49 protein-coding genes (1 of these 49 running past the window's edge) are annotated in these 57,332 nt (G+C 70.3%); 16 read left to right on the plus strand and 33 right to left on the minus strand.

The genetic code is table 11. The features are described from left to right. Positions 1–559: 559 nt before the first annotated feature. The 12 genes from Q7L65_RS11315 to Q7L65_RS11370 all read right to left on the minus strand — a co-directional run bounded on the left by Q7L65_RS11315 (position 560) and on the right by Q7L65_RS11370 (position 15,918). On the minus strand, positions 560–1,177 hold the full coding sequence (locus Q7L65_RS11315; RefSeq protein ID WP_304721213.1) for a hypothetical protein: 618 nt from the start codon (positions 1,175–1,177) through the stop codon (positions 560–562). Positions 1,178–2,091: 914 nt separating this feature from the next. Next, a complete protein-coding gene (locus Q7L65_RS11320; RefSeq protein WP_304721214.1) occupies positions 2,092–2,682 on the minus strand; it encodes a helix-turn-helix domain-containing protein in 591 nt (196 codons plus the stop codon). 1,712 nt (positions 2,683–4,394) lie between these two features. Then, positions 4,395–5,858, minus strand: coding sequence for a class I SAM-dependent DNA methyltransferase (locus Q7L65_RS11325; protein ID WP_304721216.1), 1,464 nt, complete (start codon positions 5,856–5,858; stop codon positions 4,395–4,397). Positions 5,859–5,868: 10 nt separating this feature from the next. After that, entirely contained in the window at positions 5,869–7,110 is a 1,242-nt protein-coding gene (locus Q7L65_RS11330; RefSeq protein ID WP_304721217.1) for a restriction endonuclease subunit S, read from the minus strand. Then, on the minus strand, positions 7,107–9,866 hold the full coding sequence (locus Q7L65_RS11335; RefSeq protein WP_304721219.1) for a DEAD/DEAH box helicase family protein: 2,760 nt from the start codon (positions 9,864–9,866) through the stop codon (positions 7,107–7,109). The genes Q7L65_RS11330 and Q7L65_RS11335 overlap by 4 nt, the downstream gene beginning before the upstream one ends. A 12-nt stretch (positions 9,867–9,878) precedes the next feature. Continuing rightward, a complete protein-coding gene (locus Q7L65_RS11340; protein WP_304721220.1) occupies positions 9,879–10,007 on the minus strand; it encodes a hypothetical protein in 129 nt (42 codons plus the stop codon). Between the two features lie 196 nt (positions 10,008–10,203). Then, a complete protein-coding gene (locus Q7L65_RS11345; RefSeq protein WP_304721222.1) occupies positions 10,204–11,376 on the minus strand; it encodes an XRE family transcriptional regulator in 1,173 nt (390 codons plus the stop codon). Next, positions 11,318–11,989 carry a hypothetical protein gene (locus tag Q7L65_RS11350; protein ID WP_304721223.1) on the minus strand — a complete coding sequence of 224 codons (672 nt, stop codon included), beginning with the start codon at positions 11,987–11,989 and terminating at the stop codon, positions 11,318–11,320. Before Q7L65_RS11350 ends, Q7L65_RS11345 begins: the two co-directional genes overlap by 59 nt. A 131-nt stretch (positions 11,990–12,120) precedes the next feature. Then, entirely contained in the window at positions 12,121–13,830 is a 1,710-nt protein-coding gene (locus tag Q7L65_RS11355) for an ADP-ribosylglycohydrolase family protein (protein WP_304721225.1), read from the minus strand. After that, complete coding sequence (locus tag Q7L65_RS11360) at positions 13,827–14,123, minus strand: DarT ssDNA thymidine ADP-ribosyltransferase family protein (protein WP_304721227.1); 297 nt, start codon at positions 14,121–14,123, stop codon at positions 13,827–13,829. Before Q7L65_RS11360 ends, Q7L65_RS11355 begins: the two co-directional genes overlap by 4 nt. Next, positions 14,120–14,530, minus strand: a complete 411-nt coding sequence (locus tag Q7L65_RS11365) for a hypothetical protein (RefSeq protein ID WP_304721229.1) — start codon at positions 14,528–14,530, stop codon at positions 14,120–14,122. Before Q7L65_RS11365 ends, Q7L65_RS11360 begins: the two co-directional genes overlap by 4 nt. Beyond that, positions 14,527–15,918, minus strand: coding sequence for a 3'-5' exonuclease (locus Q7L65_RS11370; RefSeq protein ID WP_304721231.1), 1,392 nt, complete (start codon positions 15,916–15,918; stop codon positions 14,527–14,529). The genes Q7L65_RS11365 and Q7L65_RS11370 overlap by 4 nt, the downstream gene beginning before the upstream one ends. Before the next feature lie 288 nt (positions 15,919–16,206). On the opposite strand from Q7L65_RS11370, the gene Q7L65_RS11375 reads away from it, so the two are divergent. Together Q7L65_RS11375 and Q7L65_RS11380 are read left to right on the plus strand one after the other, a co-directional pair. Continuing rightward, complete coding sequence (locus Q7L65_RS11375) at positions 16,207–17,091, plus strand: hypothetical protein (RefSeq protein WP_304721233.1); 885 nt, start codon at positions 16,207–16,209, stop codon at positions 17,089–17,091. A gap of 85 nt (positions 17,092–17,176) precedes the next feature. Then, positions 17,177–17,596: a hypothetical protein gene (locus tag Q7L65_RS11380; protein ID WP_304721235.1), complete on the plus strand. Its 420-nt coding sequence runs from the start codon at positions 17,177–17,179 to the stop codon at positions 17,594–17,596. An 847-nt stretch (positions 17,597–18,443) separates the two neighbouring features. Here the strand turns inward: Q7L65_RS11380 and Q7L65_RS11385 are convergent. After that, positions 18,444–21,833 (minus strand): HtaA domain-containing protein, encoded by a 3,390-nt coding sequence (locus Q7L65_RS11385; RefSeq protein WP_304721237.1) that lies wholly within the window; start codon positions 21,831–21,833, stop codon positions 18,444–18,446. A gap of 1,098 nt (positions 21,834–22,931) precedes the next feature. On the opposite strand from Q7L65_RS11385, the gene Q7L65_RS11390 reads away from it, so the two are divergent. The 7 genes from Q7L65_RS11390 (at position 22,932) to Q7L65_RS11420 (ending at position 26,710) form a co-directional block, all read left to right on the plus strand. Next, positions 22,932–23,165, plus strand: a complete 234-nt coding sequence (locus Q7L65_RS11390) for a YlcI/YnfO family protein (RefSeq protein ID WP_304721239.1) — start codon at positions 22,932–22,934, stop codon at positions 23,163–23,165. Next, a complete protein-coding gene (locus Q7L65_RS11395) occupies positions 23,165–23,464 on the plus strand; it encodes a type II toxin-antitoxin system PemK/MazF family toxin (protein ID WP_304721241.1) in 300 nt (99 codons plus the stop codon). The genes Q7L65_RS11390 and Q7L65_RS11395 overlap by 1 nt, the downstream gene beginning before the upstream one ends. Before the next feature lie 368 nt (positions 23,465–23,832). Next, positions 23,833–25,092: a hypothetical protein gene (locus tag Q7L65_RS11400; RefSeq protein WP_304721244.1), complete on the plus strand. Its 1,260-nt coding sequence runs from the start codon at positions 23,833–23,835 to the stop codon at positions 25,090–25,092. Then, positions 25,089–25,286, plus strand: coding sequence for a hypothetical protein (locus Q7L65_RS11405; RefSeq protein ID WP_304721246.1), 198 nt, complete (start codon positions 25,089–25,091; stop codon positions 25,284–25,286). The genes Q7L65_RS11400 and Q7L65_RS11405 overlap by 4 nt, the downstream gene beginning before the upstream one ends. A 165-nt stretch (positions 25,287–25,451) precedes the next feature. Further along, complete coding sequence (locus tag Q7L65_RS11410; protein WP_304721248.1) at positions 25,452–25,826, plus strand: DUF6883 domain-containing protein; 375 nt, start codon at positions 25,452–25,454, stop codon at positions 25,824–25,826. A gap of 12 nt (positions 25,827–25,838) precedes the next feature. After that, positions 25,839–26,039: a hypothetical protein gene (locus tag Q7L65_RS11415; RefSeq protein WP_304721250.1), complete on the plus strand. Its 201-nt coding sequence runs from the start codon at positions 25,839–25,841 to the stop codon at positions 26,037–26,039. Between the two features lie 458 nt (positions 26,040–26,497). Then, positions 26,498–26,710 carry a hypothetical protein gene (locus Q7L65_RS11420; protein WP_304721252.1) on the plus strand — a complete coding sequence of 71 codons (213 nt, stop codon included), beginning with the start codon at positions 26,498–26,500 and terminating at the stop codon, positions 26,708–26,710. 47 nt (positions 26,711–26,757) lie between these two features. Here Q7L65_RS11420 and Q7L65_RS11425 read toward each other — a convergent pair whose 3' ends face one another. Next, complete coding sequence (locus tag Q7L65_RS11425; protein WP_304721253.1) at positions 26,758–28,182, minus strand: MFS transporter; 1,425 nt, start codon at positions 28,180–28,182, stop codon at positions 26,758–26,760. Between the two features lie 345 nt (positions 28,183–28,527). Between Q7L65_RS11425 and Q7L65_RS11430 the strand changes: the two genes are divergently transcribed. Both Q7L65_RS11430 and Q7L65_RS11435 read left to right on the plus strand, forming a co-directional pair. After that, on the plus strand, positions 28,528–28,869 hold the full coding sequence (locus Q7L65_RS11430) for a hypothetical protein (RefSeq protein WP_304721255.1): 342 nt from the start codon (positions 28,528–28,530) through the stop codon (positions 28,867–28,869). 153 nt (positions 28,870–29,022) lie between these two features. Then, complete coding sequence (locus tag Q7L65_RS11435) at positions 29,023–29,193, plus strand: hypothetical protein (protein ID WP_304721257.1); 171 nt, start codon at positions 29,023–29,025, stop codon at positions 29,191–29,193. Positions 29,194–29,438: 245 nt separating this feature from the next. On the opposite strand, the gene Q7L65_RS11440 is transcribed toward Q7L65_RS11435, so the two are convergent. The 12 genes from Q7L65_RS11440 to Q7L65_RS11495 all read right to left on the minus strand — a co-directional run bounded on the left by Q7L65_RS11440 (position 29,439) and on the right by Q7L65_RS11495 (position 43,010). Continuing rightward, positions 29,439–30,911: an FGGY-family carbohydrate kinase gene (locus Q7L65_RS11440; RefSeq protein ID WP_304721259.1), complete on the minus strand. Its 1,473-nt coding sequence runs from the start codon at positions 30,909–30,911 to the stop codon at positions 29,439–29,441. Positions 30,912–30,955: 44 nt separating this feature from the next. After that, positions 30,956–32,689: a thiamine pyrophosphate-binding protein gene (locus Q7L65_RS11445; protein ID WP_304721262.1), complete on the minus strand. Its 1,734-nt coding sequence runs from the start codon at positions 32,687–32,689 to the stop codon at positions 30,956–30,958. A gap of 63 nt (positions 32,690–32,752) precedes the next feature. Continuing rightward, positions 32,753–33,559, minus strand: a complete 807-nt coding sequence (locus tag Q7L65_RS11450) for a CoA-transferase (protein ID WP_304721264.1) — start codon at positions 33,557–33,559, stop codon at positions 32,753–32,755. Then, positions 33,556–34,485, minus strand: a complete 930-nt coding sequence (locus tag Q7L65_RS11455; RefSeq protein WP_304721266.1) for a CoA transferase subunit A — start codon at positions 34,483–34,485, stop codon at positions 33,556–33,558. Before Q7L65_RS11455 ends, Q7L65_RS11450 begins: the two co-directional genes overlap by 4 nt. Further along, positions 34,482–35,255, minus strand: a complete 774-nt coding sequence (locus Q7L65_RS11460) for a CoA-transferase subunit beta (protein WP_304721268.1) — start codon at positions 35,253–35,255, stop codon at positions 34,482–34,484. The genes Q7L65_RS11455 and Q7L65_RS11460 overlap by 4 nt, the downstream gene beginning before the upstream one ends. Further along, a complete protein-coding gene (locus tag Q7L65_RS11465) occupies positions 35,252–36,196 on the minus strand; it encodes a CoA transferase subunit A (RefSeq protein WP_304721270.1) in 945 nt (314 codons plus the stop codon). The genes Q7L65_RS11460 and Q7L65_RS11465 overlap by 4 nt, the downstream gene beginning before the upstream one ends. Positions 36,197–36,248: 52 nt before the next feature. After that, on the minus strand, positions 36,249–37,103 hold the full coding sequence (locus Q7L65_RS11470) for an N-acyl homoserine lactonase family protein (protein WP_304721272.1): 855 nt from the start codon (positions 37,101–37,103) through the stop codon (positions 36,249–36,251). A gap of 13 nt (positions 37,104–37,116) precedes the next feature. Further along, complete coding sequence (locus Q7L65_RS11475) at positions 37,117–37,881, minus strand: ABC transporter ATP-binding protein (RefSeq protein ID WP_304721274.1); 765 nt, start codon at positions 37,879–37,881, stop codon at positions 37,117–37,119. Then, a complete protein-coding gene (locus Q7L65_RS11480; RefSeq protein WP_304721276.1) occupies positions 37,874–39,694 on the minus strand; it encodes a branched-chain amino acid ABC transporter ATP-binding protein/permease in 1,821 nt (606 codons plus the stop codon). The genes Q7L65_RS11475 and Q7L65_RS11480 overlap by 8 nt, the downstream gene beginning before the upstream one ends. Continuing rightward, positions 39,691–40,602 (minus strand): branched-chain amino acid ABC transporter permease, encoded by a 912-nt coding sequence (locus Q7L65_RS11485; RefSeq protein WP_304721278.1) that lies wholly within the window; start codon positions 40,600–40,602, stop codon positions 39,691–39,693. The genes Q7L65_RS11480 and Q7L65_RS11485 overlap by 4 nt, the downstream gene beginning before the upstream one ends. A gap of 49 nt (positions 40,603–40,651) precedes the next feature. Next, positions 40,652–42,082, minus strand: coding sequence for an ABC transporter substrate-binding protein (locus tag Q7L65_RS11490; protein ID WP_304721280.1), 1,431 nt, complete (start codon positions 42,080–42,082; stop codon positions 40,652–40,654). A gap of 148 nt (positions 42,083–42,230) precedes the next feature. After that, positions 42,231–43,010, minus strand: a complete 780-nt coding sequence (locus tag Q7L65_RS11495) for a GntR family transcriptional regulator (RefSeq protein WP_304721282.1) — start codon at positions 43,008–43,010, stop codon at positions 42,231–42,233. Between the two features lie 152 nt (positions 43,011–43,162). On the opposite strand from Q7L65_RS11495, the gene Q7L65_RS11500 reads away from it, so the two are divergent. Beyond that, positions 43,163–44,713, plus strand: a complete 1,551-nt coding sequence (locus tag Q7L65_RS11500; protein WP_304721285.1) for a diguanylate cyclase — start codon at positions 43,163–43,165, stop codon at positions 44,711–44,713. 70 nt (positions 44,714–44,783) lie between these two features. On the opposite strand, the gene Q7L65_RS11505 is transcribed toward Q7L65_RS11500, so the two are convergent. Continuing rightward, entirely contained in the window at positions 44,784–46,880 is a 2,097-nt protein-coding gene (locus Q7L65_RS11505; protein WP_304721287.1) for a PKD domain-containing protein, read from the minus strand. A gap of 121 nt (positions 46,881–47,001) precedes the next feature. Here Q7L65_RS11505 and Q7L65_RS11510 point away from each other — a divergent pair, with 121 nt between their 5' ends. Next, positions 47,002–47,556: a dihydrofolate reductase family protein gene (locus Q7L65_RS11510; protein ID WP_304721289.1), complete on the plus strand. Its 555-nt coding sequence runs from the start codon at positions 47,002–47,004 to the stop codon at positions 47,554–47,556. A gap of 11 nt (positions 47,557–47,567) precedes the next feature. On the opposite strand, the gene Q7L65_RS11515 is transcribed toward Q7L65_RS11510, so the two are convergent. Further along, positions 47,568–49,688 carry an MMPL family transporter gene (locus Q7L65_RS11515; RefSeq protein WP_304721291.1) on the minus strand — a complete coding sequence of 707 codons (2,121 nt, stop codon included), beginning with the start codon at positions 49,686–49,688 and terminating at the stop codon, positions 47,568–47,570. A gap of 165 nt (positions 49,689–49,853) precedes the next feature. Here Q7L65_RS11515 and Q7L65_RS11520 point away from each other — a divergent pair, with 165 nt between their 5' ends. After that, a complete protein-coding gene (locus Q7L65_RS11520) occupies positions 49,854–51,059 on the plus strand; it encodes a sensor histidine kinase (RefSeq protein WP_304721293.1) in 1,206 nt (401 codons plus the stop codon). Continuing rightward, a complete protein-coding gene (locus Q7L65_RS11525; protein ID WP_304721296.1) occupies positions 51,056–51,733 on the plus strand; it encodes a response regulator transcription factor in 678 nt (225 codons plus the stop codon). The genes Q7L65_RS11520 and Q7L65_RS11525 overlap by 4 nt, the downstream gene beginning before the upstream one ends. Positions 51,734–51,785: 52 nt before the next feature. Here the strand turns inward: Q7L65_RS11525 and Q7L65_RS11530 are convergent, their stop codons facing one another. From Q7L65_RS11530 to Q7L65_RS11540, 3 genes are all read right to left on the minus strand, one after another. Then, positions 51,786–52,445 (minus strand): class I SAM-dependent methyltransferase, encoded by a 660-nt coding sequence (locus Q7L65_RS11530; protein ID WP_304721297.1) that lies wholly within the window; start codon positions 52,443–52,445, stop codon positions 51,786–51,788. An 84-nt stretch (positions 52,446–52,529) separates the two neighbouring features. After that, positions 52,530–53,573: an alpha/beta fold hydrolase gene (locus tag Q7L65_RS11535; RefSeq protein WP_304721299.1), complete on the minus strand. Its 1,044-nt coding sequence runs from the start codon at positions 53,571–53,573 to the stop codon at positions 52,530–52,532. Positions 53,574–53,662: 89 nt separating this feature from the next. Then, on the minus strand, positions 53,663–54,652 hold the full coding sequence (locus tag Q7L65_RS11540) for a zinc-dependent alcohol dehydrogenase family protein (RefSeq protein ID WP_304721302.1): 990 nt from the start codon (positions 54,650–54,652) through the stop codon (positions 53,663–53,665). A gap of 88 nt (positions 54,653–54,740) precedes the next feature. On the opposite strand from Q7L65_RS11540, the gene Q7L65_RS11545 reads away from it, so the two are divergent. Further along, positions 54,741–55,109 carry a winged helix-turn-helix transcriptional regulator gene (locus Q7L65_RS11545; protein ID WP_370552555.1) on the plus strand — a complete coding sequence of 123 codons (369 nt, stop codon included), beginning with the start codon at positions 54,741–54,743 and terminating at the stop codon, positions 55,107–55,109. 25 nt (positions 55,110–55,134) lie between these two features. On the opposite strand, the gene Q7L65_RS11550 is transcribed toward Q7L65_RS11545, so the two are convergent. Beyond that, a complete protein-coding gene (locus tag Q7L65_RS11550; RefSeq protein WP_304721306.1) occupies positions 55,135–56,079 on the minus strand; it encodes an alpha/beta hydrolase fold domain-containing protein in 945 nt (314 codons plus the stop codon). Continuing rightward, a protein-coding gene (locus Q7L65_RS11555) for an NAD(P)/FAD-dependent oxidoreductase (RefSeq protein ID WP_304721308.1) crosses the window boundary here: on the minus strand, positions 56,079–57,332 show its 3' portion. The gene runs 672 nt beyond the window's last position; 1,254 of the gene's 1,926 nt are visible here — the last part of the coding sequence; its start codon lies off the right edge, out of view; the stop codon is at positions 56,079–56,081. The genes Q7L65_RS11550 and Q7L65_RS11555 overlap by 1 nt, the downstream gene beginning before the upstream one ends.

Genomic DNA, 57,332 nt, shown 5'->3' on the forward strand with positions numbered 1-57,332 from the left:
TTCTGCCGAGCCCTCTGATCGTGCCGCCGGCCTTCAGGTCGTCGACGAAGTTCTGCACGTTCAACAGGCCCGCGGTCGCGGTCGCGCCGGCCGTCAGCAGGATCACTAACACCGCTGCGAGCAGAAACCGCCACCAGCTGCCGGCTTTGGCCGATTTCGGAAACTCGTCGCGCACTTCTGGGTCCAGAGCCACTGATCAAGAGTAGCCTGACAACCACGGTCCCGCGCAACCCGCGGTCTGTCGGGAGCGGGTCTGTGAACAGCTCCCGCTGCGATGGGTCGCGCGGCAGCCGTTGCGGTCCGCAGGCTGTTCCCTGAGCAGTTCCGGGGCGTCATCGTCAGCATGCGACAACGTTCAGGCAACGGCGTGCTATTACGAACCGTCTTCGATTAAGTCCCTGCCCATCGAATAGGCGAGCGCCGGCTTCGACGGCCGGTGGCGTCACGTCCCGCGATCGGTTCCCGCTGGGCTATCGAAGTCAGTCGGATGAGAGGCACGCTCACTGAGGCGGGCCGCGGCTTGCGCCGCGGCCGGCGCCTCAGGTACATACAACGTCGCTTAGGGCAAGAGCCCCAGTGTCACCGACGTCGTCTCTCCATTCGTGTCAGTCCACGACATTCTTGTTGCCGGTTCAGTCGTCGTGGTGAATCGGTAGCCATTGCCGACCACCGGAACCTGGGATGTCGCGCCCTTCGCGAAATACACGGTCACTGTGTCAACGCCGTCAGGCACAATGCCACGGACATCCGCCTTGGCCCGTTCCCCGGTCGCGAGGTAAAGGCCGTTGCGGTCGACCCGATCCAACGTGTCGCATGTGAGCGCCCGAGCGCCTGGATACCGCTTATCGATATCTTCGGCCACGAGACACACTTCTTGGTCACCGGGCACGAGCCAGGTCGCCGGTGCAGATGCCTCGCCAGTACGCCGCGCAAGTCCGGTGTTTCCTCCCGCGCTAGCAAGGATGCTTTCAGCATGCGCGTCGCCATTGCGGCTGTAACGCTCGCTGGACGGCTGCTGCAACACGGCGAAGCGCTCTGCGATAGCTCCCGGCACTTCCGTGACCGCCGGGATTTGCTTGAGCGTCTTGGCGACTGGTTGAGTACCGCTGGTCGTGTCGTCAGCAACGGCCGACATCGCGACGACGCCAACGCCACCGATCGCGGCAGCCGCGGCCACCCCGAGAGCTGCTCGGCGGGCAAGTCTAGTTGTCGTTCTCATGGCGAATCCCACTGTCCCACGGCCCAGAAGCCAGTGTGTCCATTTGCTTCGTAGTTAATGATTACGGCGTAGGCTGTCGTACGCGAGTACGTGCCGGTGTAGATCTCTCTCCCTGCACCACAGACTGCCGGGAAGACGTTTCCGCCGGACCCGTTCGCCTCTGGCTTTGCTACGGCGCATCGTCTGTAGGCATTGATATTGCTTGCCTGAACGCCCGTGAGATACTGAAACCACGCCGTGCACCGATCGCCCGATGATTCATATCTATTCAAAGCGATCGTACTAGTTGCCGATGCCGGGCAGAAATAGGATGCCCCAGGCGTCGCACTCGCACTACTCGCGAACGCGCCGGTCATCACCGCCCCCATAAGCAACGAGAGCATTGTGGCGAGCACGAGCCTTCCAGCTCGCCGGCTCGCCGGTCCCCTGATTCGCAAACCCAACCTCCATTGGATTCGTCGTGAAGCACGAGCAAGTCGCACCCATGCCCCCCTGTTTAGCGCCAAAGTTCCCATTGTCCTTGGCGCAAAGGCAGCATATCAGACCAGTTGCGAGACGCAACTCTAATGTTATACACGGCTCACGCAAGAATTGTGCCGCTGCACAAACCTACCTAGTCCACGCAATGAAGCTTGCCTGTGGCTAGTGCCAGTTGCTCGTTCAGCCGCGCTTCTCGATGCTGGCCCCGAGCGCAGCGCCAGGGCGCCGCAGAAGCGTGGCAGTCACGCTGAGGATCGCCCGCCCGGGGACGCCCCGGCGCGGAGGCCAGGACCGATATAGGGCACCTGTGTGCGCCGACATGGCTGCAGAGGCGCCGCGATCTATGCGCGACCACGCGCCACGACAGGCGTTCGAAGGTCGGCGTCGCGCGCTCAGCCGGCGTCGTCGGGCGCCAACGGCTCAGCGGTCGACGAGGAATCGGCCTGTTGGGTGGCATTCGGGCCACTAGCCGGTGGCGCTCTTCTCGTGGCAGGTGTGCGGCTGCCGCGTCCTCTCGCCTGGCGTCTAGCCCCTGTTGCTGCAGCTCCTCTTGCCGCGGTGCGTCTTCTCGCGGACGAGGCCGTCGGGGTCGCTCTTTCGGGCAGCGCGACGCCGGCGCCCTCTGCGACCAGCTCGCCCTTGTGGCGAAGCGAGTAGACGGTGGAGTGCATCGTCGGCTTCGCGATCCCGGTCGCGTCGGAGATCTGCGCGACGGTCGCGCCCGGGTTGCTGGCGACGAAGGCGAGGATGGCTGCGCGGTTGGCACCGCGAGGAGCGCGTCTTCCTGCGGCTCTGGCAGGTCTGGCGACTTGCGCGGCGCGCGGTCGCCCGCGGGGTGCAGGAGCCGAGATGGCGCCGCGTTCGATCAGGACGGCGCGGGCGGCCTCGAGCGTGTTGTACTCATCCACAACCGGCCGCAGCTCGGCCAGCTTCGCGTCGATCTCATCGACGATGGCTTGCACGCTGCTGGCGATCGAGGCCATGTACAGAATCCTTAGTTCGAGGAGCAGTCAGGAGGCGCCCGCCGAGCGCGCGCCCGCGCAGCAGCAACCGAGCGCAGTCTCTCAGCCGGGCACGATGGAACCGGCTCGCCGCCGCGGCGCGACGACGGATCCCAGTGGGTTGTGGGTCCGGTAACGGCTCCTTATGTTCACCGACGAGCTGTCCAACGTCTGGTGATCATGTCGTAGTCCACTCCCGTCGGCGCGGCACCGAACCAGCTTCGAAGTGGTCTCTCTCTGGTTCCGATGGGGAACGTCTCTTGCCGGCGGTCAACGGTGACCGTCAGCTCGAGGCCCCATTCGTAGAAGTGACGGTCGGCACCTCTTGGCAGCACGGCGATCGACTCGGTTCGCCCAGCTGCAACGCCGAAGAATCCCTCCGGAATTCTGATGTCGCGGCGACGGTCGATACTCGTGAGTCTGGCCGCAGTCGCGGGTCGTTCCAGATTTACGTACAAGTAGTGCGGCTCCTCGCCACCAGCTCCGTACACGCATCGCACAAGCGTCGGTTCCGATGGTCGATAGCGACGAAACACGCGTACTCTGACATCAGTAATTGTGCTCGCCGTTTCGGCTGGGCTGGCGACCAAGAGGCGTGCGGGAGACAGCATCGCGCCCCCTATTTGATCGATCCACGACTCCCACTCCTCGCAGTGCGACTCTTGTCTTCCCGTATCGGGTGTGTACGCGGGCGGGGTCCCGAAGGTGCTGACTGGTCTGGGCACAACTGCATTGTTTGGCGTCTGCGCAAGCGTGATGGATGCCGATGGAGCCTCTTGATCGAGCAGCCAGAACACCGCAGTCAGCACAATCGCTACGACGGCTGCCGTACCCCCAACGGCCTGCCAGAAGCGGGTGCGGCGTGCCTCGCCGAGCATGGCTTCGTCATGCCGTCTGGTGCCAGAACGTCGTCCTCGATAACCCATGTGACGGGTAGGTTCGCAAAGCAGTCCATTGAGAGCGCCGGTTCCGATTCCGCGTGGCTCTCCCCCTGCGCAGGAGTCCCGACCCTAGTGGCATCTGCGGCGGCTGGGCATCCTGCCAGGGCAAGGGTACGTCGCCGCGCCGGATCGTGTGCGAGCTGCTCGGCCGCGCCGGTCTGCGTGCCGCGGAGCTGTGCGAGCTGCGGATCGGCGATGTCCGGCTTGACGCTCGCGCGGACGCATACCTGTGCGTGCGTGGCGCGAAGACCGCGGGCGGGTGTGGGAGGCGCAGATGAGCCCCCGACCTCATCGACGTCGTCGCCGAGCACCTGGAGCTGCTCGGCGAAGCACGGCTTCCGACCGGCTCGGAGGCCTCTTGGTGTCGGCGCCGCGACGGCAGGCGTCAGCGAGCCGTGCGGGCGAGCAGGGCGGTCGGGATCGTCAGCGTGTGCGCGTGCGGCCGGCGGCATCGGCGACCTCGACGAGCACGGCATCGCAGTAGAGGCTGATGACGGCGCCCTTCGTGCCGGTCAGCCAGTCGCCGCTCAGCTCGCGCAGGACGACGTCGTGCCGGCGAGTGGGGGCTCAGCGGTCATGGGCGCCGAGCAGCGCCACGTCGCGCGCCTGGGCGGTTGCTCGCCGGCGGGTCGGTCCCAGTGGGAGCTGGGACCGATAAGGGACAACTATGACAACCGGACCGGCGGCGCGGTCAGGGCCTGCAAGGCAGCAGGGCGTGCCGGGAGCGGCTCCAGGGTGTCGCGCGAAGCGTCGTCAGTTGCGCTCTGCCTCGAGCGCCGCGGCGACAGCCTCGAACTCGGCGAGCGCAGCGGTGAGGTCCTCGACGATCTCGCGGGCGATGACGTCGGGCGCTGGCAGGCCGTCGGCGTCTTCCAAGGACTCATCGCGCAGCCATGTGATGTCGAGGCTGACCTTGTCGCGGGCAATGAGCTCGTCGTAGAAGAACGGCTTCCAGCGCTCGGACTCCGAGCGCTCGTCGCGCGGGCGGCCCGGCAGGTAGGACGACACGAAGTTGTCGAGGTCGTCGCGGCGCAGCGGGTTCTTCTTCAGCGTGAAGTGCTTGTTGGTACGCAGGTCGTAGACCCATAGGCGCTGCGTCCACGGCTGCTCGGCAGCCGGCTTCTTGTCGAAGAACAAGACGTTGGCCTTCACGCCGGGCTTGTAGAAGATCCCGGTCGGCAGGCGCAGCAGCGTGTGGAGGTCGAACGCGGTCAGCAGCTTGCGTCGCAGCGTCTCGCCGGCGCCGCCCTCGAACAGCACGTTGTCCGGCATCACTACCCCGGCGCGGCCGTTGATGTCGAGGATGGTCATAATGTGCTGCAGGAAGTTCAGCTGCTTGTTGGATGTCGTGACGACGAAGTCTTGACGGAAGATCTCCGTGCCGTCGTCGCTTCCGTTGCCGATGTCGGTGCTGGAGCTTCGCCCGAACGGTGGGTTGGCCAGGACGACGCTCCACCGCTCGCCGGGATCGGCGATCAGCGCGTCCTTCTGATCGACGAGCGAGTCGCCGGTGATCGACCCGAGGCCGTGCAGCAGGAGGTTCATCGACGCCAGACGCGAGGTGGTGGTGCCGATGTCGACCCCGTGGACAAAGGTCGTGCGCAGGTGCTCGCGCTCGGGCGGCGTCAGCAGGGCGGCGTCGCGGGTCGCGTGTGCGTAGGCGGCGAGCAGGAACCCGCCGGAGCCGCAAGCCGGGTCGACGACCCGGTCGTTGACGGTCGGCTGCACGACATCGACGACCGCATCGATGAGCGGACGCGGCGTGAAGTACTGCCCGGCGGTCGTCTTTGTGTCCCCGGCGCTGCGCTCCAACAGCTCTTCGTAGGCGTCTCCGTTGATGTCCGACCCGGCCGCCGACCAGTTCTCCTTATCGAGGTAGTCGACGATCAGCGTCTTCAAGTGCGACGGGTTGGTGATCTTGTTCTGCGCGCCGCGGTAGATCGTGCCGAGCACGCCGGGCTGGCTGGCCAGACCGCGCAGGATGTGGTTGTAGGCGTCCTCGAGCGCCTCGCCAGACAGCCCGAGCAACTGGCTCCACGAGTACTGCTCGGGCACGACGCGTTCCGGGTTGAGCGATCGAGTCGCGCGCTCTTGCGCCATCTTGAGGAAGAGCAGGTAGGTGAGCTGCTCGGTGTACTCGTACATGTTGACGCCCGCATCCCGGAGGACATTGCTCCCGGCGACGAGCTTGGAGACGAGGCGGCGCGTTTCGGTCACGAGCGCATTCTTACGCGGTCGCCGTCTCAGCAGTGAGCTGGCCGGAGAAGGCCGCGGCGAGAAGGGAGCGCCGGAGGGCGGCAGAACGTCTAAGGGAGTCGTCGGCTACCGCGCTCAGCCGACACGCGTCGCTGACGATTCGCTCGTGGGCTGCGACGAGTTCTCGCTGACGGGCCAGCGTGGGCATCGGCAACGGGAACGCCTTCAGCTTGGTTCCGTTGACGTTGGCCTGGCCAACCTGCTGCGTCGCGACACTTGCTATGTAGGCGCGGCCCTGCGGGCTGTTGATCACGATGTTCGCCCACCGGGGATCGACGGTGGCGCCGAAACGAACGCGGATCAGGTACGAGGCGAATGACGTCACGGTGGCCGAGTCGAACACGGCCGACTTGCCAACGAGTTCGGCGCTGTTGGTCCGGTTGAAGAGCAGATCACCCGGAGCCAGGAGAAGCTTGGGGAAGTCCGGGTGGTCGTTCGGTAGAAACTTCAGTTCGCGCCGATCGATCTGCCCGTTCTTCAAGTTCCCCATCCGGAGAACGGGAACGTCGCCGTCGCTCGGCGGCACGTGGCATCTTGCGCTGCTCCCATACTCGACACGTTCGGCCTCAGCGCCAACGGTCGAAACGGGTGAACCGGCCGCCCCATCCGAGACTACCGCGGTGAGGGACGAGGTCACCAAAGCCAATGAACGGCGAATGGACGTGCTAACTCCGTCCTGTGCGGCGTCGAGGCGGGAGAGGTGGTCCTCGAGGAGTTCGACGATCCGCCGCTGCTCATCCAAAGGTGGAAGCGGGACCGGGATCTGGCGGATCACCTTGAGCCCGAGTCGTGGCCGCCCGACTCCGTGACGATGGCTGTCCGCCCAGCGACGAACCTCTGGACGCTGCAGCGCATACATCACCCAGCGGGGGTCAACGTCGGGGTGGAGACGGACCCGAATGCAGTCGGCCTTCACGATCGCAGGGCCGAGCGCTGGCGGCGCCAGGCAAGCACGTGGGAGCACTTGCCCCAACGATGCGACGAGCAGGTCGCCTGCAAGAACCTCATGAGCCCGAAGGGACTCGAAGTGCTCCTGCGAGATGTGGGCCTTCTCGTCAACGAACGAGCCGTCGCCGATGTTCTGAAGCCGGATTACGCGCGGCCCGTCGTCGGTGTAGTGGCGACTCGCGAGGTTCGACCCAAACGGTCCGTCCGTGATCGCCCGCGGCACATCCGCCTGGAGGTCGTTGAGCGGCACAACCGGCCAGGTCACGCGGTGAGTTCCTGGTTGAGTTCGTCGAGGAGGATCGCCGCACGGTCGCCGAGGTCGCGGATGGCGCCATCGGCGCCGCCGTTCTCGGTGAATGGCGGGTTGTCGAGGTCGGCCGGAGCGATGCCCGCAGATGTGGCGATGACCTCGACGATGCGGTCGAGCCACCAGCGCTCGGTGTCGGTGAAGGCCACCCCGGCCTGATCTTGCTGGAGCAGCCAGCCGGCGTAGCGCTCGTTCACGCGGTCAGCGTACGGGATGAGCTGATCGTCCTCGCCGAGCGCGAAGCGGACAAGCGACACGAGGTCCGTGAGCGTCCGGCGCGCGCCGGAATCGCGCTGCCCGTCAAGCTCGACCGCGGCGTACGCGTTCCAGATGATGTCGGGCGTCCAGTTGTAGGGCGGCCGGGCGATACGGTCGGCCAGCTCTCTGATGTCGTCGAACGACACGCGCCGCTCGCGCGCTTCGGCGAGCACCTGGATCGCGGTGATCTCGGAGCGGTGCTCGTCGAGGTACGCCTGCCACGAGGTGACGACCGACTTCGCTTTGCTCGTGTCGACGACCCCGTGAGCGTCGACGAGGCTATCGGCGGAGACCTCGTCGATGACACGGTCGTGTGCGCGACGCAGCTCCAGGATGCGAGAGCGCAGATCGGGGTTGGCGGCCAACGGGCGGACGGCGTCGACGATGAGCTGCTGGCGGGCGGCGTCAGGATCGGCGGCACCTTCGACGGCCTTCGCCTGGGCGTCGGCGTCGACCGCGTCAACGAGATGGCGCACGACGGTCCGCAGCGAACCGCCGGCGACCTTGTCCAGCTCGGCGCGCTCGTCGGGGGTGATCTGCGCCTCCAGGGCCGCGAGGCGCGAAGCGAGGGTCGCGGTCTCGTCCTCGGTGATCGTGAGGTTTGCCGTCTTCTCGAGGAGCTTGGCCAGGCTGATCGACTTCACACGGTTGAGGGGCGGCTCGACGAACTCGTGCTCGGTGACGCCGACGGCGTCGACGAGCACGAAGCGCGTCTTCTCAGTCGCGTCGGGCGTGACCGCTTGGAAGTCCGCATCGGGAATCGTGCGAGCGCCGCGGCCCTTCATCTGCTCGAAGTACTGCGGCGAGCGGACGTCCCGCATGAAGAAGACGCACTCCAGCGGCTTGACGTCGGTGCCGGTGGCGATCATGTCGACGGTGACCGCGATGCGCAGCGCGGCGCTCGTGCGGAACGCGGCGAGCTGGCGCTCAGCGTTCTTCGCGTTGTAGGTGATCTTCGCCGCGAAGTTGTTGCCCTTGCCGAACACCTCGCGCACCTGGGTGACGATCTCTTCGGCGTGGGCGTCGTCTTTGGCGAAGATCAGGGTCTTCGGAACGACCGAGCGGCCCGGGAAGATCTCGGTGAACAGCCGGTCGCGAAACGTCTCGAGCACCGTGCGGATCTGGTCGGTCGCGGTGACCTCCCGATCGAGTTGCCGAGCCTGATACTCGAGGTCCTCGTCGAGAGCCTCGTACCGTTGGGCGCGCGTACGGCGGTCGACCTTGGGAACGACGGTGCCCGCTTCGATGGTTGATCCCTGCTCGCTGATCTGCGTCTTGATCCGGTAGATGTCGAAGTCGACGTTGACGTTGTCGGCCACTGACTGCGGGTAGGTGTACTCCGACACGAGGTTCTGCTTGAAGAAGCCGAACGTCTGCTTGCCCGGGGTGGCGGTCAAGCCGACGATGTGCGCGTCGAAGTACTCCAGGACGCCGCGCCACTGGCCGTAGATCGAGCGGTGCGCCTCATCGACGATGACCAGGTCGAACGCCTCGGGCGGGATGTCACGGTTGTACGCAACGGCTACCGGAGCGTCAGGCACCCAGCCATCCAGCCCCGGGTCGTCGTTGTCGCCGACCTCCTCGTTGCGCAGCGCCTTGAAGACCCGCTGAATCGTGGAGATCGCGACGCTCGTCGCGTCCGGCATCGGACCGCGTCGCAGGCGATTGACGTTGTAGAGCTCGGTGAACTTCCGGCCGTCGTCGGGCGTCTGGTAGTTCTCGAACTCGGTCCTCGTCTGTTTGGCGAGGTTGTTACGGTCCCCGAGAAACAGGATTCGATCGAACCCGCCGTGCTTGAGCAGCCGGTAGGACAGCGTCACCGCGGTGTACGTCTTGCCCGCACCCGTAGCCATCTGGACGAGGCTGCGGTCGTATCGCCCCTCCGTGAGGCTGCGCTCCACTCCGTTGATCGCCGTGATCTGAGCGGGGCGCAGCGGCTTCTCATCCAGTGGCGGCAGATCGCTCACCTTGCCGCGCCAGGTCGGATGTTCGTCGTCCTTGCGCTTGAGGATGCCTGCCAGGGTTGCCGGCTGCGGGAAGTGGAAGATGCGTCGCGCGCGAGGCTCTGGATCAAAGCCATTGGTGAAGTGGGTCTCGGTGCCGCTGGCCTCGAACACGAACGGGAGACGCCCATCCTTAGTGAGCCCGGCCAGACGAACGTCCGGAGGCAGCCCCTCGGCGTACATCGCGCTCTGCCACTCCACGCCCGACAGCGGCGTCCCCTGCGGCTTGGCCTCGATCACGCCGACGGCCGCCTGGTCGACATAGAGCACGTAGTCCACGCGTCCGTGGCCAGGTTTCAGCGTCACCTCGCGGACCGCGACCCCGCGCGTAGCGAAGAGGTTCATCGCCTGCTTGTCCTGCACCGACCAGCCGGCCTCACCGAGCTGCCGATCAATCAACACCCGCGCGCGTGCCTCTGCCGCCAGCCGGTCCACGTCAGCCCCCACATCCATGTTGCCCACAGGCTACCGGGCGCGCCGACGTGTGAGCGCCGAACTCTCGACGCCGGCGTCGATCTGCAGCAGCGTCGCCGTGAGGCGCGCGGCGCTCGGCCGCGCTCGCAACGGCCCGTCGACGGCACCGATGGCGGGCATGGTGCCAACCCTTTCGCGGCGTCGACCTGCCGGCGCGCCGATCCCAGCTCCTTGTGGGACCGGTAACGCTCGTTTACGGAAACTGCCCAGCCCGCGCCGACTGCTCCGAGCGGCGACGTAGGGTCTGAGCCATCGACGGACTCTGATTCACCGCGCGGGGCGAGGTGATTCCCTCGGCCCCGCGACTTGTGAGGCTCTAGACCAACCTGAGCTCGCGCGGTCTCGGCAGAGGTGTTGGGACAGAAGGTTCGCCACCCGCCGGGGACCGTGCCGACAACATCACAAGCCCAAAAACGAGTGCGTCAAGATCGGCCGAGTTGAGGCGCAGTCTTCTGGCGATGTCGGCCTTGGTGATGCTCTCCTTGCGAAGCGCTGCGAAGACCTTGTTGAGAATCTGCGAGGTCTCGCGTTGAATGCCGTTCGGCTCCCCAGTGCGGTAGCCGCGTCTGCCGATCTCCATGTAGAGCATGCGGTAGTGCCAGTCCGTCAACGCTCCGAGTTGGTGCAGGCGGTGCGTGAATGCAGCCGCGGACACTCTCCACGGCTGCTTGGCCCTGATGATCTGATCGAGCGACGGGCTACGGGGCACTGTGCTCGTGATGCTGGCGCCCGGCATCAGAAACGCAGCAGCGAATCGGTTGGCTTGCTGCTCGGCTTCTCTGCCTTGGGGACCGTCATGGTGCCAGTGCATCACGAGGTGTCCCAACTCATGCGCCGCGTCGAATCGGCTGCGCTCGCCTGACTTTTGCGTGTTCAGGAAGACGTAGGGCTGCTCCCCGCCACGCCACAGCGAGAATGCATCGACGTCGTAGCACTCCTCCGCGAGCGAGAAGACCCGCACACCGTGCGCCTCAAGAAGGTGCACCAGATTGGGTGCAGGCTTCTCCCCCAGTCTCCATTCAGCACGGACGACCTGCGCGGCGGTTTCGGGGTCGACCCCGCCCGGACCGAGTTGCGGCACGTCGGACGCCGGCAAACTGAACCGAGCTGATATCCAGTCCTGCAACTCGAAGGCCAGCTCACCAGCGGCAAGCGCCGCATATCGTCTTCCGACAGCGGTCTTGCTCAGCGATCGAAAGCTTGCTGCCTCATCGGCGACTGGCTCGAGATCGTCGCCCTCAAAGAAGGCGACCGGGAATCTCAGCACGTCAGCGAGCGTGACAAGCGTCTTTGGGCTCGGTTCTCTTTCGCCGGCTTCGTAGGCGACGATAATGCGTGGGGTGAGTCCTGCCAGCTCGGCGACGCGCTTCTTGGTGTAGCCGCGACGTCTTCGAGCGAGCGTCAGTCGTGAAGGGGTAAACACTTCTCCGTCATATCCGGACGACCGGGATGTCGATGCCGTCCCCGCCGTCGCTGTCGTCGTCGTCAAACTGGGTGTTGAACGTAGCGATGTCGATCGCGGGAAAGACGATGCGCTCCGACCAAGAGACGATGAAGCCCTTCTCGTCCTGCTCGCTCGGCAGCGACAGCTCGTAGCGAACCTCGTCGTCGGTTGTCGCGACCAGCAGATATCGGGTCTCCTGCCAGATCGCGCCATCGCTCTCGGCCGCGGGCTGGTCCCGCGCGTCGAGCAGCGCGAGCTGCTGGTTGGCCCGCACTGCGATCCGCGTCTGTCTGCCCTTGCTGTACTTCGTCCGAGGCTGAACGGGCCCGTAGAGGCCGTCGTCCTTGATGAGGCCGGTGTTGCGGTCGCCAGTCGCGACCGTAATCGCCCGACGGCCGTCCGGGCTGATGACTCGAGAGAAGCCGCCCGCGTCGGTCGGCTTCCAGTCGAGCGGCGTCAGCAACTCTCGCAGGCCGACGTGGCACTCCTCCCACTGGCGCGTGCCCGGCGCTGCCGGCGTATGGAACGCCGTGCACGCCTGGCGCTGCGCAAGACCACGAAGCACAACCATCTCGAGGATCGCCTCCGTCAGGCCGAGTTGGTACAAGCGAGCGGAGCGATCGTGCGGCTGCTCGAAGTTATGTGCGGGCGTGGCCATCGAGGCACGGAACCTCCGTCTAGGACACCAGTTCCTCTTATCCTACCTCTGAGGAGGACGGAAAAAGGGAACTCCCTCTTCTACTGCGCGCCTGCGTTCGTTTTGCCCGACCGCGTCGACAGAACAGAGTTCTAGCTGGTGAGGCGGATCTCGATGGGGGTTTCTTCGAAGTCTGCGGTGCGCAGCCGTCGGCCGTCGTGATCGATCCGGTGGGAGTGACCCAGCGCTTTGAGGCGCTCGGTGATCGACCGGAACGTGATGTCGTCGGCGTAAAGAGTGATGGTCATCTGGTCGGCGGTGTCGGCGAATCGGAAGCGCGTCTGTTCTGGATGCGGGTCGTGTTCGAGCGCGAGCCAACCCGCGAGGACGACCTGCGTTGCCGTCTCACGAGTGACGTCGAGGCCGAGCACGAGCGTATAGAAGGTGCGAGCGTCGCTAATGTCGGCGACGCGAACGACCAAGCCGCTACGGATGCGGCCATTCTCGACCTGAGTGGTTGCCGGCGCCGTGATGACGAGTTCGGCGTGTGAGGGGAGCGGCATCCACGGCGCCGGGTCGGTTCTGCTGATGCGTTTGACGCGGAAGGTCTGGCCGGAGCGATTGCGCATCCACCAGCTGCGAATGTGGGAGGCGCGATTGTCGAGGTCGTGCACGGCGAGGATCTCGACATCGCCGTAGAACGGGAGGTCGAGGCGGTCGCCACGGTCTGCGAAGGCCAGTTGCTCGTCGACGTGACGTTGCGCGGCGCGCGAGTACGGCGTGGCGGGCTGGGTGCGGCGCCGGTCGGACAGGACGTGGGTGAGCAGGTCGGCGTCCATCACGTCGTGAGCGGCCCTCTCCAGCCAACCGGGCCCGTGCAGCGCGCCGAGCAGCGCGCCGGTCATCGCGGCGAGCGTGTCGGTGTCAGCGCCTCGAGCGAACGCTGCGCGCAGCAGGCCATGCTGCGGGTTCGCGGCGTGACGAGAGGCGAGGTAGACGGCGCTGACGGCCGTGATGGTGCCAGCGCCGCTGGCCTCCGAGAAGGCGCCGAGCTCGTGCAGGACCTGTTCGTCGATCGTGAGCGCGCCGTTGCGCATCTCGTCGCGAGCACGCGCGAGTTGGTCGATCGTCCGGCGCGTCGTCTCCCGCCAGCGTGCCTGATAGTCGGAGGGAACGTGCTCGGCCCACGCGCGCGGAACGGCGTCGAGCTCGAGCAGCGTCCAAAGGCCGGCGTCCATGAGCAGTTCGTCGAGCAGTTCGCCCCAGCGCAGCGATTCGCTGCGCTGCAGCGTCATCCACAAGGCGTAGGCGTAGAGCTGGCCACCGAGCAGCGCGAGCGGGTCGCCGTGGGTCGCGGCGCCGTCGGCCAGCACCCGGCGCCGTACGTACTCGAACGGTACTCCGCGGTGCGTGCAGTGGGGCAGGATCCGCATCGCGGCCCCGTTTCCACCGGCAGTCCAGTAGCCTCTCGCGCCGCCTCTGCCCCACGGCGCGATGCCTCTGGCCCACGCGCGCGCGGCGCGTTTGGACGCGCCGCCGCCACCGAGCTCGTAGTGCGGCCACCACGGCAGCTCAGCGTCGGTGAAGTAGTCCCACCAGTGGTCGTCGTAGCTGAGACTCCGCGCGACCGCGAGCGTCAGCTGGGTGTCGTCGGAGTAGGCGCCGACGGGGAGTTGCTCCTCGTGCGGCGCGAAGCGGCCACCTTCGCGCCGGGTCCAAGACCTCAGGTCGAGCGTCGCGCGCAGCTCGCTGGTTCCGCCGACCCGGTTGCCGCGGGTCTCAAGCGGCCAGCCGAGCGCATCGCCGACCGCGAACGCGAGCATCGCGCCTTGGACCGCTTCCTGCCAGCGCGTGTCGCTCATGCCGGCTGCCACGGCGTCTCGGCGGGCCGCTGGCCGGCGGCGACCGCGGCGCTGAGCGAGCTCGCGTTGAACAGGACAGGCGCGACCGCCCACGTCGCCGTCTCGATCGTCGCGCCGATCTGATCCAGCGCCGCATGCGCCCGCGCGGCGGCGGTCTCAGTCGCGACCGCAACGGTGACCACATCGGCGATCGGGATTGTGCGGTGCACGAGCACCTCGGCCTGATCATCGGTCGGACAGGCTGGCAGGCGGGTGCTGCTGCGCCGGTAGAGGCGGTTGCCGGTGCCGCTCACGGTCGGCGCGTAGAGCGACGAAGCGCCGTCGGGGAGACGTCGCGGATCATGCTGCCGTTAGCCGCCGCGGCGTTTCGGACACAGACGCGGGTGCCCGGCTGCCAGAGGCTCTGGGGCGCCAGCATCAGGCAAACCCAGTCGGGAAAGAGCCGCTGGATCGCGGTGGCCTGGAAGAGCCGTCTGCGCAAGTACCACGCGTTGGGGTATTCGATCGAGCAACTGATGTGGTCATGATGACCGTCGAGCCGGAGAAGATCCTGCCGATCGTGCTCGCTGGCGGTGGCGGCGAGCTGCTTGAGGCTCAGCAGGCCGCGATCCTCGGCCGCGAGGTGCAGGAGGTTGCTCAGCGGCGTGTAGTGGCAGAGCCGCGTGATGCCCTTTTCGGCCGCGAGCTCGGCGACGTTCACCGCGTCACCGTCGTCCACAGCCCGTCCGCTCCGGGAAGCAGCCGGGTCAGGTCTCCGGTCGCGGTCATGATCAGATTCTGACGAGCGCGGGTGACGCCGACGTAGAGCAGCCGACCGCCGACCGCCGTCGCCTCCTCCTCGCCATCGGCAGCGACCGCGCGTGGCTCGGGCCAGCGGTCTGCAGTGACGCCGACGAGGATGACGGTGTCGAATTCAAACCCCTTGGCGGAGTGCACGGTCCCGTAGCTGATCCCGGGGCCGCCGCGCCAGCGCTCAAGATCACGATCGAGGCGCTGCGCGCCCTGAAAGGCAGCTGCGAAGCGGGGCTCGTCCTCGTGACGGGTCAGCAGCACGCCAACGCTGTCGGTGACCGACGCCGCACGGGCCTGCTGGACGACGAAGCTGCTCTCGGCGACGATGTCGCTGAGCCGGACGAGGGTCGGCGGCGGACCGCTGGCACGAAATCCCCTGGGGGCGACCATGTCGGGCTGGTCTCTGAAGTACGGCATCGCCGCGATCTCCAGACCGAGCGCAGCGACCTCCGGCGTGTTGCGATAGTTGTGCTCGAATCTCCAGACGGCGTTCACGTTGAGACCGGCACGCCGCCACGAGATCCCACGCCCGTAGATCTGCTGAGCGACGTCACCGAACAGCGTCAGCGACCCGTCCGCTCTCATGGCGAGCGCGAGCGACCGGATCATCTCAGGCGAGAAATCCTGGCCCTCGTCGATGACGATGTGCCGATACATCCGCTGCGGGCCGTCGAGCTCGAAGGCGCAGCGCGCGTAGAACGCGATGTCGTCCCAGTCGTACCTGAAGCCGCGCGCCGCGCGCAGCGCGACGTAGCGGTCCTGCACATCGAAGACGAGCGGGCGAGCTGCCGGGTCCAGCGCCTGGCGGCGGCCGATGCGCTCGCTGGCGAGGTAGGTCTCGCGGGTCAACAGACCATGCTGCGCCATATATCTAAGCTCGCTGAAGAAGAACTCCTCGTCGCGGCCGAGCACGCCGGCTGTGCCACGCTCCCGTCGCACGTCGTCGAGCGCCATCCGGATAAAGCCCTTGCGGGACTGATCGGACTTGACGATCTCGTCGGTGCCCATCAGGCCGCGGGCATTGAGGTACCCGCGCGCGAACCTGTGGTAGTTGCAGACGGTGACATTCGGCAGCGTCGCGGCGCCGAGGTGATCGAAGTAGGCCAACAGCGCCCGGTTATAGGTCAGCAGCAGCGTCGGACCGGCATGTCCGGTCCGTGGATCGCCGAGATGCGCAGCCCGATGGACGGCCATCGTCGTCTTGCCCGAACCAGCCGTCCCGAGCACGACGGCGTGCCCGGAGGGCGTCATGCTGACGACTCTGCGCTGCTCACCGACCGGCCGTGGCAGCGTCACGGCCCCGTCCTCACGTCCGCGCCCGCCATCGATACTACCTGCGAAACCCTCACCCGTCACCGTCCCCTGGTCATTTCCGCCCTCACTCACGCCTATCGGAACGTAAGACAGGGGTCTTGAGCCAGCCCATCGCCAGTCCGCCGGCTCACATGGTGACGATTCTCATGCCGCGGCAAAGCATGGGCACCCGTTGGCAGTCGAGCGCTCCCGGCGCTCGTCGTCCTCGCGACGCCGGTTGTCTTACCTGGAATCGGCGCACTTGTCCGGTCCTGGAACGAGAATGTTCCTATGCTCGCCCGGAGAATTGTCTTCTACGCCGTCGAAGACCTTGACCCCGAAACGCCATTCGATATCGAGGCGGCCCTCGACCCAATCAACGACCTTGAGGAGAGAGTGTGGGTCGTCTCCGATCACGGCCTCCTGATGGCCGTGATCGTGGACGAGATCGGCGAAGGCGACGAGCCTTCGTGCTTCCGGTTCCTGCGGATCCGCGACGATCGCCCGTACATCATCGGTCCCGATCGGGAGCCGGAGCTGGTCGAGATTGAGCAGGACTACAGAGTCACCGACTTCACGTACGCGATGCTCTGGCCCGACGGCTTTCTCGGAGCGATCTCGTCCCGCGACGCGCCGGTCATCAAATACCTGTCGACCTACTTCTCCAAGACGACCAGACAGCGCTGCCGCATCGAGAACATCTACGCCTCCGACGTCGTGCAGCGCTTCAAGAAGCTCAAGAAGCGGCTGACGAAGGCCACCGTCAAGATCGGCACGGCCGAAGCCGAGCAGATGGAGGCCGACGAGGAGCTGAAGGGATTCAAGGCTTTCTTCGTCGCCGGACGCGAATCCGAAGCGGTGACGGTCAACGTCGAGCTCAGCGTCGACCGCAAGAGGGACCGTTTCCTCCACAAGAGCGTCGCCGCCGGCGTCGGCCGACTCGCGACCTACGGGGACCTCGTCGATGCGCTCGTCATCGTCGGCGAAGACGCCCAAGGCAGACGCCAAGAGCTCGACATGAAGAGACAACGGATCTTCCGAAGAGTCCTCTACGAGCAGACCGACACGAACGACATGATGTACGCGCGAATCGCGTCAGCGCGGAGGGAGGTCGAGGATCCGGACGAGGGCGGGAAACCGCTCAACCGTGCTGCCAAGATGAGCAGCCTTGCCTAGGGCCACTCCCCGATCTCGCATCACCGACGTCCTGCGCAGGTCGACCCTGCGCTACCCCCTCGGCATCCTCATCGCGTCAGTACTCGTGGTTGTCGTCGGCGAGCACCTTTTCATGTCGAAGCCCCGGCCGGCCCTGGCACGGCTGAGCGATACCGACCAGATCGATCTCTACAAGCAGATCGCCCCGATCGCCGGCAGCGCCCTCGGGTTCCTGCTGGCGTCGGTCGCGATCCTCGTGTCGCTCGATCCGAAGCGGCCAATCGTCGCCGATCTGCGTCGCGGCGAGGCGTTCAGCCTTCTGATCGCCAATCTGCTCGCCGCCTGCCTTTGGCTACTGCTGCTCTCTATCTTCTCGCTCGTCGGCTGGACATTCCACTCGAGCTGCGGAAGCAGCGACGCCTTCCAATCGGTCTTCGAGGTCATTGGCTACGCGGCTGTCGTCGAGCTCTTGCTCGGAGGCTTCTTCTTCGGCTACGTGACCTACAAGGTCGCGAAGCACGACTAGACCGATCTGCGTCCGGCCGCCGGCATCGCGATGTCGACGCCTAAGGTCAGCAGCCGGGCCCGGCCGTCCTTGCTTGCCACTCAGCACCGCGAAGTGGCAGAAACCCATCGGATCGCCGGTAATCCGCAGGAATCCACGTGCGGCCACGAACCCGATACTCAGACCAAAATACCTGCAAAATCGTACCTTTTCCAGCGCGAGAGCGGCTTTATCGCACCCAGGAGGTCGCCGGTTCGAGCCCGGCTAGCTCCACTCCTCGAAACCCCCGTCACCACGGGGGTTTCGTCGTTTCGGGGATCGCCGTGGATCGGCGGTGATTCCCGGTGATTTCAGGCACTAGTGCCTTTATTCCGGCCGATTGCCGCCGATGCCGTTGGATTCGGCCCGATTGGGCTGGGTGACGGCGCCGGCCAGAGTTATCGTGGCCGCCCGTCCACAAAGTGGCCCCGGCGGTGCTGAAGACACCCCGGGGCCTGGCACCGAAGGTTCTAGGCCCTCGGTAACGCGACGTGCTGCGCGCCGCGGCCATCGCGGAGCTGGGCGAGATCGACACGATCTATCTCGCCCTGACCAACACCGACTTCGCTGCGGCCCGCAGGCGGCGCGGTCACTTCGAGCCGTTCATGCGATTGCTCGACGACCTCGGCTGGGAGCCCGACCCCGACCACGGACGGCGCAACCGCGTGACCCTCACGAGAGGCGGGTCCGGCAGCTGCGCCGCCTCGACAGCGTGCTCGAACAGGTCCAGGACGATCTGCTCGAGCCGCTGTCAGCCAGGGATCGCCAGACGCTGACCCGCCTGCTCAGCCGCGTCCTCGCCCAGCACGAACCGGAGTGACCGCCACGCTCACGCGCGCGTGCGCCCCCTCGCCGCTCCCCTCGTGATCCTGACGGTCACCGTGCGGCTGGTGCGCCTGCCGCCGGCGGTCGTCGTCAGCGCGATCCGCACGACCGCGCGGCGGCCCGCGAGTCGTCTGGCGGCGGCCTTCGTCAGCTGCACGCGCACGATCGCGCGGCGACCTGCGGCGACACGCTGCGGAGCGATGACCCGCACCGCGTAGCGCCTGCCGCCGATCGTCACACGGGCCTGTCTCGGCGTGCCGAGGCGGCAGCCCCCGGACGCGGCGGCCGGGCAGACGACGGTCGCGACAGTCGCGAACCGGCGCGGATCGACCACCGTCGTGGCCGCCGCGGAGACGACGCGCGGCGTGGCTGCGGCTGCCCTCGGCGCGGGTGCCGGGGTGGGCGTGGGCGTCGGACCCGGCCCGGGGACCGGCGTCGGCACCGGGGGCGTCGGCTGCCTGGAGCCCGGGTCGGGCAAGGGGTCGGGCGTCGGATCGGGGCCCGGCTCGGGATCGGGCTGCGGCGCCCCGAGTCTCGGCGCCAGCGCCAGCCGGTCGAACGGCTCGCCCTCCGGATAGCTGCCGAAGACCTCGGCACCCGTCGCCGTCAGCGTCGTCGCCAGGCTGTTCCAGCCGAGCCCGCCCTCGAACGGCGCCGGGCTCACCCCGGTGAGGTCGACGCGCACGAGCGCGACGCCGGTGCGGGTCACGGGCTCCGGATGTTCCATCGTGGCGCCGACCGCGTCGGCGTAGAGCGTGCCGGTCGTCGCGTCCGCGACGACCCGCAGGTTCGAGAAGCGCGTGTCCAGCTGCGGCGTCGTGTTCCCGGGCACGTGGTAGTCGTGACCCCAGAAGCGCACGGAGCCGCCGAGCGCGACCTCCAGCCTGCCGCTCGCAGGGTCGTAGCGGCCGCCGCGAACAGGGAAGCGCAGCTGCTCGGAACCGGCGTTGCGGCCGGTGCAGAGCGATCCGCTCGCGAGCGTGCCGCCGATCCGCTCGACGCCGCCCGAGAGCTCGATCTGCCCGCGTGCGACGTTGCCGACGACGTAGCAGCGCCAGCGCTCGGAGAAGCCCCAGTCGACGTGGCCGCCGCCGAACGTGACCGGCGCGGTCAGCGCCTGGTCGACCCGCAGCGTCACGGGGACGCTGAAGACCGTGCCGGCGGCGTTGACGACGCGCGCGCGGAAGCTGCTGCCGGACATCGCACGGCGCGTGTCGCGGACGACGAGGAAGCCGCCGTCGACGGCGAAGTCGCCGCTGTCGGCGTCGACCGCCTGCCAGTAGCCGTCGACCAGCCGCTGCCAGGTGACGGTCGGCTCGGGGTTGCCGCTCGGCATCACCGTGAAGGAGGCGTCGTCGCCCTCCAGCGCCGCCACCGGCACCGGCTGGACCGAGATCGTCGGCGGCGCCTGGACGTCGAGCGTCGCCGCCTGCGTGCTCAGCTCGCCGCCGGTGTTGGCGTAGACCGCGCGGTACTGCCTGCCGCGGTCGGCGTCGCCGACGGCGACCCTCAGGGTCGGCGTGGCCTGACCCTCGACGCCGGCGCCCGCGGCGACGTCGGCCCACCTGGTCTGGCCCGGCACGCGCCACTGCCAGCGCACGGTCGGCGCCGGGTCGGCCGTCGCGACGGCGCTGAAGGTCGCGGTCGCGCTGCCGGCGACGTCGGCCAGCGTGACGACCGCGTCCGCCGGCTGTGTAGTGATGGCCGGCGCCGTCGCGCGGTAGGTCAGCGACCGCACGCCTCTGCCGGGAGTTCTGACCAGCAGGTCGCCGCTGCGCGAGGCGCCGACGAGCGCGTCGTCCCAATAGCTGAACAGCGACACACCCGGCACGACGAAGCTGCGCCGCAGCGTCCCGGAGACCAGCTCGGTGACCTTCGTCATCTGATGGCTGACGAGGAACAGCTTGTTCTGGTCATACGCGACCGTGACACGGTGGGTGTTGACGTTCTGCCCGCCGGACGGCACGCGCACCGGCTCGCCCGCGGGATCGAGGCTGAGGTACGCCCCGAACCCGAAGATCGGCAGGAAGCGCACGTCGCCGACCCCGTCGATCGCGTAGAGGCCGTCTCTGACGCGCAGGACCTGGACGGCGTTGGCGCCTCTGCCCTGCGGCAGGTCCTCGGCCAGCACGCTGTCGGCGTCGACCCACAGCCGCTTGAGCTGGCCGCCGTAGCTGTTGGCGGCGACGAGCACGTCCGGCAGGCCGGGGCCGCCGCCCGGCGCGAACGCCAGCGAGCGGAAGAGGCCGGTGACCGGCTGCCCGTTGATGCCCCTGATCACGCCGATCGCGCTCGCCTGCCAGACCCCGAGCCCGTCTCTCCTGATCTGCCACAGCTCCTGCCTGGCCGCGTAGCCGCGGACGACGAGGTAGCGGCCGTTCTGGGCGTCCCAGACGCCCGCGCCGGTGTCGGTCGTCGCGTCGACCCTGGAGCCGTCGAGCATGCCACCCGTCAGCGCGGCGCCGTCGTAGGCGTAGGCATGCAGGCCCTTCGATCTGTCGTTGATCGAGGTGCCGAAGAAGATCGCGCCGCTGGCAGGATCGGTCGCGATCGACACCGGCTCGACCAGGCGGCCGCTGACCGCCGGCAGCAGCGCCCTCGGCGCGAGCGTGTCGCGGTCGAGCACGGCGACGCTGTTGGCGTCCTGGTAGAGCGACGCGACCAGCTCGTTGGCGTTGCGGCCGGGCTGGCTCTGCATCAGGTTGGCCGGCGCCGCCGCCACGGCGGCCGGCTCGTACAGCGGCGCGCCCGGCTCCGTCCAGGTCTCGCCGACGGGCTTGCCGCCGGGGCCCCTGTAGCCGAACGAGAGCGTGTCGAGCACGGTGCCGACCGGATAGCTGAAGACGGCCGCGCCCGCCGCCGTCATGATCGCCGGGATCTCTCTCCAGCTCGTCGTGCCGCCGGTGACCGTCGGCGCGACCTGCTCGACGTCGAGCGAGGCCAGCTCGATGTCGGGGTAGTCGACGATGTCGCCGCCGCTGATCGGCTTGCTCGACATCTTCACGAACAGCGCGACGTGGTCCTCGGTGATCTCCACGCGCGGCGCCGACATGGTCAGGTCGAGCTGGCACGGCCGCTCGAACGGCGTCGGCTCGCAGTGTCCGAGGAACTGCGCGGTGCCGCCGAACTGCACGACCGTCGCTCTCGTGACCGTGTCGAAGCTGCCGCTCACGAGCGGGAAGTGGAAGGTGCCGTCAGGGTTCTGGGTCGCGCCGTCGGTCAGCGTCGTCCCCGCCGCGGTGATGTAGTTGCGCCACGACCTCTTCAGCCCCCAGTCGAGCCCTGCGCCTTCCGTGATCGCAACGGGGTCGGCCGCGTGGGCGGCCTGACCGGGAACGAGGAGCACCAGCACGAGGACGACGAACGCCACCGTGCGAGCGAGCAGGCTCTTCACGTCGAATGCACCTTCCAAGATGAACGGCGGCCCCCGGTCGGCGACATCGCGCGGATGCGCGGGGCGCCCCTACCTCCTCCAGCACGGCCGCTGAGCAGGAGAAGTTAGGTAGACCTTACACCTCGCGATCCGCTCAGGTCCTCCCGCCGAGCGACGGCGATCGGCTCGAACGCGCGGGCGGCACGATGATCGCGCTGCTGATGTCGGTCGCGGGCGACGAGTACGACGATCAGCACACCGACTGGTGAACGGTCCGCGAACACCTCCTGCTCCCAAAGCAGGAGCGGTAGGTCGTTGGTAGCGGCAGCCCGCCGCTCCTCAGCTGCCGCCGCCTCCGCGGATCTCCCTCTGTGCGGACCGGGACGGTGCAACAGCCATCAGGAGCTGTCGCACCGCACCGACATTTCGCTGCGCACGATCCGCCGCTGGGAAGTCAACGACCCGCGCTGACGCAACCCGCACCTCAGGGACATGCTCCGCGCCGCTGCCGCGCTTGAGACGACCGTGGACGCGATCATCGAAGACTGGTGGCAGCCACCGCCGCCGAACCGGCCGTCGGGCTTCGGCCCTTCGTCGGATCGAGCAAAAGGCCGAATCGCTCGAGTGCCGCGAGAGCCTCGGCGAGCGTCAGCGCCGCCTGCGGCTCGTTTCGCCGGTACTGCGATCGACAGAAGGCGACCGGGTCCGGCCGCGACGCCCCCGCCGAGTCGATCACGTTCTCGAACGCCAGCGTCTCGGCAGCTCCACGAGTTTGTCCAGCGGCATCTCCCAACCTCTGACCGGACCGCGCATGCCGGCACGGTAACCGGCAGCGCCTCGACGCGCGCCGCGAGCTCGGGGACGGAGGAGGCGCCACTACCCCGGTTGGTACCCGCGCCCGGTACCCGCTTGCAGCGAGGTTGGCGGCGAAGCTGACCCCGAAACGACGAAACCCCCGCATCAGCAGGGGCTTCGTTGGTATGGAGAGAACCGGGCGGCGTACAAACCTCACGAGTTTTGATGGGGCGCCGCTTTGCGTCTGCTGACAGTGCGAGTGTGCCTGGCAGTCGGCGGACGTGGCTGGTACCGACCTGGTAGCGGGCTGGTACCATTCTCTGGATGAGCAAGCAGATTGCCGTTCGGCTCCCAGACGAGCTTGTCGACTTCGTTGACGAGATGGTGGGTTCGGGTGCTGAGCGCAGTCGTGCGGCGGTGGTCATACGCGCGCTTGAACGCGAGCGCCGTCGCGCCGTCGCGGCGCGTGATGCGGAGATCCTTGCCGAGAGCGGACCGGATCCCGAGCTGGCTGGGCTGGCTGACTACGCCGCCGGTCTGCCGTCAGATCTGGATTGATGCGGCCGATCCATCTCGCAAGGCTCGATAAGACCCGCCCTGTAGTGGTCCTGACCCGCGAGCCTGTCCGCCCGCACCTCACCTCGGTCACGATCGCGCCAATCACAACGTCTGTGCGCGGCCTCTCGACCGAGGTCGCGGTCGGTGAGGCGAACGGGCTCGCGGTGCCGTCGGTGATCAGCTGCGACAACATCACGACGATCCCGACGGGCGCGTTGGGGCGACAGATCGGGCTGCTGCTCGATGGCCAAGAGCCGGCGCTGAGCGAAGCGATCCGCGCGGCGTTCGATCTCGACTGACAGCGCTTCGAGTACTGGGCTGTACCGCAAGCTCCTCTCGCATGACCTTCCATGGAGGGGAACCGCGTTTCAGTGGAGCTAGCCGGGCTCGAACCGGCGACCTGCTGGCTGCGATCAAGCAGCTCTCCGGCGGCAGAAATGTGCGATTTGCAGGAAGATCCGACGGCCACTGCGTGGCTGGGCGTGCCGTCGATTACTGCGGATTCACGGGGATTGCCATGGTTTCGGGCACTCGGCGGCGCGAGTGCCCGACCGGCGGAAGCTGGCGGCGGGCGCCGCCGGATTCGGCGCCGCCGGATTCGGCCTTCATGGCGCCCTCGCGCGGGGCTGGCGTGGGCGTCCGACCACGCAATGCTCCAGCTCGCGGCGTGGAAACCGAGATCTCATCCAACGACCGCGTACCTTCGAAGCCCAGGGAGGCGATCCACTCAATGCCAGCTGGCGAGCCAGGGCCGATCTTTGCCGTCACGTTCATCCTCGAACTGCCATTCGATCTGGGTCTCCGCGAGCAGAGCGGTGGCCTGCTTCTCAGCGAACGTGGTTCCGAGTGGGATGGCTGGCCCGATGACGCGATTCGAACGGTGGTGAGCCTGCCTGCTGACGTGCCGCTTTCAGCGGATGTGGGACCAGGGACCCGATGGACGCTCCGGCGCGGCTGGGTCGACTCGCATGTACCGCTGCTTGCGGCAGACGAGGCGTTCTCAGATTGGGTCGAGCCCCTGGAGTCCCCGCAGGAGCATCAGCGGCGGCAGGATGCGATTCGAGATTGGCGAGAAAGAGGCATCAGAAAGCCGGTGACCATCGCCGCGCTGACGCGCTTCGTTGGTTGGGACGGTGTACCCAAGAACCCTGAGGACCCGCGCACGCTCGCGCTGTACGAAATGGCCCGCACGGACTTCAATCGCATTCTCGGCATCCTCGGCCTCACGACCGGCGTGTGGTGGGTCGCTCCGGTCACCGATCGCGAACTCCCCGGGATGGTGCCCGTCATCGCAGAGTTCGCTGGGCCCCACGACACGCCGCCGCCAGGCGAAAGTGCCCGTCGCCGAGGTGGGACGTTCCCACTCCACGTCCATGACCTTCTTCCGAACCTGCCCGATCAGGCGTTCGTGTCCGACCAGCAGTTCGAGGCAGCCGGAGGACTCCTCCAAGCATTCAACCGCGGAGATCTGGCGTTCTTGCCCGTGTTCGAGCTTCTCCACGAAGCTGGCGGTGACCTGAACGTCGGCAAGCCAGGCCAGGCGATCGTTCTCAGCAGCGCCGCGGTCGAACTCGCCTTGTCAGTACTGCTGTGCGAAGGCAGCGCCCTCGCCGGATGGTCCACGACAGAGTTCGAGAGAGCAACCAGATCCTCGTTCCGTGGTCGAATCGAGCACCACGTCGCCAAGCTCCTCGACATCACCATTGACGTTCAATCCGGCGAGGATGCCTGGGCGCGATGGTGGCGCAGCGGCTATCAGGTTCGCAACGACTTCGCCCACGAAGCGAAGACTCCGACTCGCGACGAAGCGCTCGCCGCGTGGCAGAGCGTTCTCGAACTCTTTCGCGAGCTGCGATCCACGCTGGCCGCCCACCCCGTACTCCATCCGCTGACCGACCACATGCCGTTTTGGGCTGAGATCACTTGAAGAACGACCACTTCCGGAGAAAGCTCGCCGACGCCAACCAAGTAGATGTCAGAGATGTCAGAGATGCCGGCATGGCCGATATCAACCGCATGCGCAACGACATCATCCACCATCGCGGATTGGCGACCAAGGCCAACACAGGTAGATGCGAGATCTTCCGTTGGTTGCACCTGGCGAGCCAATCCACCCCGTGATGGCGCACGTGGCCGAATTCATGGGCTACCTCGGCGCGGTGCAAGGCGCGGACAGAATTGACGGGGAAGACCCGTGGCAAGTAATGGGTGGGTTCTGATTGCAGCACCACCTACTGGGCCGAGCGCGCGACGCAACGACGTAGAAGAGCTGGCACGATGGCGCGCGTGACGCGGCCACCGACCATCGGCGACCCTCTCCCCCGTGCCGACGAGGCGTACGGGATCGAGGCGAAGGTGACCGCGTACTGCCTCAATCTCGATCACGAGGTCGGCGGGCCGAAGGCGCGGGGCTTCCTGCAGATCCTCGGCATCGCCCTCGAAGACGCCGACTACCTCGCCGAGGAGCTGCGCGGCGGCCTTCGGGTCGCGCGGATCTCCGACGTGCGCGACAACACGCCGTTCGGGATGCTCTGCGAAGTCCGCGTGCCCGTGCGCGGGCTGCGCGAGCGCCGTGATCGGATCGTCGCGGTGACGACCTCGTGGGAGCTGCGCGACGCCGATGACCGGGCACGGCTGGTAACTGCCTACATCGACGGCTAACCTGAGTAGACGATGGCGACCGTCAAGCACGCGATCTCAGAACACGATGTCGTCGTCCTGCGCGACGCCGTCGGCGCCTGGCCCGCCGGCACCGTCGGCGCCGTCATCAGCGCCTACGGTGACACCATGCTCGTCGAGATCACCGGCCCCGGCGGCAAGACCCTGGACACCATCCAGGTCCCCGCCGACCGACTCGACGCCAAGCGCTCCTAGCTCCAGAGAAAGCGATCGGCGCTGGCTGCGGCGGCCACGAACAGCGTCGCTGCGCATGCGAGGCGAAAGAGCACGTAGTACGCGACATCAGTCCACTCGACGATGCGCCTCGCCAACGCGCTCTGAGGTCTAGGTCTGCGCGGCACCAGCGAGGAAGCCGTCCACCTCATGCAGCACTCGTCCGTTCGTCATCACCAATACCCCAATAGAGGCCCCTGGCAAGCAGACGCGTCCGCGGCCCTGGGCGACCGGACGTCGAACAGTCCGGCGGCCTTGCCCTTACTGCCAGAGCAGTCGCCGTGCCCACGGTGCGCTGCCACTCAGCCCCCCTGAGTGGCAGAAACCCCATGAATCGCGGGGTACTGCCTGTAATCGGACACGCCTGGACCGCCGTATCGGTGCATTCCAAGCCGAAAGGTATGTCCTCGTGACCGACAACGCCTCCGGCTTCCGGCCCCATGTACGCCCGCGACGAGATCCACCCCGGCCTCCTCGCCCTCCCAGCCGGCGACAGCCGTACCCACCAACAGCAACTCCTCCGCACAGCGATCGACTTCATCACCGCCCACGCCATCGATGCTGGCGAAACGCCGGCCGACTTCATGGTGAACATGTTGGTCGAGGTCGACAAAGACGGCTCATGCGGCGCCCTCGACCTGCCGCCTACGTAGCTCGGCTCCACAACCTCCTGGTGACAACGGCCTTCAATCGATCGGTTTCATCTCGGTGTCACTCCCGTGCGGGCTGTCGTGGGCGGGCAGGCCAGCGCGGCCAGCAGGGCGAGGGCGAGCAGTACGGCCGACCCGGTGAGCGCGGCGCCGATCGCGGGTGTCAGCTCCTCGCTGCCGCTCGCCACGTCCGGCCGAGCGGCGGCGAAGACCGTGACCAGGATGGCCAGCCCGAGCGTCCCTCCGAGCTGGTGGGCCACGTTGACCAGGCCCGCGGCAGCGCCGGCGTCCCGCCCGTCGACGCCAGACATGCCCGCCCCGGTGAGGACCGTGAACGCCACGCCCACCCCAGCGCCCACCAGCGCCGTCGGTATGACGACAGAGCCCAGGTAGGTGGCGCCGGGTCCCAGTCGGCCGAGCCAGGCCATCGCCAGCGTGGCGAGCAGCAGCCCGCCGACCAGCACCGGCCGCTCGCCGACGCGCCGGACGAGCCGCGGCGCAGAGCGCGCGCCGGCGAACATGGTGGTCGTCATCGGCAGATACCCGGCGCCGGCCGCCAGGGCGGCGAATCCCATGGAGCCCTCGAGCAGCTGGGCGAGGAAGAAGAACAGCGGGAACAGACCGCCGACGAGCAGCAGACGTGCCAGGTAGGCCATCGAGCGCCGGCGGCTGGCGAACAGCCGCGGCGGGGTGATCGGCTGCTCGGCGCGCACCTCGATCGCCGCGAAAGCGACGACCAACACGACGCCGAGCCCGAGGGGCGCGATCGCGGTGGGATGCCCCCAGCCGTGGCCGGCCGCCCAGACCAGTCCGAACACGATCGAGCCGACCGCTGCGGTCGCGACGATCGCACCCGCGATGTCCAGGCGGCCACGCCCACGACCTGTCTCCGGCAGGCAGCGCGGGGCGAGCGCGACCACCCCCACGCACACCGGCACGTTGACGAGCAGGCCCGCCCGCCACGACGGCCACGTGGCCGCCACGCCGCCCAGGACCAGGCCCACGCTGCTGCCCGCCCCCGCCACCGCGCTGTAGAGGCCCACCGCTCGCTGACGTCGCGCCGATTCGGCGATTCCGGTGGAGATGAAGGCGAGCACGGACGGCGCCGCCAGCGCAGCGCCAACCCCCTGCGCCGCCCGCGCCGCCAGCAGCGGCCCAGGCCCCCATGCCGCTCCCGCGGCCAACGACGCCACGCCGAAGAGGCCGGTTCCTCCGCGCAACGCCCGGCGGCGCCCGACCCGATCGCCCATCCGCGCACCGAGCAGCAGCAGACCGCCGAAGGCCAACGTGTAGGCGTTCTGGACCCACGACAGGCCCTCCGTCGAGAGGCCGAGCCCCTCCCGGATGCTCGGCAGCGCCGTGGTCACCACCGAGACGTCCATGACGAGCATCAGCTGGCAGCCGAGCAGCACCCCCAGAAACAGGCCGCTGCCCGCCGGGCCGGGTCGAATGGTGTTGACCGTCTTCACGTACATACGTATTGGATAACATACAGCATGCGAACGTCCGTAGGCCCTCGAGGACGCCGACGGTCTCCGCAGCCGGGGGGAGAGAGAGATGGCGCGTGGCGCACCCGCTGTCGGATCGACGACGTAGCGCCAGCAGCGGTGCGGGCGCGTGGTCGAGCCGTCGGACACGCGCGCCGCCGCGGCCGAGCCGGCCCGCTACATCTCGCGGCTGCTCGACCCTCCGGCGACCAGCGCGGTCGCGGCCGGCGCGCGCCGGCCGGGCGCCGTTTGCCGGCCGCTGGTGGCGGGTAGCGCAGACGTGCGCGGGCGCTGGCGCGACGCCCGCATCCAGACCCGCACGAGGAGGTCGAGATGTCACCCGAGCACGCCGGCGACGACGACCGCAGCGGCCGCGATGTCGAAGCAGCGGTTGCCCGCGCCGAGCAGGGCACGCCGGTCGAGGGACGACACTCCGACGGCAGCGGCTCGCCGACGGGCGAGTCGCGCGTCGAGCGAGCGGCCGACGTCGACGAAATCGTCGAGGGCCGCAGCGAGGGCGGACAGCGCACGCAGCCGCCCCCGGAGCCGGGTCCCGAGCCGCCGGCGATCGGCTCGGGCGGCGCGCAGCGCATCGTCGGGGCGCGCATCCCCGACCGCAAGTCCGCCGGGGAGCCGACTCCGGACGGCCCGCCGTTCGACGACGACGACGCGTAGCTGGGGACCTGCCGCGCGTCCGACGCGCCCACGCGTCGCCACGTGACCGGGCGGCGCGCGACGGAGGCGTCCGCGGACGCCGGAGATCTGCTCAGCGCACGGTGACCTACCCTCGGGAGATGCGTCTCCGGTCGCCTCGCCTCCCGCCGAGCAGTGGCGTTCATCGACACGTCGGCGCTGCTGGCGTTTCTGGATCGCGATGCGGCCGGACACACCGAGGTCGTCGCGGCGATGACCGACGTTCTCACGCGGCGCAACGGCGAGTTTCACCGTCATGCGCGAGCACTCGATCACCGAGGCGCTTGCGCTCGACCGCCAGCGTGATCGACGCAGCCGCGACCGCCACCTGGTTTGTACGCCGCCCGCTTCTCTCCATAGACCGAAATCCCTGCCAGCGCAAGGGTTTCGTCGTTTCGGGGTTTACCAGACGACGCGCCCGAGTCAGCCCGGCCCCGTGCGTTCGGACCGCTCCGCGGTGCCGTCAATAGACGCGACCTCATGACTCGGCCTCGGCTGGGCCGGCAGATCTGCTGAGACGACGCGCGCGGTCGGCGCGTCGTCCGACCCGGTCAGGAGGGAGCGGCATCCGCGGCCAGCAGGGCGCGCCACCGCGCTCGGGCGCCGGCCAGACGCTCGGCGGCGCGCTCGTCCGGACGGTACCGCCGTCCCGGCGCGACGAACCGCGCGGCGGCGCTGGCCGGGTGGGGGTCCGCTCCGCAGGCGACGGCGGCGAGGATCGCGGCGCCGCGCGTGGTCGCCTCCCGGTCGGAGCAGGCCAGGACGTCGGCGCCGCAGGCGTCGGCGCGCAGTTGCAGCGTCGCCGGGCGCGCGGCCGCGCCGCCGACGACGACGATCTCCTCCACGTGCGCTCCCCGGCGGCGGAGCGCGTCGACCCCCTCCGCGACGGTGAACGCGACGCCCTCCTGGACAGCGCGGAACAGATGGGCCGGTCCGTGATCGGCGCACAGCCCGTCGATCGCGCCGCGCTCCTCCGGCCGCCAGCCGGGGAAGCGGCTGCCGTCGAGCGAGGGGCGGAAGACGACGCCGCCGGCGCCCGGCGGCAGCGCCTCGGCCTGCTCGTCCAGCGCCGCGTGGGCCGCGGCCGCGGAGCCGTGTCCCAGCAGGCGGGCGGCCCACTCGACGGCGCCGCCGGTCGAGCCGGTCGGTCCGCCGAGCGTCCACAGGTCCGGCGCCGCGTGCGCGTTGAGCACCGCGGTCCCGGTCGGATCCGGCGCGGGAGCGGAGAGGACGTGCAGCAGCACGTCGGTCGTCCCGGCGACGTCGACCGTCGTCCCCGCCCGCACGGCGCCGGCGCCGAGCGCACCGACGGTGCCGTCGGGCCCGCCCGCCGCGATCGGGATCCCCGGAGCGAGCCGCAGCTCGGACGCGGCGCCGGCGGTCAGGGGGCCGGCCGCCCGCCAGGCGCCCGTGACCGGCGGCAGCAGCGCGGCGTCGAGCTCCGCGGCGGCGATCAGCGACGGCTCCCAGCGTCGCGCGCTGACGTCGAACAGGCCGCTGTAGGAGGCGTGCGTGAGGTCGGTCAGCGCTCGTCCGGTGAGGTGCAGCACGAGGAAGTCCTTGAGCGACAGCGCCCAGCGGGCGCGCCGCAGCGCGGCCGGCTCGTGATGGCCGATCCAGGCCAGCTTGGCCGCCGGCAGCTCGGCCGTGACGCGCCGCCCGGCGGCGATCCGGCCGCCCGCGCCGACGCGCTCGCCGATCCGCACGGCCTCCGCCCGCGCGCGCGTGTCGCTCCACAGCAGCGCGTCGCGGACCGGCTCGCCGTCGTCGTCGACCAGCACCAGCGACAGCAGCGAGGCCACCCCCGCGCCGCGCACCTCCACGTCGCCGCGCGGAAGCTCGCGCACCGCGGCGACGACGTCGGCCCACAGGCCGGCGGCGTCCAGCTCGCCGCCGGCGGCGCCCGTCGGGCGCGCCGCCGAGGCGAGGGAGGTGCCGTCCCGCAGCGAGATCAGCGTCGCCCGCACGCGCGAGCTGCCGACGTCGATCGCGAGCACCACGGGCTCCGCGGCAGCGGCCGTCATCGTTCTCGGCTTCCGCCGACGGGCGCCATCGCCCTCCCCTGCCCTCAGCCCTCGGGCTCGAAGAAGCGGAACAGCGGGTACGTCCAGGCGCTGATGGCGGGGTCGATCAGCGCCTCGACCACGCGCGGCGCTCCGCTGCGGACGCCGTCGCGCACCGCCTCGGCGAGCGCCGTGGGGTCGGTGACGCGGACCGACTCGATGCCGCAGGCCTGGGCGACGGCCGCGTAGTCGACGTCGTCGAAGTCGACGCCGATCGCGCGGTCCGCGCCGAAGTGCGCCCACTGCTCTTGGCGGATGTTGCCGTAGCCGGAGTCGTTCATCACGATCAGGCAGGCGGGCACCCGCTCGCGGGCCAGCGTCTCCAGCTCGCCCAGCGTCATGCCGAGCGACCCGTCGCCGACGAACGCGACGATCGGCGTCTGCGGGTTCTGGATGCCGGCGGCGATCGCGGCCGGCAGCGCGAAGCCCATGTTGCCGAAGCCGACCGGCTTGAGGTAGGTGCCCGCTTTCCGGATCTCCCACAGATAGGACCAGACGCCGGGATTGCCGGCGTCGAAGATCGCGAGCGTCTCGTCCGGAACGGCGTCGCGGACCGCCCGCATCACCGCCGCCGGGGCGATCGTGCCGCTCTGCGGGGTCTCGTCCGCCTGCTCGGCGCGCTCCAGCCAGGCGCCGCGCGCCGCCGACAGCTCGTCCAGCCGCGCGCGCCGCTGCTGAGCGGCGGCCGCGTCGCCGCCGTCCCGTCTCAGCGACTCGCCGACCGCACTCAGCACGGCGCGCGCGTCGCCGACGACGCTGAGCGTGCGCCCGGCGTAGTAGCGCGCGATCTGCGCCGGCTCGACGTCGACCTGCACGATCCGTTGCGGCAGCTGCATCGTCCAGCGGCCCGTCGAGATCGCGTTGAGGCTGTTGCCGACGGCGAGCAGCAGGTCGGCGTCGGCGAGCGCCCGCGAGGAGAGCTCGGTGCCCATGCGCGTCAGCGCGCCGTAGACGAGCGGATGGGTCGTCGGCACCACGCCCATCCCGTTGAACGTCGTGATCACCGGCATGCCGACCTGCTCGGCCAGCTCCAGCGCGACGGCGCCGGCGTCGGCGAGCTTGGCGCCGTTGCCGAGCCACAGCACCGGTCTGCGCGCCTCGCGCAGCAGCCGGGCGGTCTGCTCGATCCGCTCCGGGTCGCCGAGCGGCCGCTGCTGCGCGGCCTCGATCGCCGTGCTCGCGGAGGCCACCGTCTCCAGCAGCGCCGGGTCGAGCGAGCTCTCCAGCACGTCGCGGGCGAAGTCGACGAGCACCGGCCCGGGGCAGCCGGTCGTGGCGCGCAGGTACGCCTCCTCCAGCGCCTGCTGGATCGTGCGCGGGTCGGAGACGAGCTTGGCCCACTTGACCAGCGGGCGGAAGATCGACACGTGGTCGGCGTTCTGCGCGTCGTCGCGGTCGAGGTCGGGCAGCCGGTTGTTGCAGGTGATCGCGATCACGGGGCTGGAGTCGCGGTAGGCGCCGCCGATCCCCGTCAGCAGGTTCGTGGCGCCCGGCCCGGTCGTCGCGATGCACACGCCTGGCCGGCGCGTCAGACGGCCGACCGCGTCGGCCATGCACGCTGCCGCGCCTTCATGGCGCGCGGTCACGAAGCGGATCTCCGGTGTGTCGAGGATCGCGTCGGTGATCGCGAGCGTCTGGCCGCCCGGCACGCCGAACACCGCTTCGACGCCGAGCGCGCGCAGCGTCTCGACGACGAGCTGCCCGCCGGTCAACGTCTTGGTCTCAGACAGTGGAACCACTCCTCAGGTGTCGCTGTGTGTCGCAAGGGGGTGTGGGGCCGTTGGCTCCGGAGCGCGCGTCCGCTAGCGGACGCGCGCCTCCAGCAGGCGGCCCTCTGGGTCGATCGCGTCGCGCATCGCGGCGCGCTCCTCCGGCGTCGGAGGCTCGGTCTCCGGCACGTCGTCCGGCAGCACCAGCTCGAAGCCGGTCGCCTGGCGGACGTCGGCCGGCGTGACGCCCGGGTGCAGCGAGCGAAGCCGCATCAGGCCCCGCTCGTCGAAGTCCATCACGGCGAGGTCGGAGACGACCAGCGCCGGCCCGCCGCCCGGCAGGCCGAGCGCCCGGCGGCCTTCGCGGCCGCCGGGAAAGCCGACGGCCGAGACGTAGTCGACCCGCTCGACGAACGCGCGACGCTCGTGCGGCATCGTGCAGATCATGCGTCTGGCGAAGCAGGCGTGGTCGGTCTGCGCGATCGGGCCGGTGAGACGCACCTTGGGGCGCTCCGCCGAGCCGATCCGCACGGCGTTGACGTTGCCCTCGCGGTCGATCTGCACCCCGGAGGTGAAGCCGACCGACATCCGCCCGCTGCGGAAGGTGTCGAGGCAGAAGTCGACGTCGACGTGCGCGCGCGCCCGCCAGCGCAGCAGGTGCGCATCCGCGAACGAGTACGGCACCTCGCGGGCGACCGGCTCGAACAGGACGCCGTACTGGACGGTCACGTCGCGCCCGTGCACCAGGCGCGCAAGCTCGCAGGCGACGGCCGGCACGCCGACGGCGCGCACGAACGCGGGGCCGCCGGTGCCCAGGCCGATGAAGCAGTGGTCGCCGTCGGTCAGCTCGCGTGCGATCACCGCCGCCCACAGCTCGGCCTGCTCGCGTGTCGGCATCATGCGGACCACTCCTCGGGAGCCGTGTCGGTGCGCGCCGCGCGGCGCAGGGAGAAGAGGCGGCGCGGCGTCAGCGCCGCCAGGTAGGCGTCGTGGTCGGCCACGCGCACCCAGCGGTCGAGGAACGCTTCGAGCGTGCGCTCGTCCCTGGCCGCCTCGGCGTAGGCGGCGAGCTGCTCGCCGTCGTAGTCGTACCACGAGTCGCAGCAGCAGGGATGGGCGCCGAAGGGCGCCTCGGCGACCGCCGCCACGTACCGCCGGGGCAGCAGCGTCAGCTCAGGGTGCTCGAGCACGAAGTCGTCGCTGACGAGCTGCTCGACGGTGACGATCAACGTCTGCGCGGCGCGCGCCAGCAGCTCGTCCATCGAGTTGTCGCCCCACGGCTCGCCGTCGAGCAGGACGTTGCCGTGGCGATCGGCGTAGTGGGCGTGGATGACCGCGAACTGCGGCCGGACCGCCTGCACCGCGACGTGCCGCTCACCCGTGAAGGGATCGTCGATCAGCCGCATGCGCGGGTTCTCGCCCACCATCCCGCTGCCGAGCGGCGCCTTGGTGGGCGTGAACGGCACGCCCTGCGCGGCGCCGCGGAACATGTCGATCGCGGTCGTCTCGGAGTGGTCGACGATCGCGATCCGCCCGCTCTGGGCGGCACGCCGGTAGGCCGGCCCGAGGCCGAACTGCGACAGGCTCACGCACGAGGTCTCGACGCTGGCGACCGCGCCAGCGGCGACGAGCAGCTCGACGTCGATGCCGTTGTTCCAGCCGAGCAGGCGCAGCTCGCGCCGGCCCTGCCGGATCAGCTCGTGGATCAGCGCCATCGGATGGCGGCGCAGCGTGTGCCCGCCGAGCGCGAGCTCGGCGCCGTCGGGGATCAGCGCCGCCGCCTCGGAGAGCGAGAGCGCCTTGATCGGAATCGAGGCTTCGGTCATCGTCGGTCCCTCGAGAGGTAGACGCCGGCCGGATCGATCCGCTCCCGCAGCAGGCGGATCTCCTCGGCGTCGGGAAGGGGGGTCTGCGGCGGCTCGCGATCGGCGCCGCCGAGCGGGAAGGCGGTCGCCGCGAGCACCTGCTCGACGGTCACGCCGGGATGCAGCGTGTCGATCTGCATGGCGCCCTCGGCGTCGAACGAGAAGGTCCCGAGGTCGGTCACGACCCCGGCCGGGCCGCCGCCGGGGAGGCCGTTCTCTCCGCGCGCCGCGCCGCCGCTCAGGAAGCCCGGCGTGGTGACGTAGGAGAGGCGCGCGGGAAAGCGGCGCCGGTCGTGCCGGGCGATGATCACGAAGCGCTTGGCGCAGCTGGCGATGTCGTTGGCGCCGCCGGAGCCGGGCAGCCGCACCGCCGGCGAGGCGTACTCCCCGATCACGGTCGAGTTGACGTTGCCGTGGCGGTCGACCTCGGCCGCACCGAGGAAGCCGAGGTCGACGCGGCCCGCGTCGAGCATCCCGAGCGTCTCCGCGAGGCCCGTGCGGTAGCTGGCCGAGCCGACGAGCCGGAAGTCGCCGACGCCGGTCGCCAGCTCGCGCGGCCGCGCGTCCACGACGCCCGACTCGAACACGAGCACGGCGTTGGGCGCGTGCGTCGCCTTGGCGAGGTAGCCGGCGACCATCGGCAGGCCCGTGCCGACGAACAGCACGTCCCCGTCGCGGATGTGGCGGGCTGCCGCCACGGCCATCAGCTCGTCGCGCGTGACGGCGCTCATGCCGCGCGCTCCTGCAGCGGGTAGCCGAGCTGCGGATCGGCGCGCAGCGCCATCAAGCGCGCCATGCCGACGCGCTCGAGGTACTCCCACTGCGACGCGACGCCGAACGCGAAGCGATCGAGGTACTCGGCGAAGCCCTCGGGCGTGCGCGAGCGCTCGTAGTAGTCGGCGAGGTGCGGCTCGTCGGGGCCGTAGCCCTTGAACATGCCGGTCGGATGCGCGCCGTACGGCGCCCACGCGACCATGTCGACCATGTGCCGGGGCAGCACCGTGCGCTCGGGCGTGGAGTGGGTCAGGCGCGTGGAGACGATCTCGTCGACGGTGACGATCACGCGCTCGGCCGCGCGCGCCTGCTCGACGAGCACGGCGGTGATGCCGTCCAGCTGGACGTTGCCCTCCTCGTCGGCGCGCGTCGCGTGCAGGACGGCGACGTCGGGGCGCAGCTGCGGCAGCAGCAGCACCAACTGCTGCGAGAAGGGGTCCGTGAACCGCCGCGACTTGGGCGCGTCGAAGGTCTCGACGCGCTCGAGGTCGGTGCCGAGCATCGAGCGCACGACCGCGAACGGCAGGCCGGCGCCGGCCGCCTCCATCCGCGCCGCGAGCGCGCGATGGCTGTAGTCCTCGACGGGCACGACGCCCTGCTCGATCGCCCGCGAGACGTTGCGGCAGCGGCCGAGGCCCTCGAACATCAGGTTCGACATCCGCAGGCGCGCGACGCGCCCGGCGCCGACGAGCATGTCGGCCGGCCACGCCTCGGCGATCGCCGACAGCTCGAAGTCGCCGGCGCCGCCGCGGATCAGCTCGCGCACGAATGCCATCGGCGCCAGCGACGCGGCGAAGCCGCCGAAGGTCAGATGCGCGCCGCTGGGGATGCTCGCCGCCGCCTGCTCGATCGTGACGAGCTTGCTGCGCGGCCGTTGGCTGGATTCTGGGGGACTCATGTTCACCACAATTGTATAGACAAGTATACCTTATGCCTCGCCCGCGTGAGGCTCAGCCGATCACCTGGTCGGGATGGCGCTCCCAGACCGACCAGTCGTGGCCGGGCACGATCACGTCGGCGACGCGCCGCAGGCGACGCGCGTTGGACTCCCACTCGTCGAGATTCGTGTAGATGCCGGGGGGCCAGGAGAGCTCGATGCTCTTGTAGGTGCTGAAGAAGTCGCTGCCCAGCACGACGGTGCCCGCGCGCGTCTGCACGACGACTGCGAGCTGGCCCTGGCTGTGGCCGCCGACGTGCCAGACCTCGATCCCCGGCTCGATCTGCATGTCGCCGTGGACGATCTCGACGCGGTCGATCACCTGCAGCAGGTAGGGCGCGAACTCGCGCCAGTGGAAGCCGTCGTGCGGCGCGGGCGCCAGTCCGGCCGCGAGCTCTCTGACGTGCACGAGGAAGCGCGCGCGGGTGAACGCCGGGGCGTTGGGGAAGTGGTCGAGGTGCAGGTGCGTCAGCACGACGAGGTCGATCTCCTCGGGCCTCGTGCCGTGCGCGGCGAGGAACCGCTCGACCGAGCTGTCGGGCAGGTGGACGTAGTGCTGGTGCAGCTGCCGCCGCTGGAAGACCTCGTTGGCGAACGCGACGTTCGCCGCGCTCAGCCCGCTGTCGACGACGATCCGCTGCGTCGGCGTCTCGATGTACCACAGCGTGCTCGGCTCGCTGACGCCGGCGGTGACCGTGCCGTCCGGCCACTCGATCCGCTCGCGCCAGGTCGCCGGCAGCGTCTGCTCGCGCGGCAGGTCGGGATGGCGCCCGCCGTGCGCGAGCACGAGGTCGAGACCGTCGGGACCCATGCGGATCTCGGCGGTGGCGGTGAAATGGATGCGGTGCAACCCGCGCTCGCTCGTCATCTCGTCTCCTCTCTCAGAACAGGTCCCACCACTCGCCGCGCGCCAGCGCGACGTCGGCCGGCTCCTCGAGGATCATCCGGCCGCTGCGCATGAAGTAGGCGCGGTCGGCGACGCGCAGCGCGGAGCGCACGTTCTGCTCGACCAGCACGACGGCGATCCCCTCCGCGCGCGCGAGCTCGCGCACCTGCGCGAAGATCCGGTCGACGAGGCCCGGCGCGATCCCGTTCGACGGCTCGTCGAGCAGGATCATGCGCGGGCGCGACATCAGCGCGATCCCGATCGACAGCATCCGCCGCTCCCCGCCGCTCAGCGTGCCGGCCACCTGCCGCTCGCGCTGCGCGAGGATCGGGAACAGCTCCAGCACGTCGCGCAGGCGTTGCTGGCGCGCCTGCCCGTCGCGCTCGGTGAAGCCGCCGAGCGCCAGGTTGTCGAGCACCGGCAGCTCGCGGAAGACCGCGGCGTCGGCGGGCGAGAAGACCAGGCCGTCCTCGACGTTGGACGCCGTGTCGCGGTTGGTGATCCGCTCGCCGCCGAAGCTGACCTCGCCGCCGCGCGGGCGCAGCAGCCCGCAGATCGCCTTCAGCAGCGTCGTCTTGCCGGCGCCGTTGTGCCCGAGCACGGCGACGACCTCGCCGGGCCGCACGTGCAGCGAGACGCCGAACAGCACCTCGCTCTTGTCGTATCCCGCGACCAGCCTGTCGACGACGAGCAGCGGCTCGCCCGAGGACGCGTCCGCCGCGGGCGCCGTCACGGCGGCGTCGCGTGCGCGATCATGCACCAAAGTAGACCTCCGTCAGCTCTCTGCGGCTCGTCAGCTCCGCGATCGTCCCGCGCGCCAGCACGGTGCCCTGGTCGAGGAAGATCGCGTCGTCGGCGAGCTCCTCCACGACGTGGAGGCTGTGCTCGACGATGCAGACCGCCACGCCGTGGTCGCGGAGCCGCTGCACGACGCCGATCACCTTCTCGACCGCGCCGACGTCGACGCCCGCGGTCGGCTCGTCCAGCAGCAGCACCTCGTTCTGCGTCGCCAGCAGGCGCGCGATCGCGACGAGCTTCTGGTCGCCGAAGGAGAGGTTGGCGACGCGCTGGCCGGCGACGTGCTCCAGGCCGACGAAGGAGAGGTAGTCGAGCGCCTGCGCGCGCGTGCGCCGCTCGTGGCGGCGCGCCACCGGCCATGCCGCCAGCCTCACGACGCTCTCCCCGAACTGGCCCGGGATCGCCATCGCGACGTTGTCGAGCGCGGTCAGCTGCTCGAAGACGCGCACGTCCTGGAAGGAGCGGCTCATCCCCTGGCGCGCGATCCGGTGCGTCGGCTCTCCCACGACGTCCCGCCCCTTCAGCACGACCCTCCCGGCGTCGGGCTCGATCGCGCCCATCACGAGGTTGAAGATCGTCGTCTTGCCGGCGCCGTTGGGGCCGATCAGCGCGGTGATGGTCCCGCGCCGCAGCTCGAAGCCGACCTCCGAGACGGCCTGCACGCCGCCGAAGCGCTTGGACAGCCCGCTGACCTCCAGCACGACCTCGCCGCGCCTGTGCTCGCCGCCGTCGCCGGCGAGCGCGCGGTCGAGCGTCTGCAGCGCCGCCTCGGCGCTGCGGCCCTGCGCCGGCGCGCCCGGCGCAGGCGCCGCCGCACGTCGCCCGCCGGCGCGCAGCGACGCGAGCCCGCGCCGCACGCTCGCGCCCTCGGGGATCAGGCCCTGCGGGCGCGCCATCGCCATCACCATCAGCGCCGCGCCGTAGATCACGCCCTGCCACGGGATCGCGTCGTCGCCGATGAAGGAGACGTTCTCCAGCACCGGGCCGACGCCAGCCAGCAGGATCGCGCCGACGATCGCGCCGAGCATGTTGCCGCTGCCGCCCAGCACGATCAGCGAGACGATGAAGATCGAGGTGTCGGCCGTGTAGCTGGCCGGCGAGACGAAGCCGTGGTAGAAGGCGAGCAGCGCGCCGGCGCCGCCGGCGATCGCCGCGCTGACGCCGAACACGAGCGCCTTCGCCAGCCACGTGTTCTTGCCCAGCGCGCGCACGGCGACCTCGTCCTCGCGAATCCCGCGCAGCACGCGGCCGAACGGGGACTCGCCGATGCACCAGCAGACCACGACGACCACCGCCGTCACGGCGAGGATCAGCAGGAACGCCTGCTGCGGCTCCAGCAGCTGGGTGCCGAACAGCTCCAGCGGCGGCAGGCCGTAGAGACCGACGCTGCCGCCGGTGACGCCGTCGAGGCTCAGCATCAGCTGCGAGACGATCGTCTGGAAGGCGAGCGTCAACAGGATCAGGTACTCGCCGGTCACACGTCGCGCGGCCGGGATCGAGACGGCGAACGCCGCGACGCCGGAGAGCACGACCGCCGCGGCCATCGCGATCCACTCGTTCCAGCCGAGGCCGGAGGAGAGGCCGCCCTGCGCGACGTCGGAGCCGCCGCCGACGGCCAGCGGCAGCGCCAGGCGCCCCGCCGCGAAGGCGCCGATGCCGAAGAAGGCGGCCTGCGCCATCGTCGTCTGGCCGGCGTAGCCGATCAGCAGGTTGACCGACACCGCCAGCATGACGTACGAGAGGATCGTGATGCCGACGTCGGCGTAGTAGCTCATGCGCTTCTCCCCAGCAGGCCGGTCGGCCGTGCGATCAGCACTGCGAACAGGACGGCGAAGGCGACCACCAGCGAGAACTCGCTCGCCAGCCACAGGCCGCTCAGGCTCATCAGCAGACCGAGCAGCAGACCGCCGAGCGCGGCGCCCAGCTGACTGCCCACGCCGCCGGCGAAGACCGCGACGAACGCCAGCAGGATCGGCTCCAGGCCCATCGTCGGCGTCGCCACCGCGCCGAGCGTGTAGAGCACGGCGGCGACCGCCGCCAGCGCCGATCCGAGCGCGAACACGAGCCGGTGGATCCGCTCGACGCGGATGCCCACCGCGGCGGCCATCTGCTCGTTGGTGCGCACCGCCGTGATCGCGCGCCCGTACTGCGAGCGGCGCACGAAGACGACCGTGGCCGCGATCAGCGCCCAGGCGACCGCGACCTGCACCACGTCCAGTCGCGTGAAGCGGACGTCGCCGACCGCGTAGTTGTGCTCCGGGAAGCCGCCCAGCGGCTGGTTCTCGGGTCCGAAGCCGAGCTGCAGGCCGTTGGTCACCACCACGGAGGCGCCCAGCGAGAAGAGGAACATCACCATCGGCGCGGTGCCGCGGCGTCGCATCGGCCGGTATCCGGCGCGTTGGATCAGCAGCCCGGCCGCGACGGCGACGACGATCGCGGCGACGACGCCGAGCACGAGCCCGGCGCCGGCCTTCGTCGCGACGACCACCGCCGCGTACGCGGCGAGCGTGTAGACGGCCGCGTGCGCGATGTGGAAGGTGCGCGTCGTGGCGTAGATCAACCCGAGGCTCACCCCGAGCAGGGCATACGCCGAGCCGAGCACGATTCCCGAGACGAGCAGCTGGTTGAAGAGTGACCAGCTCGCGGCCGCGAACGGCGTCAGGTGTGAGAGCTGGCCGATCATCGTGCGTCGTGCAGCGGCGGTTCGGTACGGCGTCGCATCGCGCGCTCCGCTATCTCGCGGGCGGGTTGTCGGTCAGCAGAGCCGTGCGCGGATCTGCGTCGCGCGCGACCTTTCTCGTCTCGGCCAGGAGCTTCGGTCTGCCGTTGACGACCGAGTAGATCCCCTGCGGCTTCTCGGTCGTGTGGTCGGGCTTGAGCACGAGCGTCCCGGCTCTGCTCGCGGTGCCGCCGTAGACCGAGAGGAATCTGGGGTCGGCCGCGATCGCTCTCTCCAGCTGCGAGCTGTCGGTCGGGTCCTCACCGGCCTCCTGGACGCGCCGCACCAGCTCGAAGACGATGAAGACCGCCTCGTAGTAGTTGGCGGCGTACAGCTCCGGATCCTCGCCGTACTCGGCGCGGTATGCCTCGACGAACTGGCGCGCGAACGGATTCTCGGAGGCGGAGTCGAAGTAGTCGGCGGTGAACGTGTACGTGTTGCCGTATCTGCCGGCGATCTTCTGGGCGTCCTCGGTGAACTCGATCCCCAGCACCGGGCCGTCGAAGCCGGACTCGCGCAGCTGCTTGAGCAGGTACGCGTAGTCGTTGCCTGTGTTGAAGGTGAAGACGGCGTCCGCGTTGCTGGAGCGGATGCGCGCGGCGGCGTTGGAGAAGTCGGTCGCGCCGGCCTCGGTCGTCTCCTGCAGGGCGACGACGCGACCGCCGCCGAGCTGCGGCCACCACTTCGGGATCAGCACCTTCTGCGCGTCGACCGCGTTCTCGCTGGTGCCGACGACGGCCAGCCGCTTGACGTTCGGATAGGCCGAGGCCAGCCACGCAAGGCCACCGGCGACCTGGTCATCGCCGGCGAACATGCGCGTCATGTACAGCCACGGCTTGCCGACCTGCGAGGGGTCCGGTCCGCCGCCGTTGAGCGTCAGCACTCTGTACTGCGCGATCAGCGGCACGATCGCGACCGTGACCGCCCCGTACGAGGTCAGAAGCGTCTTGACCTTGTCCTGCGTGATCAGCTTGCGCGTGCCGGTCACGCCCGCCTGCACGTCGCCGCTCTTGTGATCGGCGATCGTGATCGGGAAGGAGGTGCCGCCCATCGCCGCGATCTGACGAGCGGCGAGCTTGGCGCCGCGGCTCATCACCTTCCCGTAGAACGCGCCGGTACCGGTCATCGCCATCAGCATTCCCGTCGGGAGCGTCACGCCAGACCCGTCGTTGGCGCCGCCCATCGGGAACAGCTCTCTGATCGAGGCGTTGTCGAGCACCGATCTCGGCGCTCTGCCCGCCGGCACCGCCGCCGTCGACGAACCGCTCCCGCCGTCGGACGAGTCGCCGCATGCGGCCAGCAGCATCGGCAGCGTGATACCGCCCGCGGCGACCACGGCGCTGCGCTTGATCAGCTCGCGCCGGCTGACGTGGTGTCCACCGCCGGCATCCTCGCGCACGCCGGCTGCGCGCCGCCCGTGGCGTGCGTCCTCTGCTTCGCTCATCGCTCCTCCTCTCGGCTGCATGGGCAGCCACCGCCGCCGCCGTGCGCGTGTGCGCAGACGCTGGGCGGTTCTCTCCGACATCAAAGGGTCAACGGTCCACGAAGGACCATTCAACTGACGCTACGAATTCACATCATTGAGAGTCTGATCACGACGGCAGTGCCGTCGTCCCCTCCACATCGGGCCGCTCGCCGTGCACCGCGCCGCCGTCCTCTGAGCCCCGCAGCGTCGTCAACAGCGTGTAGCCGGGCCCCATCCAGCTGCGGGCGTGCTCGACCGTCACGTTGCCCTCGCCGAAGGTGCGTCGAACGACCTCCAGCAACGGCGTCGCGACATCGACCTGCAACTGCTGCGCGAGCCGCTCGGTCGCCGCGAGTGCGCGTATCTCCTGCTCCGCCCACACCAGCGAGATCCCAAATGTGCCGCGCAACGTCGCGTACAGCGAGCCGTCGACGAGCTGGACGCGGTCCATCCCCGGGCACAGGCGCACGGGGACCCACGACTCCTGCACGGCCGTCGGGTGCCCGTCGATGCTCCGCAGGCGCTCGATCCGCACGTACTGCTCGCCCGGCATCATCGACAGCTCCTCAGCAAGCTCCGCGCTCGGCAGCTCCAGCGCCTGCGCGACGACCTCGGTCGTCGTCTCCTTGCCATCGGCCCGCAGCTCCTCGGCGAACCCGCTGAGCGAGTTCAGCGAACGCCTCACACGGCTGTTGGAGGCGACGAACGTCCCCACGCCATGCCGGCGAACGACGAGACCGTCCTCGACGAGTCTGCCGATGGCCTGGCGGACCGTCATGCGCGTCACGCCATAGCTGCTCGAGAGCTCGGTCTCGCTCGGCAGGCGTCCGCCTGGTGCGAGCGCACCGTCGCGGATACGCTCCTCGAGGTCTCTCCGAATCCGTTGGTAGACAGGTCCACCGCTCACCACGGCAACAAGTATAGACAAGTAGAAGACCGCGTGCAAGCCATCCTGGCGCCCGTGGCCTCGCGGCCCGTCCATGCACCGTCCGGCCGTCGGCGATGGCGCTCGAAGACGCTGATGTCTATGATCGCGGCTGTCCTGTGCGGGAGGCGGCGATGGCGGATGACGGTGCGGTGTTGGAGCGCTTGTTGCGGCTCTCGCGCAGTGTGAGCGAGGACCCGTTGCCGCGCGTGCTGGAGGCGGTCGCCGACACGGTCATGGCGGCGGCCGGGTTTCGCACGGTCGTGATGAACGTCTTCCGGCCGCAGTGGGACGACTACGAGGCCGTGCTCGTCGTCGGCGAGCAGAAGAGCCGGGAGGTGCTGCTCGGCAGCACGACCCCGCGCGGCGCCCTGCGACGATTGCTCGCCCAAGCTGATCAGCGCGTCGCGAGCGTCTTCTTCTTCCTCGCCGGCGGCGGCTCCTCGGTATGGGACGAGCTGAGCGACGTCTACGTGCCCGACATCCCGAGATCGGCGGATCCAGGCGCGTGGGATCCCGAGGACGCGCTGCTGGTGACGCTCGCCGACGTCGACGGCGCGCCGCTGGGCTTCATGTCGATGGACGAGCCGTGCTCGGGCCGGCGCCCCTCCGACGCGGACCTGCGCCTGCTGCGCGTGATCTGCTCCTCCGCCGAGCAGGCGCTGCGAGCGGCACGACGCACGCGCGCCGCCGAGGACGGCCGCCGTCTGCTCGAACGGCTCAGCCAGGTCTCCTCCCAGCTGATCGCCTGCGACAGCGCTGAGGCGATCGACCGTCTCGTCGTGACCACGATCGAGCGCGAGCTCGGCTTCGAGCGCGCGACCGCCTACCGACGCGACGGCGCCGCGCTCCGGCTCGCCGCGAGCGCCTGCCGCGGCGACGATGCTCCCCCAGCCGCGCTCGCCGTCGACGCCGCCGCCGCGGCGCTGCTCGCCGCCAGCAGCGCCGGCTCAGGCTGCTGGCTGCTCGACGCGCACGCGCTGCTGCCCCACGCCCATGCGCGCTCGGCGCGCAACGGACGCAGCCAGCAGGGCTGGTCCGATCACTGCCTCCTCGTCCCCTGGCACGCCGACGGCGCGCTCACCGGGATCGTGATCGCACAGGACCCCGGCGACCGCATGGTCCCGTCCGACGAGCGACGCCGAACGATCGCGCTGCTCGTCGACCTCGCGGCAGCCGCGCACCGCGCGCTCGCGCAGCGCTCCGCGCTCGACCGGCTCTCCAGACACGACGCGCTCACCGGGTTGCGCAACCGCCGCGGGCTCGACACGCTGATCGCCGCCCAACCGAACGCCGCGCTGCTGCTGTGCGACCTCGACCACTTCAAGCGCATCAACGACCGCCACGGCCACGAAACCGGTGACCGCGTCCTCGCACGCTTCGGCGAGCTGCTGCGCGAGCACGCCCGCGAGCACGACATCCCGATCCGCCTCGGCGGCGAGGAGTTCCTCATCGTGCTCCCCGACACAGACCACGCAGGAGCGCTCGCCGCCGCCGAGCGCCTGCGAACCGCGACGACCGCGCGCCTCGCCGACCTCGTCCCCAGCGGGGTGACCGTCTCAATCGGCGTCGCGCTCGACGGCAACGGAACGCTCGACGCCCGCCAGCTGCTCCAACGCGCCGACCGCAGCCTCTACCTCGCAAAGGAACGCGGCCGCAACCAAACCGCCCTCGCGACCGACTGACCCTCCCAGCAGACCTTCCGATGCGCCCCGACCTGCTCCGCGATTGCAGCGCCCGCCAGGACCGCTCGGCTCAGCGCACCAACGTGAAGCTCACCGTTCTGACCGCGCCGCGGTTGCCGGCGGCGTCGGTCGCTGCGAGCTGCAGCTCGTAGCCGCCGACCGGCAGCGCGCGGCCGCCGAAGCGGGCGCTGAAGGGGATCGCCGCGGCGCCCGCCGCGAGTCTGCGCGTGAACGTCTTGGCGGTCGTCCTGATCGTGCAGCGTCTGCCGCGACGGGCGCCGGCACGGCATCTCCCGCGCTGCTTGCGCCCGCTTCTGACGCGCACGACCGCGACCCGCACCGTCGCCGCCTCCGAGAGGTCGAAGCGCAGGGTCGTGCCGCTCGGCGTGCTCACGCGGCGGCGTCTTCTGGCCGCCGCCAGCGCCGTGTTCGCTCTGCCGGCACGCAGACGCGTCGCCGTCAGCCGCACGCGGCGCAGCTCCGGCTTGACGCGGTCGGCGCCCGCGCCCGGACCTGGGCCGGAGCCGGGGCCGGGACCAGAGCCGCCGGCCGGGGCGACCTGCACCGTCGCCGTCGCGCTCCCGACGTTGCCGAGCGCGTCGGTCGCGGTCACGACGACCGTGCGCGTGCCGGGTGCGGCGAAGACGTGGTCGACGACCGCGCCCTGGGCGGACGCCCCGTCGCCGAAGCTCCAGTCGACCGCGACCGGGCCGCTCACGTCGGCGACGTCGGCGACCAGCCGCGCCGCCGTGCCAGCCGTGACGGCCGACGGAACCTGCAGCGCGATCCGCGGCGCGACGCCGTCGATCCGCCGCAGCACGATCGCCGCCGTGCCGCCGCCGGCCGGCGCCTCCCGCGTCGCGACGAGCCCGAGCGGCTGCGCCGGCGTGCCGGCGACGGCGACGCGCGGCAGCGTCACCGCGCGCGTCTGCGGCCCGACGTCGACCGGCGTCACCGTGCCGCCGAGCGAGCGCTGCAGCAGCGTCAGCGCCGGCGCCGCTCCTCTCGGCTGCCCGGCGAGCGCGATCAGGCCGTTGCCGTCGGACCAGGTCGCGCCGTGCGGATCGGAGTAGGGCGGCGACGCCTGATAGCTCGGCCCCGCGATCGACGCGATGTCGCCGAGCGCGCCGGTCGAGAAGAGCGGGCGCTCGATCATCTGGGCGCTGCCGTCGCCGAGTCTGACCTGGGTCAGCGCGAGCGCGTCGGCGCCGAGCGGGACGAGCTCGGGAGCGGCGTTGACGCCACCCGCGACGGTTGCCGGGAGGCTCATCGCGTCCGCGTCGCTCCCCACCGACATGGAGACCGTGTTGGCCGCGCGCCAGCTGGCGATCACTCTGCCGTTCGCGGCGACGAGCGGCACGGCGGCGGTCGACCCGGAGCCGTACTCCGTCCCGTCGACGCCGTCGTCCGTCCACGGCGCCGTCACGCCGTCGCGAATCGCGAGGAAGCAGACCGACACCCCGCCGAGGCAGAGGGTCGCCGCCGCGCGCCCGCCGGTGCCGACAGCCGCGCGTGCGACGCCGATCTGCGCTGGGCAGTCGGCCATCAGCGACCAGCCCGACTGGGGCTGTCTGTCGTCGTCGGTGACGACGGCGCCGCCGGCGGTGACGTCGAAGACGCGCAGAACCAGGTCCTTGCTGCCGCCGAAGCTGAGGCACGTGGGCACGGCGACGAGGCCGCTCCCGTCGGGCCGCAACGCGACCGCGGGCGTGCCCCATCTGCTCGTCGCGAACGTGACCGGCGCCGGCGCGTCGATCGCCGTCGCCGCCGCGAAGCCGGCGCCCGGCTGGCGGTAGGCGACCCGCAGTCTGCCGTCGGAGCCGGTCCAGGCGGCGAGCGCGTGGCCGGCGGACGTCATCGCGGCGTCGGGATCGCTGCCGAGCCCGCCGTCGACGATCTCCGGCCGGGGCGCGCCGGCTCGCCACAGCGCGAGCTTGACGGCGCCGGTCAGGCTGCCGCTGCCGCGCCAGGCGGCGAGCGCGTCGCCGTTGTCAGCGACGCCGGCGGCAAGCGCGGTCGCGCTCGGCTCGTCGAAGCTCGGATCGACCGATCTGTCGATCGTCAACGGCGGAGCGAGCGGAACGGCGGCGTCAGCGGCGACGGGCGCGAACGCGGCGGAGGCGAGCGCGGCGACGGCGACGATCAGGAACCGGCGGGGCCTGGACACGCGCGGCATCGTACCTCCCGCGCGCCAGCCAGCACAGCTTTTCGGCAGAGCGATGACCGCCCGGCAGGTGCGAACTCTCGACGGGCGATGAATTTCACGCGAACGGTCGGTCTCTGCCGACATGCGCGAGAGGAAAGTAGTTCTCAAGATGGTCGTGTCCCTCGACGGCTTCGCCACCAGCCCGGACGGGACGCATGAATGGATGTTCGAGTGGTTCGGCGACGACTCCGGTGAGTGGAACCACCGCGCGCTCGAAGCGGCCGGCGTCCACGCGATGGGCCGCCGCAGCTACGAGATCATGGGCCCGCACTGGGCCGCGTCCGAGGGGCCGATCGCGACCGCGATGAACGAGAAGCCGAAGGCTGTCTTCTCTCACACCCTGGAGAAGGCGCAATGGGGACCGGCCGAGATCTTCGGCGGGGAACTGGCCGCGGAGATCGCGCAGTTGAAGGCTCGGGACGACGAAGGGACGATCCTGGTCCACGGCGGCCCGACCTTCGCCAAGTCGCTGACCCGTCTGGGCCTCGTCGACGAATACCAGCTCACGACGGTCCCGATCGCGATCGGCGCGGGACGCAGCCCCTTCGCGGATCTGCGAGAGCACCTGAAGCTGGATGTCGTCGACGAGCAACGCTTCCAGAGCGGAGCCCTCGCGCAGATCCTGGTGCCGCAGTGATCGCAGCGCGCTCAGACGTCGACGCGCGGCAGCAGCCGGTCCAGCCAGCGCGGCAGCCACCAGGCGCGCTCGCCGAGCAGCGCCATCACGGCGGGGATGAGCGTCATCCGGACGACGAAGGCGTCGGCGAGGATGCCGAAGGCGAGCGTGAAGCCGACCGATTTGATGATCTCGTCCTGCTCGAGGATGAAACCGGAGAAGACGGCGCCCATGATCAGCGCGGCGGCGGTGACGACGCGGGCGCCGTGGCGGAAGCCCTCGCTGACCGCACGCGTCGGTCCGGCGCCGGCGACGTGCTCCTCGCGCATGCGCGAGACGAGGAACACCTGGTAGTCCATCGCCAGCCCGAAGAGGATGCCGATGATGATGATCGGCAGCAGGGAGACGATCGGCGCGGTCTGCGCGACGCCGAACAGGTCAGCCGCGAAGCCCTTCTGGAAGATCGCGACGACGCCGCCGAACGCCGCGCCGATCGTCAGCAGGAAGCCGCCGATCGCGGTGAGCGGGATCACGATCGAGCGGAAGGCGATCGTCAGCAGCACGAGCGCGAGCCCGACGATCACGATCAGGAACGGCAGCAGCGCATCGCCGAGTCTGTCGGAGACGTCGATGTTGACCGCGGTCTGGCCGGTCACGAGCACAGCGGCGCCGACCGCGCGCCCGAGTCCGGGCGCGCGGTCGCGAATCGCCTGGACCAGCTCCTTCGTCCGCTCGCTCGACGGGCCGCTGCTCGGAGTCAGCGAGAGGACCGCGGTGTCGCCGCTGTCGTTGAACGCCGGTCTGCCGACGCTGGCGACGCCGCTGTGGCGGCGCAGGTCGCGCGCGACCGCGTCGGCGGCGCGTCTGACCTGGCCGGCGCTGCTGTCGCCGCCGTCGACGACGATCGTCAGCGGTCCGTTGAAGCCGGGGCCGAAGCCGTCGGCGAGCAGCTCGTAGGCCTTGCGGTTGGTGTCGGCGGGCGACGCGGTCGAGTCGTCGGACACCCCGAGCCGCATGTCGAGCGCCGGGATCGCGCAGGCGCCGAGCGCCACCACGGTGAGCACGACCGCCGGCACCCGGTGGCGGGTGACGAGCCCGACCCAGCGTGAGCCGAGCGTCGGCTTGGCGGCGCGGGGGCCGGTCTCGAAGTTCTTGCCCTTCTGCAGCCGGCGGCCGGCGAAGCCGAGCAGCGCGGGCACGAGCGTGATCGCGATCAGCACGGCGATCACGACGGTCGCGGCGGCGGCGAGCCCCATCGCGGTCAGGAACGGGATGCCGACGATGCTCAGGGCGGCGAGCGCGATGACGACGGTCGAGCCGGCGAAGAGGACGGCGCTGCCCGCGGTGCCGACGGCGCGTCCGGCCGATTCCTCGGGATCCATCCCTTCGAACAGCTGCGTTCGGTGGCGGGAGATGATGAAGAGCGCGTAGTCGATCCCGACCGCGAGCCCGAGCATCAGCGCCAGCGTCGGCACGCTCGCGCTCAGGTCGACGAAGCCGGTCGCGACCGTGATGCCGGTGAGGCCGATGCCGATGCCGATGATCGCCGTCAGCAACGGCAGGCCCGCGGCCACGAGCGAGCCGAAGGTGATCGCCAGCACCAGCGCGGCGACGCCGAGGCCGAGCAGCTCGCCCGCGCCGCCTTCGTCGGGCTCGATCACGGCGTCGCCGCCGAACTCGACCTGGACGCCCGCCGACGCGGCGCGCTGCGCAGCGACGTGGACCGCCTCGCGCGGACCGTCTTCGAGCGTGTCGGCGGGGTCGTCGAAGCTCACCTGCGACAGCGCGATGCGGCCGTCTCTGGAGACGAGGCCGTCGGCGAACGGGTCGCTCGCCGCCAGGACGCCCGGGGCGCTGGCGACCGCGGCGACCGCCGTCTGCACGGCCGCTCTGCGGGCGCCGGTCAGCGGCTCGCCCACGGGTGCCGCGAAGACGATCCGGCCGGAGGCGCCGCTGGCCTGCGGGAGTCGCTCCTGCAGGAGGTCGATCGCCTGCTGGGACTCGGTGCCGGGGATCGAGAAGGTGCCGGTGGTCGGGCCGCTGAGCGTCGCGGCGCCGACGACCATGACGCCGAACAGCGCGAGCCACAGCGCGAGCACGAGGCGTCGCCTGCGAAAGGCGACGCGGCCGAGTCGGTTGAGCACAGATGCCATCGAAGAACTCCCTTGCGAACGTCGGGTGGGGGTGCTCTTCCACGGTGCGGCCCCGCGCTCGGCCCGGCGAGGGCCGGTGGGCGTGACCGGCTGCGCACGAAGGGTGCGGCTCATCCACTCCTTTCGGAGCTGGTGCAGCCGAGCGCCCGTCCTAAGCTGTCGACCATGTCCGTACGTCGGCTGATCGAGCGCGGCAGCGGCGGCGCTGCGGTGACGAGCCGCCCCGACTGGCGACGGCGCAGCGGCTGGCCGACCGCGGTCGACGTCGTCCGCGCGGTGCTCGCGGCGGTGCTCGGCGTCGGGTTGATGCTCGCGGCCGAGGACCAGCTCAACATCACGCGGGAGATCGACTGGGCGGCGATCGCGCTGACGGTCGCCGCCTGCGCGCCGATCGCCTTCCGCCGCACCGACCCGCTCGCGGCTCCGGTCGTCGCGCTGACGGTCACGCTCGTCGGCACGGTGCTCGGCGAGCCGATGGCGGCGGGGACGTGCGCCGCGCTCGGCCTCGTCGGTCTCGCGGCCAGCCGCGCCGAGGTCCCGGTGACCGGCACGCTCGGCATCTACTCCGGCCTCGTCGTCGCCGTCGACGTGCTGATCAGCGCCGACGCGGCCCTGCCGGTCGTGACGGTCGGCGGCTTCGCGGTCGGGATGCTGCCGGCGCTGATCGGCGAGAAGTTCCGCGCCGAGCGCATTCGCGCACGCGACGCGCACGAGCTGGCGCAGCGGATCGAGCAGCTGCGCGACCGCGAAATCGGGCGGGCGCTCGCCGAGGAGCGGGTGCGGATCGCGCGCGACGTGCACGACATCACCGGTCACCACCTCAGCGCGATCTCCCTGCAGGCGTCCGGCGCCGGCGGCACGACGTCGGATCCGGAGGCGCGCGCGGCGTTCGACCGCATCCACGGCCTGACGACCGAGGCGCTCGGGCAGACCAGACGCGCGCTCGGCGTCCTGCGTCAGCAGTCCGAGGCTGCGGCGCTGGCGCCGTCGCCGCGGCTCGCGCAGGTCGAGGACCTGCTCCTCCCCGCGCGCGCCGCCGGCATCGCCGTCGAACTGCGCGTCGAAGGCGACGCGCGCGAGCTGTCGGAGACGGTCGAGATGTGCGCCTACCGCGTGATCCAGGAGTCGCTGACGAACGTCGCGCGCCACGCCGGCGCGCGCTCGGTGCGGGTCGCGGTCGCCTACGGCGAGGCGAGCTTGGGGCTCACGGTCGGCGACGACGGGATCGGCGGCGGGACGCCGCGCCCCGGCGGCGGGATCGCGGGGATGCGCGAGCGGGTCGCGCTCGTCGGCGGCGAGCTGACCGCCGGGCCCGACGACGGTGGCGGCTGGGCGGTTCGCGCGCGGCTGCCGCTGGACGGTCGCGGATGACCGTTCGCGTCGTCGTCGCCGACGATCAGGCGATCGCGCGGCAGGGGCTGCGGATGATCCTCGAGAGCGGCGACGACATCGAGGTGATCGGCGAGGCGGTCGACGGGCTCGACGCGCTCGGTCAGGTGCAGCGGCGCAGACCGGACATCGTCCTGATCGACATCCGCATGCCGCGCATGGACGGGCTGGAGGCCACGCGCCTGCTGCGCGACGTCGAGGGCGTCCAGGTGATCGTGATCACGACCTTCGACCTCGACGAGTACGTGATCGAGGCGCTGCGCGCCGGGGCGGTCGGCTTCCTCGTCAAGGACTCGCCGCGCGAGCGGATCATCGACGCCGTCCACGCGGTCGCCCGCGGCGACGCGCTGATCTCCCCGGAGGTCACGCGTCGCCTGCTCGACCAGTTCGTCTCCAACACGCCCGCCCGCGCCGGCGACCCGCGCCTGGCCGAGCTGACCCCGCGCGAGCACGACGTGCTGCTGCAGCTCGCCGCCGGCCGCGGCAACGCCGAGATCGCCGCCCGCCTCTTCCTCGAGGAGAGCACCGTCAAGGGCCACGTCAGCCGCCTGCTCGCCAAGCTCGGCCTCGCCAACCGCGTCCAAGCCGTCATCTTCGCCTACGAGACCGGCCTCGTCGTCGCGGGGACGACCAGCGAAGGCCGTGAGCAGGAGTGATCCCCGGTCGAGACGGGCTCGGGCGCCGGCCGCGACGGCGGCCGCGTCGTCTTCACCGGCACGCCGGGCGCGCGCTACCGATGACGAGCGGCCGCACGATGATCGGCATGCCGCGCCACGACGCCTCCCGCACCCGCTCGACCTCGAGCTCGCCGGCCTTGATCAGCTCGACGGTCGCGCGGTTGCAGCGGCAGCCCTCGGCGAAGCGGCGCCACGGCTCGGCGAGACGGTCCTGCCACGCGGCGAGCAGCGCCGACTCGGCCCGGACGTGCTCGATGAACAGCAGCCGGCCGTCTGGACGCAGCACCCGCGCGATCTCGCGCAGCGCGACGTCCGGCGCCTCGACGGTGCACAGGACGAGCGTCGAGACGACCGTGTCGACCGAGCCGCCGTCGAGCGGCAGCCGCTCCGCCGGCGCAGCGATCACGCGGGCGGCGCGCCCGCTGCGGCGCAGCCTGCGCTGCAGGCGGGCGTTCATCGCGGCGTCGGGCTCGGTCAGGATCAGCTCGTCGAGATCGGCGGGGTAGTGCGGGAGGTTCAGGCCCGTGCCGCTGCCGAGCTCGACGGTCCGCCCCCGCGCATGTCTCAGCAGGTCCCGGCGCTGCCCGCGCATCACCACCCGCTCGCCCAACCACAGGACGGGGTCGTATGCGGCCGCGAACAACCGGCTCCAGGGACCGGCGGCCGGCGCTGTTGCGTTGGGATCGCTCATGGCGACGACGTTACGGCCGCCGACCGGCACCGCGCATCGCCCGCCGGGGCCATCTTCGGCCGATGGCCCGTGCGGGCCTCGGGCTCAGATCAGACCGAGGCGCGCCGCCTCCGCGACCGCGGCCGCACGAGAAGGGCGCCCGAGCTTGCTGCGGATGTTCGCGACGTGGCGATGGACCGTGTGCCGGCTGACGCTGAGCTGCTCGGCGATCTCCAGCTCGCTCAACCCCTCCGCGACGAGCGCGAGGACCTCGCGCTCGCGTCGTGACAGCAGCGCCTCGGCGGGTTCGCCGTCGGCACGCTTCACTGCTGCGTCCGGCGCGAGGAACGAGCGCAATGCGCGCGTCACCGACCGCGCGTCACCGACCCACGGGAGATGCGCCCGTCCCGTAAGCGGGACCAACGTCGCGCCCGAGATCGCGGCCGCCAGCGCGCGTCCCTGCTCATACGGGATCGCACGATCGCCGCGGCGGTGGATCACCTGCGTCGGAGCACACACGCGCTCCAGCTCAGCCCGCACGTCGCAGCGATAGACCAGGTCGAGCAGCGCCGCCGCGGTCTCGGCGCTCGCCGCGTCCCGCTGCAGGCGTGCGAACCACTCCCGCTGCGCCGCGCTGGCGTCGGCCTGGAAGACGTCGGCGAGCACCCGCGAGCCCAGGCCCCAATGCGAGCGCACCGCCGCGACGATCGCGTCGCGAACGCCGGGCGGCGCTATCGCGCCGCCGTCGGCGTAGGCGCCGTAGAGCAGCAGCCGCTCGACGCGGTCCGGCCGTCGCGCGGCGAACGCGACCGCCGTGCAGCCGCCTGACGATCCGCCGAGCACGGCCGCCCGTTCGAAGCCGAGCTCGTCCAGGACAGCGCCCAGCAACGCTATGCCCGTCTCCAACGTCAGATCCCGCGGCAACCCGTCGCGGTCGGACATGCCGACGCCGAGGTTGTCGTAGCGCACGAGCGTGTGCCGCTCACCGACCGCGTTCCAGAACGAGCGAATCGCCGGGTTGCTCCAGTCGAGCTCGAGGTGGCTGACCCACCAGGCGGGCACGACGAGCGGCGGGCCCTCGCCGATCGCCGAGAACGCGACGCGCCGCCCCTCGAACCGCAGGAACCGGATCTCCAACTGGCCTGCCACACACGCGACGCTACACCGTCCGCAGCGCCTCGGTCGGGGACATGCGGGCGGGGCGCAGGGCCGGGACGAGGCCGGCGATCGCGCCGTCGTCAGTCTGGGACCGCGACGACGATCTTGCGCCCGGCATGGAGCCCCTGCTCGAGGCGGCGATGTGCCGCGACGACGTCGTCGAGGGCGAACACCTTGTCGATCGCGGGCCGCAGCGCGCCGAGGCTCACACCGGCGTTCAGGAAGGCCGCCATGCGCTTCACGACGACGGCGTCGAGCGTGTGCTCGAAGCTCCGGTAGCTGAAGATCGTGAGCGGCGGACCGCTCGGGAAGGGGGTGGGCCGAGGGTCGAGGAAGCCCGCGGCGACCAGTGCTCCGCCGGGGCGGGCCGCCTTCAGGAGATCCTGTTGGCCGGGACCCATGACGACGTCGAGGACGATGTCGGCGCCGCTCCCGCCGGTGTGGTCGCGGACGGCTTCGGCGATGTCCCCCCTGTCACCGGCGACGACCGCGGCAGCGCCGGCCGCGAGCAGCTCGTCCGTCTTCGCCGCATGCCGCGTGACGGCGATCGGCACGGCGCCGAGCTGATTGGCGATCTGCATCGCCGCCCGGCCAACGCCACCGGACGCGGCGGTGACGAGGACGTGGTCGCCGGGCCGCATGCCCGCCTTCTCGACGAGCGCCCCGTAGGCGGTGGAGTACGCGACCCAGATCGCCGCTGCCTCCGTGATCCCGAGTCCGGCAGGCCGGGCGACGACCCGGCTCGCGGGGACCGTGGTGAACTCGGCGTAGCTGCCCCTGACGCTCGCGTCCGGAATGGCCGCGAGGATGACCGGATCGCCGACCTCCAGCCCGGCGACCTCGGGGCCCAGCGCGTCGACGACACCGGTTCCTTCGACGCCGAGGCGAGCGTGCGGCAGGGGGATGGGCGCGGGCGACGCGCCGGAGCGCATCATCAGGTCGAGCGGGTTGACGGCGAACGCCTCGATCCTGATCCGTACCTCGCCGGCTGCGGGCTCGACGACCGGTTCCTCTACGACGTGCATGACATCCGGCCCGCCGAACTCGTCGAAGACGACGACTCGTGGCATGGTGACTCCTTCGCATCTGGCGCTGGTCTCGTTGCTCGCAGACGACGTTACGGAGCCGCGGGTTACCTCCTGGTACCTTCGATTTTCCATGCAGAACGCGGCCGGACCATCCTTCCTCGCCGACTGCCCCACGCGCCTGGCGGTCGAGATCATCTCCGACAAATGGGCTGTGCTCGTGCTCTTCGGGCTCAGCGATCAGCCCCGCAGACACGGCGAACTCGTCGACCTCATCGGCGGCATCTCGCGCAAGGTCCTCACGCAAACGCTGCGCCGGCTCCAGCAGTACGGCCTGGTCGAACGCCATGCCGAAGCGCCGCGGCGGATCGAGTACCGCCTCACCGACCTCGGCCAGACCCTCGTCGAGCCGATCGAGGTCCTGACGACCTGGGCGCGGGACCACGGCGAGGCGATCGTCGACTTCCAAGCGGCGGCGCAGCGGGGCACAGCGGCCGTCTGAGCGGTGGGCGGACGATGCACGGGTCTCAGGACAGGACGCGGGCGAGGGCGGCGTCGGACAGGGCGTTGGCTCGGGCCGTGACGGCGGCCGCGGGCGCGACCATGTCGAATCCGTGGGGCACCAGCGGCAGCACGTGCAGCTCGGTGGGAACGCCGGCGCTCAGCAGGCGCGCGGCGTAGTCCACGTCCTCGTGCACGAAGCCGTCGAGACCGCCCACATGGATGTAGGCCGGAGCGAGACCGGCCAGCTCCGCAGCACGTGCCGGCGCCGCGTAGGCGGGCACGTCGCCGCTGTCGTAGCCGTCACCGAGGTAGCAGCGCCAGGCGAACGCGTTCAGCTCGCGCGGCCAGATCGCGAGCAGGTCCCACTGGCTCGAGGCCGTCAGCTGGCGGTCGTCGAGCATCGGATAGATCAGGTGCTGGTGGATCAAGTCGATCCCCGCGTCGCGTGCGCGCAGCGCGCACGCGGCCGCCAGGCCGGCGCCGGCGCTGGAGCCGCCGACAGCCAGCCGTCCGGCGTCGACGCCGAGCGCGGCGGCGGCGGCGTGCACGTGCTCGAGCACCGCGTAGCAGTCGTCCATCGGGCCGGGGAACGGCGTTTCCGGCGCGAGCCGGTAGTCGACCGAGACGGCGACGCAGCCTGTCGCCAAGACCAGCGCGTCGAGGAACGGCTGGTCCATGTCGTAGCTGCCCGCCATCAGCCCGCCACCGTGCATCCAGACGATCGCGGCCCGCTCGCCGTCGGCACGCTCGGCCGGCCGGTAGATGCGCACCGGCACGTCGGGCGCGCCCGGCGCGCCCGGCACCAGCCGCTCCTCGCGCAGCACGCCGGCCGGGGGCGTCGGCTCGTAGGGCACCCTCGGCGGCATCGCGCGCATCTCGGCCAGCAGCTCGAGCGTCGGCTGCGGCCCGCGCTCGCCCAGCGCGAAGCGTCCGTCGGCGAGGATCGCCGCCACGACCTCGGGATCCATCACCGCATCTCCAGCTCGTCGAACGGCGGATGGCGCAGCAGCTCGAAGATCTCCTCGATCGCGAACGGGCACATCACCGCGGACCGCCCGTGCTCGGTCCAGTAGTAGTTGCTGGCCCGCGGGTCGCTCCAGACCCGGCGCGCGTTGCGCTCGTCGACGTCGGCGTTGTAGCGGTCGTAGGCCTCCCGCGTGGGCTCGATCGCCCGCCGGTCCTCGCGCAGCAGGCGCTCGATGCACTCCATCCCGTAGCGCGTCACGAGCTCGTGGAAGGACGCCGGCACGAGCGCGCCGTTCGTGTTCGGCCCGTACACCGACCACAGGTTCGGGAACCCGGGGTACATGCAGAAGCGATGCGCGCGGGCGCCGCCGACCTTCCACAGGTCGCTCAGCGTCTGGCCCTCGCGGCCGGTCACCGTCATCGGGAACAGGTACTCGGACGCGTGGAAGCCGGTCGCATAGACGATCACGTCGAGCTCGTGGTGCGTCCCGTCGCCGTCCTCGATCCCGGTCTCGGTGATGCGCCGGACGCCGCTGGTCACGAGCGTCACGTCGTCGCGCTGGATCGCGTCGAGCACGCTGTACTCGCTGTCGACCAGCACCGCGCGCGCCGACCAGGGCGGATGCGCCGGCGTCATGATCGCTCGCAGCTCGGGATCGGCGACCTTGTCGTGCAGGAACGCCAGCGAGGCCTCGCGGCTGATCCGGTTCAGCGCGCTGACCGTGTGCGGGTCATCGAAGTCCGGATCGATCTCGGTCAGCCGGCCGAACGCCCGGCCGATCGAGAGCGCGCGGATGCGCATGTAGTTCGTGTAGTACGGCAGGTTGCGATCGAGCCATCCGACCTCCTCCGGGAACGGCGAGAGGTAGCCCTGCACGCCGAACAGCCATTGCGGCGTGCGTTGGAAGGCGACGACGTGCTCGGTGCTGCGCGCGAGCTCGGGGATGAGCTGGTAGCCGGTGCAGCCGGTGCCGACGACCGCCACCCGCTTGCCCCTCACGTCGGCGTCCTCGGGCCAGCGCGACGTGTGCCACGACGCGCCGCGAAAATCCGCCATGCCCTCGATCTCCGGGATCTTCGGGCGGTTGAGGAAGCCGACCGCGGTGAAGACCGCGTTGGAGCGCACGGTGTACCCGCCGTCCGGCCCCTCGACCTCGACCTCCCACTCCCCCGCCTCCTCGTCCCAGCTCAGCGCGCGCACCTCGGTGTCGAAGACGGTGTGCTGGTTCAGCTCGAACGTGTCGGCGACCCACTG

Origin of the sequence: Conexibacter sp. CPCC 206217, from assembly GCF_030646165.1 — a bacterium.
In the GTDB taxonomy this organism is placed as follows: domain Bacteria; phylum Actinomycetota; class Thermoleophilia; order Solirubrobacterales; family Solirubrobacteraceae; genus Conexibacter.

What these genes read in the sequence shown, in the direction of transcription:
- Q7L65_RS11450 (WP_304721264.1), bottom strand. Translation starts at nt 33,559, where the DNA reads ATGATGCCGACACGCGAGCAGGCCGAGCTGTGGGCGGCGGTGATCGCA.
- Q7L65_RS11485 (WP_304721278.1), bottom strand. Translation starts at nt 40,602, where the DNA reads ATGATCGGCCAGCTCTCACACCTGACGCCGTTCGCGGCCGCGAGCTGG.
- Q7L65_RS11395 (WP_304721241.1), top strand. Translation starts at nt 23,165, where the DNA reads ATGCGGCCGATCCATCTCGCAAGGCTCGATAAGACCCGCCCTGTAGTG.
- Q7L65_RS11500 (WP_304721285.1), top strand. Translation starts at nt 43,163, where the DNA reads ATGGCGGATGACGGTGCGGTGTTGGAGCGCTTGTTGCGGCTCTCGCGC.
- Q7L65_RS11375 (WP_304721233.1), top strand. Translation starts at nt 16,207, where the DNA reads ATGCTCGCCCGGAGAATTGTCTTCTACGCCGTCGAAGACCTTGACCCC.
- Q7L65_RS11340 (WP_304721220.1), bottom strand. Translation starts at nt 10,007, where the DNA reads ATGCCCGCCATCGGTGCCGTCGACGGGCCGTTGCGAGCGCGGCCGAGC.
- Q7L65_RS11470 (WP_304721272.1), bottom strand. Translation starts at nt 37,103, where the DNA reads ATGACGAGCGAGCGCGGGTTGCACCGCATCCATTTCACCGCCACCGCC.
- Q7L65_RS11480 (WP_304721276.1), bottom strand. Translation starts at nt 39,694, where the DNA reads ATGAGCTACTACGCCGACGTCGGCATCACGATCCTCTCGTACGTCATG.
- Q7L65_RS11465 (WP_304721270.1), bottom strand. Translation starts at nt 36,196, where the DNA reads ATGAGTCCCCCAGAATCCAGCCAACGGCCGCGCAGCAAGCTCGTCACG.
- Q7L65_RS11335 (WP_304721219.1), bottom strand. Translation starts at nt 9,866, where the DNA reads ATGGATGTGGGGGCTGACGTGGACCGGCTGGCGGCAGAGGCACGCGCG.
- Q7L65_RS11545 (WP_370552555.1), top strand. Translation starts at nt 54,741, where the DNA reads ATGCAGAACGCGGCCGGACCATCCTTCCTCGCCGACTGCCCCACGCGC.
- Q7L65_RS11390 (WP_304721239.1), top strand. Translation starts at nt 22,932, where the DNA reads ATGAGCAAGCAGATTGCCGTTCGGCTCCCAGACGAGCTTGTCGACTTC.
- Q7L65_RS11515 (WP_304721291.1), bottom strand. Translation starts at nt 49,688, where the DNA reads ATGGCATCTGTGCTCAACCGACTCGGCCGCGTCGCCTTTCGCAGGCGA.
- Q7L65_RS11520 (WP_304721293.1), top strand. Translation starts at nt 49,854, where the DNA reads ATGTCCGTACGTCGGCTGATCGAGCGCGGCAGCGGCGGCGCTGCGGTG.
- Q7L65_RS11460 (WP_304721268.1), bottom strand. Translation starts at nt 35,255, where the DNA reads ATGAGCGCCGTCACGCGCGACGAGCTGATGGCCGTGGCGGCAGCCCGC.
- Q7L65_RS11350 (WP_304721223.1), bottom strand. Translation starts at nt 11,989, where the DNA reads ATGGCCACGCCCGCACATAACTTCGAGCAGCCGCACGATCGCTCCGCT.
- Q7L65_RS11420 (WP_304721252.1), top strand. Translation starts at nt 26,498, where the DNA reads ATGTACGCCCGCGACGAGATCCACCCCGGCCTCCTCGCCCTCCCAGCC.
- Q7L65_RS11440 (WP_304721259.1), bottom strand. Translation starts at nt 30,911, where the DNA reads ATGACGGCCGCTGCCGCGGAGCCCGTGGTGCTCGCGATCGACGTCGGC.
- Q7L65_RS11525 (WP_304721296.1), top strand. Translation starts at nt 51,056, where the DNA reads ATGACCGTTCGCGTCGTCGTCGCCGACGATCAGGCGATCGCGCGGCAG.
- Q7L65_RS11490 (WP_304721280.1), bottom strand. Translation starts at nt 42,082, where the DNA reads ATGAGCGAAGCAGAGGACGCACGCCACGGGCGGCGCGCAGCCGGCGTG.
- Q7L65_RS11455 (WP_304721266.1), bottom strand. Translation starts at nt 34,485, where the DNA reads ATGACCGAAGCCTCGATTCCGATCAAGGCGCTCTCGCTCTCCGAGGCG.
- Q7L65_RS11540 (WP_304721302.1), bottom strand. Translation starts at nt 54,652, where the DNA reads ATGCCACGAGTCGTCGTCTTCGACGAGTTCGGCGGGCCGGATGTCATG.
- Q7L65_RS11355 (WP_304721225.1), bottom strand. Translation starts at nt 13,830, where the DNA reads ATGAGCGACACGCGCTGGCAGGAAGCGGTCCAAGGCGCGATGCTCGCG.
- Q7L65_RS11415 (WP_304721250.1), top strand. Translation starts at nt 25,839, where the DNA reads ATGGCGACCGTCAAGCACGCGATCTCAGAACACGATGTCGTCGTCCTG.
- Q7L65_RS11425 (WP_304721253.1), bottom strand. Translation starts at nt 28,182, where the DNA reads ATGTACGTGAAGACGGTCAACACCATTCGACCCGGCCCGGCGGGCAGC.
- Q7L65_RS11530 (WP_304721297.1), bottom strand. Translation starts at nt 52,445, where the DNA reads ATGAGCGATCCCAACGCAACAGCGCCGGCCGCCGGTCCCTGGAGCCGG.
- Q7L65_RS11430 (WP_304721255.1), top strand. Translation starts at nt 28,528, where the DNA reads ATGTCACCCGAGCACGCCGGCGACGACGACCGCAGCGGCCGCGATGTC.
- Q7L65_RS11550 (WP_304721306.1), bottom strand. Translation starts at nt 56,079, where the DNA reads ATGGATCCCGAGGTCGTGGCGGCGATCCTCGCCGACGGACGCTTCGCG.
- Q7L65_RS11320 (WP_304721214.1), bottom strand. Translation starts at nt 2,682, where the DNA reads ATGGCCTCGATCGCCAGCAGCGTGCAAGCCATCGTCGATGAGATCGAC.
- Q7L65_RS11510 (WP_304721289.1), top strand. Translation starts at nt 47,002, where the DNA reads ATGCGCGAGAGGAAAGTAGTTCTCAAGATGGTCGTGTCCCTCGACGGC.